Source organism: Flavitalea plasmicola, assembly GCF_030546645.1.
In the GTDB taxonomy this organism is placed as follows: domain Bacteria; phylum Bacteroidota; class Bacteroidia; order Chitinophagales; family Chitinophagaceae; genus Puia.
The window spans coordinates 930,001-987,671 of the sequence record NZ_JAUOTO010000001.1; the positions used below are offsets into that span (position 1 = coordinate 930,001).

The 57,671-nt window shown below is 49.4% G+C and carries 50 protein-coding genes and 2 rRNA genes (2 of these 52 only partly in view); 25 read left to right on the top strand and 27 right to left on the bottom strand.

All coding sequences use genetic code 11. From position 1 onward, the window contains the following. From Q4E93_RS03690 to Q4E93_RS03705, 4 genes are all read left to right on the top strand, one after another. Positions 1–1,861: ribosomal RNA gene (locus Q4E93_RS03690) — 23S ribosomal RNA — on the top strand (it extends 1,014 nt beyond the left edge of the window). 66 nt (positions 1,862–1,927) lie between these two features. Then, a 5S ribosomal RNA gene (gene rrf / locus Q4E93_RS03695) occupies positions 1,928–2,039 on the top strand. Between the two features lie 126 nt (positions 2,040–2,165). Beyond that, positions 2,166–3,359: a Gfo/Idh/MocA family protein gene (locus tag Q4E93_RS03700; RefSeq protein ID WP_303582735.1), complete on the top strand. Its 1,194-nt coding sequence runs from the start codon at positions 2,166–2,168 to the stop codon at positions 3,357–3,359. A 13-nt stretch (positions 3,360–3,372) separates the two neighbouring features. Beyond that, on the top strand, positions 3,373–4,779 hold the full coding sequence (locus tag Q4E93_RS03705) for a 3-keto-disaccharide hydrolase (RefSeq protein ID WP_303582736.1): 1,407 nt from the start codon (positions 3,373–3,375) through the stop codon (positions 4,777–4,779). Between the two features lie 7 nt (positions 4,780–4,786). On the opposite strand, the gene Q4E93_RS03710 is transcribed toward Q4E93_RS03705, so the two are convergent. The 5 genes from Q4E93_RS03710 to rpsF form a co-directional block, all read right to left on the bottom strand. Then, positions 4,787–6,103, bottom strand: coding sequence for a Gfo/Idh/MocA family protein (locus Q4E93_RS03710; RefSeq protein ID WP_303582737.1), 1,317 nt, complete (start codon positions 6,101–6,103; stop codon positions 4,787–4,789). 144 nt (positions 6,104–6,247) lie between these two features. After that, entirely contained in the window at positions 6,248–6,610 is a 363-nt protein-coding gene (gene rbp / locus Q4E93_RS03715; protein WP_303582738.1) for an RNA-binding regulator, read from the bottom strand. A gap of 359 nt (positions 6,611–6,969) precedes the next feature. Continuing rightward, positions 6,970–7,416 (bottom strand): 50S ribosomal protein L9, encoded by a 447-nt coding sequence (gene rplI, locus Q4E93_RS03720; RefSeq protein ID WP_303582739.1) that lies wholly within the window; start codon positions 7,414–7,416, stop codon positions 6,970–6,972. An 84-nt stretch (positions 7,417–7,500) separates the two neighbouring features. Then, positions 7,501–7,767, bottom strand: coding sequence for a 30S ribosomal protein S18 (rpsR, locus tag Q4E93_RS03725; protein ID WP_188937544.1), 267 nt, complete (start codon positions 7,765–7,767; stop codon positions 7,501–7,503). Between the two features lie 3 nt (positions 7,768–7,770). After that, the gene (gene rpsF / locus Q4E93_RS03730) at positions 7,771–8,124 is read right to left on the bottom strand and encodes a 30S ribosomal protein S6 (protein WP_303582740.1); all 354 of its coding nucleotides are present in this window, start codon (positions 8,122–8,124) and stop codon (positions 7,771–7,773) included. A gap of 246 nt (positions 8,125–8,370) precedes the next feature. Between rpsF and htpG the strand changes: the two genes are divergently transcribed. Next, positions 8,371–10,221 (top strand): molecular chaperone HtpG, encoded by a 1,851-nt coding sequence (gene htpG / locus Q4E93_RS03735; RefSeq protein ID WP_303582741.1) that lies wholly within the window; start codon positions 8,371–8,373, stop codon positions 10,219–10,221. 8 nt (positions 10,222–10,229) lie between these two features. On the opposite strand, the gene recJ is transcribed toward htpG, so the two are convergent. Continuing rightward, the gene (gene recJ / locus Q4E93_RS03740; RefSeq protein ID WP_303582742.1) at positions 10,230–11,939 is read right to left on the bottom strand and encodes a single-stranded-DNA-specific exonuclease RecJ; all 1,710 of its coding nucleotides are present in this window, start codon (positions 11,937–11,939) and stop codon (positions 10,230–10,232) included. 16 nt (positions 11,940–11,955) lie between these two features. Continuing rightward, entirely contained in the window at positions 11,956–12,918 is a 963-nt protein-coding gene (locus Q4E93_RS03745; RefSeq protein ID WP_303582743.1) for a polyprenyl synthetase family protein, read from the bottom strand. 211 nt (positions 12,919–13,129) lie between these two features. On the opposite strand from Q4E93_RS03745, the gene Q4E93_RS03750 reads away from it, so the two are divergent. The 8 genes from Q4E93_RS03750 (at position 13,130) to Q4E93_RS03785 (ending at position 20,199) form a co-directional block, all read left to right on the top strand. Further along, a complete protein-coding gene (locus Q4E93_RS03750) occupies positions 13,130–14,797 on the top strand; it encodes an OmpA family protein (protein ID WP_303582744.1) in 1,668 nt (555 codons plus the stop codon). An 84-nt stretch (positions 14,798–14,881) separates the two neighbouring features. Beyond that, entirely contained in the window at positions 14,882–15,697 is an 816-nt protein-coding gene (locus Q4E93_RS03755) for an outer membrane protein assembly factor BamD (protein WP_303582745.1), read from the top strand. Beyond that, positions 15,672–16,013 (top strand): DNA-directed RNA polymerase subunit omega, encoded by a 342-nt coding sequence (locus Q4E93_RS03760; protein ID WP_303582746.1) that lies wholly within the window; start codon positions 15,672–15,674, stop codon positions 16,011–16,013. The genes Q4E93_RS03755 and Q4E93_RS03760 overlap by 26 nt, the downstream gene beginning before the upstream one ends. Before the next feature lie 46 nt (positions 16,014–16,059). After that, positions 16,060–17,253: a bifunctional phosphopantothenoylcysteine decarboxylase/phosphopantothenate--cysteine ligase CoaBC gene (gene coaBC / locus Q4E93_RS03765; RefSeq protein WP_303582747.1), complete on the top strand. Its 1,194-nt coding sequence runs from the start codon at positions 16,060–16,062 to the stop codon at positions 17,251–17,253. Then, on the top strand, positions 17,246–18,169 hold the full coding sequence (porD, locus tag Q4E93_RS03770; protein WP_303582748.1) for a type IX secretion system protein PorD: 924 nt from the start codon (positions 17,246–17,248) through the stop codon (positions 18,167–18,169). The genes coaBC and porD overlap by 8 nt, the downstream gene beginning before the upstream one ends. Beyond that, positions 18,166–18,795, top strand: coding sequence for a DUF4296 domain-containing protein (locus Q4E93_RS03775; RefSeq protein WP_303582749.1), 630 nt, complete (start codon positions 18,166–18,168; stop codon positions 18,793–18,795). Before porD ends, Q4E93_RS03775 begins: the two co-directional genes overlap by 4 nt. Before the next feature lie 38 nt (positions 18,796–18,833). Further along, positions 18,834–19,532 (top strand): CoA transferase subunit A, encoded by a 699-nt coding sequence (locus tag Q4E93_RS03780; protein ID WP_303582750.1) that lies wholly within the window; start codon positions 18,834–18,836, stop codon positions 19,530–19,532. 10 nt (positions 19,533–19,542) lie between these two features. Beyond that, positions 19,543–20,199, top strand: coding sequence for a 3-oxoacid CoA-transferase subunit B (locus Q4E93_RS03785; protein ID WP_303582751.1), 657 nt, complete (start codon positions 19,543–19,545; stop codon positions 20,197–20,199). Positions 20,200–20,206: 7 nt separating this feature from the next. Here the strand turns inward: Q4E93_RS03785 and Q4E93_RS03790 are convergent, their stop codons facing one another. The 5 genes from Q4E93_RS03790 to Q4E93_RS03810 form a co-directional block, all read right to left on the bottom strand. Next, positions 20,207–20,851, bottom strand: a complete 645-nt coding sequence (locus Q4E93_RS03790) for a hypothetical protein (protein ID WP_303582752.1) — start codon at positions 20,849–20,851, stop codon at positions 20,207–20,209. A 62-nt stretch (positions 20,852–20,913) separates the two neighbouring features. Beyond that, complete coding sequence (locus tag Q4E93_RS03795) at positions 20,914–21,564, bottom strand: response regulator transcription factor (protein ID WP_303582753.1); 651 nt, start codon at positions 21,562–21,564, stop codon at positions 20,914–20,916. Between the two features lie 47 nt (positions 21,565–21,611). Next, the gene (locus tag Q4E93_RS03800) at positions 21,612–22,454 is read right to left on the bottom strand and encodes a sensor histidine kinase (RefSeq protein ID WP_303582754.1); all 843 of its coding nucleotides are present in this window, start codon (positions 22,452–22,454) and stop codon (positions 21,612–21,614) included. Positions 22,455–22,523: 69 nt separating this feature from the next. Further along, positions 22,524–23,186 carry a hypothetical protein gene (locus Q4E93_RS03805; RefSeq protein WP_303582755.1) on the bottom strand — a complete coding sequence of 221 codons (663 nt, stop codon included), beginning with the start codon at positions 23,184–23,186 and terminating at the stop codon, positions 22,524–22,526. Positions 23,187–23,245: 59 nt separating this feature from the next. Next, a complete protein-coding gene (locus tag Q4E93_RS03810) occupies positions 23,246–23,623 on the bottom strand; it encodes a hypothetical protein (RefSeq protein WP_303582756.1) in 378 nt (125 codons plus the stop codon). Positions 23,624–24,364: 741 nt separating this feature from the next. Here Q4E93_RS03810 and Q4E93_RS03815 point away from each other — a divergent pair. Further along, complete coding sequence (locus tag Q4E93_RS03815) at positions 24,365–25,024, top strand: response regulator transcription factor (protein WP_303582757.1); 660 nt, start codon at positions 24,365–24,367, stop codon at positions 25,022–25,024. A 4-nt stretch (positions 25,025–25,028) separates the two neighbouring features. On the opposite strand, the gene Q4E93_RS03820 is transcribed toward Q4E93_RS03815, so the two are convergent. From Q4E93_RS03820 to Q4E93_RS03830, 3 genes are read right to left on the bottom strand one after another with little or no spacing between them, the layout of a single operon-like run. Beyond that, positions 25,029–25,700 (bottom strand): response regulator transcription factor, encoded by a 672-nt coding sequence (locus Q4E93_RS03820; protein WP_303582758.1) that lies wholly within the window; start codon positions 25,698–25,700, stop codon positions 25,029–25,031. A 31-nt stretch (positions 25,701–25,731) separates the two neighbouring features. Further along, positions 25,732–26,514 carry a sensor histidine kinase gene (locus Q4E93_RS03825; RefSeq protein ID WP_303582759.1) on the bottom strand — a complete coding sequence of 261 codons (783 nt, stop codon included), beginning with the start codon at positions 26,512–26,514 and terminating at the stop codon, positions 25,732–25,734. Continuing rightward, positions 26,493–27,119: a hypothetical protein gene (locus Q4E93_RS03830; RefSeq protein WP_303582760.1), complete on the bottom strand. Its 627-nt coding sequence runs from the start codon at positions 27,117–27,119 to the stop codon at positions 26,493–26,495. Before Q4E93_RS03830 ends, Q4E93_RS03825 begins: the two co-directional genes overlap by 22 nt. Before the next feature lie 225 nt (positions 27,120–27,344). Between Q4E93_RS03830 and Q4E93_RS03835 the strand changes: the two genes are divergently transcribed. The 4 genes from Q4E93_RS03835 to Q4E93_RS03850 all read left to right on the top strand — a co-directional run bounded on the left by Q4E93_RS03835 (position 27,345) and on the right by Q4E93_RS03850 (position 31,055). Beyond that, positions 27,345–27,677, top strand: coding sequence for a hypothetical protein (locus tag Q4E93_RS03835; RefSeq protein WP_303582761.1), 333 nt, complete (start codon positions 27,345–27,347; stop codon positions 27,675–27,677). 584 nt (positions 27,678–28,261) lie between these two features. Next, positions 28,262–28,933 (top strand): response regulator transcription factor, encoded by a 672-nt coding sequence (locus tag Q4E93_RS03840; RefSeq protein ID WP_303582762.1) that lies wholly within the window; start codon positions 28,262–28,264, stop codon positions 28,931–28,933. Then, positions 28,934–29,755 (top strand): aminotransferase class IV, encoded by an 822-nt coding sequence (locus Q4E93_RS03845; RefSeq protein WP_303582763.1) that lies wholly within the window; start codon positions 28,934–28,936, stop codon positions 29,753–29,755. It begins immediately after the preceding gene. Further along, entirely contained in the window at positions 29,739–31,055 is a 1,317-nt protein-coding gene (locus Q4E93_RS03850; protein ID WP_303582764.1) for a cryptochrome/photolyase family protein, read from the top strand. The genes Q4E93_RS03845 and Q4E93_RS03850 overlap by 17 nt, the downstream gene beginning before the upstream one ends. Positions 31,056–31,073: 18 nt before the next feature. Here Q4E93_RS03850 and Q4E93_RS03855 read toward each other — a convergent pair whose 3' ends face one another. Together Q4E93_RS03855 and mqnB are read right to left on the bottom strand one after the other, a co-directional pair. Continuing rightward, positions 31,074–31,904: a 1,4-dihydroxy-6-naphtoate synthase gene (locus tag Q4E93_RS03855; protein WP_303582765.1), complete on the bottom strand. Its 831-nt coding sequence runs from the start codon at positions 31,902–31,904 to the stop codon at positions 31,074–31,076. 3 nt (positions 31,905–31,907) lie between these two features. After that, positions 31,908–32,576, bottom strand: a complete 669-nt coding sequence (gene mqnB / locus Q4E93_RS03860; protein WP_303582766.1) for a futalosine hydrolase — start codon at positions 32,574–32,576, stop codon at positions 31,908–31,910. A 77-nt stretch (positions 32,577–32,653) separates the two neighbouring features. Here mqnB and Q4E93_RS03865 point away from each other — a divergent pair, with 77 nt between their 5' ends. From Q4E93_RS03865 to fabD, 4 genes are all read left to right on the top strand, one after another. Then, positions 32,654–33,061, top strand: coding sequence for a 6-pyruvoyl trahydropterin synthase family protein (locus Q4E93_RS03865; RefSeq protein WP_303582767.1), 408 nt, complete (start codon positions 32,654–32,656; stop codon positions 33,059–33,061). Positions 33,062–33,170: 109 nt separating this feature from the next. Further along, positions 33,171–33,581 carry a 6-pyruvoyl trahydropterin synthase family protein gene (locus Q4E93_RS03870; protein ID WP_303582768.1) on the top strand — a complete coding sequence of 137 codons (411 nt, stop codon included), beginning with the start codon at positions 33,171–33,173 and terminating at the stop codon, positions 33,579–33,581. Positions 33,582–33,614: 33 nt separating this feature from the next. Further along, positions 33,615–34,211: a GTP cyclohydrolase I FolE gene (folE, locus tag Q4E93_RS03875; RefSeq protein WP_303582769.1), complete on the top strand. Its 597-nt coding sequence runs from the start codon at positions 33,615–33,617 to the stop codon at positions 34,209–34,211. An 86-nt stretch (positions 34,212–34,297) separates the two neighbouring features. Beyond that, positions 34,298–35,188: an ACP S-malonyltransferase gene (gene fabD, locus Q4E93_RS03880; protein ID WP_303582770.1), complete on the top strand. Its 891-nt coding sequence runs from the start codon at positions 34,298–34,300 to the stop codon at positions 35,186–35,188. On the opposite strand, the gene Q4E93_RS03885 is transcribed toward fabD, so the two are convergent. Both Q4E93_RS03885 and Q4E93_RS03890 read right to left on the bottom strand, forming a co-directional pair. After that, positions 35,185–35,643, bottom strand: a complete 459-nt coding sequence (locus Q4E93_RS03885) for a GNAT family N-acetyltransferase (protein ID WP_303582771.1) — start codon at positions 35,641–35,643, stop codon at positions 35,185–35,187. The two genes, fabD and Q4E93_RS03885, sit on opposite strands and share 4 nt — an antisense overlap. Before the next feature lie 5 nt (positions 35,644–35,648). Next, the gene (locus Q4E93_RS03890) at positions 35,649–36,641 is read right to left on the bottom strand and encodes a beta-ketoacyl-ACP synthase III (RefSeq protein ID WP_303582772.1); all 993 of its coding nucleotides are present in this window, start codon (positions 36,639–36,641) and stop codon (positions 35,649–35,651) included. A gap of 113 nt (positions 36,642–36,754) precedes the next feature. Between Q4E93_RS03890 and ruvA the strand changes: the two genes are divergently transcribed. Continuing rightward, positions 36,755–37,339, top strand: coding sequence for a Holliday junction branch migration protein RuvA (ruvA, locus tag Q4E93_RS03895; RefSeq protein WP_303582773.1), 585 nt, complete (start codon positions 36,755–36,757; stop codon positions 37,337–37,339). A gap of 76 nt (positions 37,340–37,415) precedes the next feature. Further along, positions 37,416–44,609, top strand: a complete 7,194-nt coding sequence (gene sov, locus Q4E93_RS03900; RefSeq protein WP_303582774.1) for a T9SS outer membrane translocon Sov/SprA — start codon at positions 37,416–37,418, stop codon at positions 44,607–44,609. An 80-nt stretch (positions 44,610–44,689) separates the two neighbouring features. Here the strand turns inward: sov and Q4E93_RS03905 are convergent, their stop codons facing one another. From Q4E93_RS03905 to folD, 8 genes are all read right to left on the bottom strand, one after another. Then, positions 44,690–45,445: an SDR family NAD(P)-dependent oxidoreductase gene (locus Q4E93_RS03905; protein WP_303582775.1), complete on the bottom strand. Its 756-nt coding sequence runs from the start codon at positions 45,443–45,445 to the stop codon at positions 44,690–44,692. Continuing rightward, on the bottom strand, positions 45,438–46,253 hold the full coding sequence (locus tag Q4E93_RS03910; RefSeq protein WP_303582776.1) for an alpha/beta fold hydrolase: 816 nt from the start codon (positions 46,251–46,253) through the stop codon (positions 45,438–45,440). The genes Q4E93_RS03905 and Q4E93_RS03910 overlap by 8 nt, the downstream gene beginning before the upstream one ends. Continuing rightward, positions 46,246–47,847 (bottom strand): apolipoprotein N-acyltransferase, encoded by a 1,602-nt coding sequence (lnt, locus tag Q4E93_RS03915; protein ID WP_303582777.1) that lies wholly within the window; start codon positions 47,845–47,847, stop codon positions 46,246–46,248. The genes Q4E93_RS03910 and lnt overlap by 8 nt, the downstream gene beginning before the upstream one ends. A gap of 268 nt (positions 47,848–48,115) precedes the next feature. Further along, a complete protein-coding gene (gene guaB, locus Q4E93_RS03920) occupies positions 48,116–49,615 on the bottom strand; it encodes an IMP dehydrogenase (RefSeq protein WP_303582778.1) in 1,500 nt (499 codons plus the stop codon). A 101-nt stretch (positions 49,616–49,716) separates the two neighbouring features. Next, positions 49,717–50,841 (bottom strand): DNA-processing protein DprA, encoded by a 1,125-nt coding sequence (gene dprA / locus Q4E93_RS03925; protein WP_303582779.1) that lies wholly within the window; start codon positions 50,839–50,841, stop codon positions 49,717–49,719. Positions 50,842–50,944: 103 nt separating this feature from the next. Further along, positions 50,945–52,861 carry an OmpA family protein gene (locus Q4E93_RS03930; protein ID WP_303582780.1) on the bottom strand — a complete coding sequence of 639 codons (1,917 nt, stop codon included), beginning with the start codon at positions 52,859–52,861 and terminating at the stop codon, positions 50,945–50,947. A gap of 133 nt (positions 52,862–52,994) precedes the next feature. Further along, positions 52,995–53,633, bottom strand: a complete 639-nt coding sequence (locus Q4E93_RS03935; protein ID WP_303582781.1) for a 7-carboxy-7-deazaguanine synthase QueE — start codon at positions 53,631–53,633, stop codon at positions 52,995–52,997. Between the two features lie 6 nt (positions 53,634–53,639). After that, entirely contained in the window at positions 53,640–54,530 is an 891-nt protein-coding gene (gene folD, locus Q4E93_RS03940; protein ID WP_303582782.1) for a bifunctional methylenetetrahydrofolate dehydrogenase/methenyltetrahydrofolate cyclohydrolase FolD, read from the bottom strand. A 276-nt stretch (positions 54,531–54,806) separates the two neighbouring features. Between folD and Q4E93_RS03945 the strand changes: the two genes are divergently transcribed. Next, positions 54,807–57,671: the 5' portion of a SusC/RagA family TonB-linked outer membrane protein gene (locus Q4E93_RS03945; RefSeq protein ID WP_303582783.1), read on the top strand. It continues 267 nt past the right edge of the window; only the first 2,865 of its 3,132 coding nucleotides appear in the window; it begins with the start codon at positions 54,807–54,809; its stop codon lies beyond the right edge, outside the window.

The following is a 57,671-nucleotide window of genomic DNA, read 5'->3' on the forward strand; positions in this document are numbered from 1 at the left end:
TAGCAACTAAGGTCCCTAATACGTAGTTAAGTTGATCAAACGAAGTTTGAACCCTATAACAGCCAGGATGTTGGCTTGGAAGCAGCCATTCATTTAAAGAGTGCGTAACAGCTCACTGGTCGAGGGTTCAGGCACGGAAAATAATCGGGCATCAAACTACGAACCGAAGTTCTAAGATTGCCACTAGGTGGTATATCGGTAGGGGAGCATTCTGATCCGCTGCGAAGGTGTACGGCGACGTATGCTGGAGCGTTCAGAAAAGAAAATGTAGGTATAAGTAACGATAAATAAAGTGAAAAACTTTATCGCCGTAAGTCTAAGGGTTCCTGATCAACGTTAATCGGATCAGGGTTAGTCGGGTCCTTAGGAAAACCCGAAAGGGGCATCTGATGGAAAACTGGTTAATATTCCAGTACTCGCTTTAGTTTCGATGGGGTGACGCAGAAGTGAACATCACACGATGGAAACGGAATTCCACGTTTAAGTACGTAGCTATATCTTTTACAGGCAAATCCGTAATTGATGGCGAAATACGAAAGTATATGAGGCCTTCGGGCCGATTGAGTGATCTAATAGCTGCCGAGAAAAACCTCTAAGGTTAGGCTAAAGCGACCCGTACCGCAAACCGACACAGGTAGACGAGAAGAATATTCTAAGGCGCTCGGGTGAGCCGTGGAGAAGGAACTAGGCAAATTGTGGCTGTAACTTCGGGATAAAGCCAGCCTACTTCGGTAGGCCTCAGTAAAATGATTCAACCAACTGTTTAACAAAAACACAGGGCCCTGCAAAATCGAAAGATGACGTATAGAGCCTGATACCTGCCCGGTGCTGGAAGGTTAAGGAAGGATGTTCGGCGCAAGCCAAAGCTTCTGACTGAAGCCCCAGTAAACGGCGGCCGTAACTATAACGGTCCTAAGGTAGCGAAATTCCTTGTCGGGTAAGTTCCGACCTGCACGAATGGTCTAATGAGTTGAATACTGTCTCCTCCACGAGCCCGGTGAAATTGTAGTATCGGTGAAGATGCCGGTTACCCGTCACGGGACGGAAAGACCCCGTGAACCTTCACTACAACTTTGCATTGATTTTGATTTACGGATGTGTAGAATAGTTGGGACTCTACGAAGCAGCGGCGCTAGCCGTTGTGGAGAGGTCGTTGAAATACCAACCTTCTTTGAATTAGAGTCTAACCCCTTGCGGGGAACAGTGCATGGTGGGTAGTTTGACTGGGGTGGTCGCCTCCTAAAGTGTAACGGAGGCTTGCAAAGGTACCCTCAGTACGGTTGGTAATCGTACGAAGAGCGCATTAGTATAAGGGTGCTTGACTGTGAGGCATACAGGCCGAGCAGGAGCGAAAGCTGGCTAAAGTGATCCGGCGGTTCTGCATGGAAGGGCCGTCGCTCAAAGGATAAAAGGTACTCCGGGGATAACAGGCTGATCTCCCCCAAGAGCTCATATCGACGGGGAGGTTTGGCACCTCGATGTCGGTTCGTCACATCCTGGGGCTGGAGAAGGTCCCAAGGGTTCGGCTGTTCGCCGATTAAAGTGGCACGTGAACTGGGTTCAGAACGTCGCAAGACAGTTCGGTCCCTATCTGTGATGGGCGTTAGAAAATTGAGTGGACATGACCTTAGTACGAGAGGACCGGGTCGTACGTACCGCTGGTGTATCTGTTGTGCCGCCAGGTGCAGCGCAGAGTAGCTATGTACGGACAGGATAAACGCTGAAAGCATCTAAGCGTGAAACCTTCCACAAGATGAGTTTTCTTTTAAGGGTCGTCAGAGACTATGACGTTGATAGGCTACAGGTATAAAACTGGTAACAGTAAAGCCGAGTAGTACTAATTGCCCGTATGCTTTAATTTTTTTTATCACTTACGTATTACGACTTCCCAATATGACATTATTAAGGTCAATATGACCCAAGATCTTATGGTGGTTTTGCCGAGGGTGTTCACCTCTTCCCATACCGAACAGAGAAGTTAAGCCCCTCATGGCCGATGGTACTGCACCACAATGCGGGAGAGTAGGTAGCTGCCATATTTATTGAAGCCCTGTAGCTTGTGCTACAGGGCTTTTTTTTGCCCCTCCCTGAACAGCCTGTTCTTAAAATGTTTTAATGTTCTATTTCAGGCCCCATGCCTTAACTTAGTCCCCCAATCTTGTAGCATGTTTAGAAGGCAATTCTTACAACAGGCAGGTGTATTTGCCGGCGGATTAATATTGAATAGCAGCCCTATAAAAGGCTTTGCGGAAGGCTCAGGCCCCATCTCCGTAGGAGTCATCGGGTGTGGCGACAGGGGTAAGGGGATCATGAGCATCCTGCTGCAAATGCCTGAGCTGTTTACCATCAAAGCTGTTTGCGACGTATTGGATTTTCGTCTGGCCGAAGCCAGGAAAATGGGCGCTTTCACCGAATTCACCGAGTATCGCCGGCTGCTGGATAATAAAAACATCTCAGCCGTGGTCATAGCTGTACCGCTCAACCTTCACTATGCCGTGGCCATCGATGCACTGGCAGCAGGCAAGCATGTCTACCTCGAAAAAACAATGACATATGATATCCCGCAGGCGCTGGATCTGGTGGCCAAAGCCAGGATGCATTCCGGGCAAGTGCTACAGGTGGGACATCAATACCGTTATTCTCCTTTATACTTCAGGGTAAAGGAGATGATCGAAAAAAATTACCTGGGAAAGGTGACGCAGATCGATTGCCGCTGGGACAGGAATGGCAGCTGGCGAAGGCCGGTGCCTGATCCATCCCTGGAAAGAAAGATCAACTGGAGAATGTACAAAGAATATTCCGGGGGCCTTGCAGCCGAGCTATTATCCCACCAGATCGACTTTATCAACTGGGCCTTTAATACGCATCCTGATGAAGTCATGGCCACGGGAGGCATTGATTTCTATAAGGACGGACGCGAGACCTACGACAATGTGCAGGCTGTTCTCCGGTATCAGCAGACAGGCATGGTCGGCAACTTCGGTGCCACCTGCGCCAATGCCCATGAAGGATATGTTTTTAAGATCAAAGGCACAAAAGGCATGGTGTCCCTGCTGGTGAACGAAGGAGTATTTTATCCCGAACCGGAGACAAAGAAAGCGCTTACGACGGTGGACGGCGTCACAGGCGCCACCAAAATAGAATGGAACAAGGATGGCGGTATTCCCATCGTAAATGAGAAACTGAAGGACGGGACCTGGTATGCCTTCCAGGATTTTTTTCAATCCATCAGCAAGAACAGGCTGCCGGCATCCAATGTATTTACCGGCGTCACTACTGCTTGCTGTGTACATTTGGCCAACCAGGCTTTATACGGTCATGCCGTTGTAAAATGGTCGCCTGATTATAATTTTTTATAAAACAACCTTGCATATGAGATACGAAGTATCCACGAACTCAATTGAAAAGACAAACTATGTCGCGCGTAATATCTTTTTCGCCCTTATCGTCATCTGCTGTACCGTCGATGCCTATGCGCAAACTGAATGGACCAATCTGTTCGATGGAAAAACCCTGAATGGCTGGAAAAGACTGGCGGGTTCCGCGGACTACAAAGTAGAGAACGGCGCTATTGTGGGCACCACCGTCTTCAACTCTGGCAATACTTTTCTTGTTACGGAAAAAGAATTTGGGGACTTTATCCTGGAAATGGATATTCGGCTGGATGATACCACCGCCAATTCGGGTGTGCAGATGAGAAGTCATTATGATCCGGCAGGCAAAGGAGGAAAGGGGTTGGTATATGGCTGCCAGCTGGAGATCGACCCTTCTTCGCGTCGCTGGTCGGGGGGCATCTATGATGAGGGCAGAAGAGACTGGCTGTATCCCGGGTCACTGCATCCGCAGGCTCAATCCGCTTTCAAGGTTGGTACGTACAATCACATCCGTATAGAATGCATCGGCCATACAATGAAGACGTGGATCAATGGCGTGCCCGTTGCTTACCTGGTGGACAGCATGGACAGCAAAGGATTCATCGGTCTCCAGGTGCATGCAGTGGGAAAGGAGGAGCTCGCGGGAGAGAAGGTATATTTCAAGAACATACGCATACAGACCACGGGTCTCAAGGCTGTTGCCTTTCCAAAAGGGATCTATGTTGTAAATAATACGCCCAATACGCTGACTGACTATGAGAAAAACAGTGGTTGGAAACTATTGTTCGACGGCCACAGTTCCAAAGGCTGGAAGGGAGCTTATAAAAAGACCTTTCCCGACAAAGGTTGGGTCATCGGGGATGGCGTGATCAAGGTGATCCCTTCGGAAGGAAAAGAATCGGCTAATGGAGGCGACATCGTAACCATCGACCAATACAAGGCATTCGATCTCTCTTTCGATTTCAAGTTGACGCCGGGCGCCAACAGCGGTGTGAAATATTTTGTCACGTTGTCGGAGAATAATCCGGGATCCGCCATTGGACTGGAATACCAGGTGCTGGATGACTCTCTCCACCCGGATGCCAAGCTGGGCCGTGACGGCGATCGTACCATGTCATCCTTGTATGACCTGATCAAGGCCAACAAGCAGAAACGTTTTATTCATCCGGTAGGACAATGGAATACGGGCAGAATCATTGTATATCCCAATAATCATGTAGAGCATTATCTGAATGGCGTCAAGGTACTTGAGTATGAAAGGGGTTCACAGGCATTCAGAGATTTGGTGGCCATTAGTAAATACAAGGTATGGAAGAACTTCGGAGAAGCGCCTCAAGGGTATATCCTGCTGCAGGACCATGGCAATGAGGTCAGCTACCGGAACATAAAGATCAGGACATTATAGACTTAGACTATCCGACTTTCGGTTCCCAGCCCTTTTCATAGCTGCGGCGCCAGAGCGCTGCAGCCGCCGCATCGTTGAGGATATGTCCATTGGACGGATCGCAATGCAATACGCCGGAAGTCCGTTGGGCTATGTTGGCTAGGTGGCAAAGCAGCACGCTCTTGGAAGCCTCATTGACGGGCGAGTTCAGCGAAGCCTCGCCTCTGACGGATTTAATGAAATTGTCGAAATGATAAAGGTCGAGATTACCGCTGGCGCTGACAGGATTGGTGGGGTCAGCGACAACGTCTGATTTGACTTCCTTTACCAGCTTGTTCTTTTCATCGAAGATCTTGTAGTCGCCGCCGCCCAGGTTCATCAGGGCTCCTTTCTCTCCGTAGATGACAAAGCCTCTGCCGGCGCCTTCCACCCCGAAATTATTACAGCTGCGGTCCTCCCAGGTAATGGCTTTGCCATCTGCAAACTCGAATGTGGCCACCTGGGTGTCTGGCGTCTCCCAATCATCTTTGTATGCATAGCGGCCGCCGGATGAAGTGACTTTTGTCGGGAAGTCAACGCCGAGGAACCAGCGGCAGCAGTCTATTTCATGCGTACCGTTGTTACAAGCTTCACCTGTGCCCCAATGCCAGAACCAGTGCCAGTTGTAATGTACCAGGTTGTCCTGGTAATCCCTGCGCGGGGCAGGCCCCTGCCAGAGCTCGAAATCCAAAGTTGCCGGCACGGGAACTTTTCTGCCGAAGCCGATGGATTTCCTGTTATTGGCATACCAGGATTTGGCAAAATAGGGTTTACCGATAACGCCATTCTTCACTTGTTGGGCTGCTTCGATCAGGGTAGGCATGGAGCGGCGCTGATTGCCCATCTGGATGTGCCGGCCGAACTGCGTTACAGCTTGCGACAGCAATTCGCCTTCATAAGGATTTTGTCCGCATGGTTTTTCGACATAGACATGCTTACCATGGGCCGCGCCCATCAGGGCTGCAGGGGCATGCCAGTGATCTGGCGTCGCAATGATAAGTGCGTCGAGATCTTTTTGTTCAACAAGCTTGCGGATATCCTTAATGATAGTAGGTTTGCGGGCTGCAGCCTTCAGGGCTTCCAGGCCGTTCTGCAGGGCTTTTTCCTCTACGTCACAGATGTATCCGACCTCGACTCCCGGCAGTTGGGAGTATGATTTTGCCAGGTAGGCCCCCCGGCTATTGACACCCATTACACCCACGATCACCTTATTGCTTGGTGCCAATTTGCCACGGATAGGAAAATTAATAATTGTCATCCCGGCAGTGGCCAGGGAAAGATCTTTTAAGAATGCTCTGCGACGCATAAGGCAAACAATTTTTTGTTTGACCTAAGATAAAGATTTAAAGGTTTAGCATTGACGATTCTCCGAAAAGTAGTAAGGGCCAAATGCAAAAAATCCTTTCCGACCGGAAAGGATTTTGACAAAGAGATATATTGATTATGTAAATTAATAATCCCTGTTGTAGCCGCCACCGCCGCCGCGGTCGTAACCACCTTTTTTGTAACCTCCGCCGCCACCGCCGCCGCCGAAGCTTCTCTTTTTGAAGCCACCGCCGCCACCGCCTTGTTGCTTAGGCTGTGATTCGTTAACGATGATCTTGCGACCCATCACTTCACTGTCATACAGGTTAGTGATAGCCTGTTGTGCTTCGCCGTCGTCTTCCATTTCAACGAATCCGAAGCCTTTGCTGCGTCCGGAAACTTTGTCCTTAACGATTTTGGCAGAAGCAACAGTGCCGTGTTGTTCAAAAAGGTTCCTGAGATCCTCATCGGTCATTTGCCAAGAGAGGTTGCCTACATAAATGTTCATTGTACAAAAAATTAAAAAATGAAAAAAACTCACTCTACACTGATTGAAAGTATACGATGAACTGAGGGATCTGACTGAAAAGAAAGTTACGACAGCGCACAATACGGCCAACAAACAATAGAGCTGTTGTAAAGATAGGGATTTTTATTACTTATTTAAATTTTAGCAAAAATTGCCAGGATTTAGGCTTGGTCAGGATTTTAGCCCATTTAGTCCATGTGAAAAAACGATTTTGTACAAACGAATTTCGATTTTTTTTAATGAATTTCGAGTATTTTCCATTTATCAATAAAAAAGCCCGTGATTTATTCACGGGCTTTCAAAGTAATTAGCCAAATATTCTAAATAATTAGGAAAATTTACTCTGCAGCTACTTCGAACTCAACTTCAGCCTCATTGCTGTTGCCAAAATCGACTTTTGCCTTATAGGTTCCCAGCTCCTTTACTTCGTCCAGGATATGGATCCTGCGGCGATCGATCTCATAACCTTTCTGATCGCGGATGGCACGGGCCAGCTGCACCGAGGTTACGCTACCGAAGATCTTGCCGCTGGTGCCAGTCTTGGCGCCGATCTTAAGGGGAGAAGCTTTCAGGACTTCGATCACCTTATTGACCTCGGCCATCATCTTCGCCTCTTTCTTCTTCAACTGTTTGATCCTTTCATCCAGCTGTTTGAGGTTGGATGGGTTGGCTTCAATAGCCAGTTTGCGGGGAATCAGATAGTTACGTGCATAACCATTTTTTACGCTGACCTTTTCATGTGCCGCGCCCAGGTTATCGACGTCTTGAATTAAAATGACTTCCATTTTTGATTTTTTGTTCACCGTTTTCCCAATCCGCCGGCTGGCGGACTGTCCCCCCTTTCCTGCCGGAAAGAGGTTAGGGTGAGGTTACTTTAAAAGGTCTGTTACATAAGGCAACAAAGCCATCTGACGGGCTTTTTTAACCGCATCGGACACTTTACGCTGGTATTTCAGGGAATTCCCGGTGATACGGCGGGGCAATAGCTTACCCTGCTCGTTCAGGAACTTCTTGAGGAACTCGGCGTCCTTATAGTCGATGTACTTAATGCCATACTTCTTGAAGCGGCAAAATTTCTTGGCGCGCTTCTCGGGTTTGATGGCCGTGAGATATTTGATCTCGTTTGCTTTTGCCATGGTTTAAGCCCCCACTTTTTCATTGCCGGTAGGTACACCACTTCTTCTTTTGGCATTGTACTCGACGGCGTATTTATCGAGTTTTGTAGCCATGAAACGTAACACGGTTTCATCGCGGAGAATCTGGATCTTCAGCTTCTCATTGAAGTCGGATAGCGCATTGTATTCCAGAACCCAGTACAAGCCTGTGGTTTTCTTCTGGATTGGATACGCCAGTGATTTCAGACCCCAGGGATTTTCGTGCACCACTTCGCCTCCGTTGTCTTTAATGAAGGCAGTGTATTTCTTCTGGGCGGCTTTATAGTCCTCCTCAGATAGCACAGGGGTAAAAATCACCATCAATTCATAATTGTTCATGATCCCTGTTTTTTGTTTAAAAAATGAAAAATAATCAAATGGGCTGCAAAGGTAGGGTATTTACGGGAAAAGAACGAAGAAAAGCTACAAGCTACAAGCGCCAGGCTAAAAGTCTGCTAAACCATCGCTTGTAGCTCATGGCTTGAAGCTTGCAGCTGATCAAGACAGTGTGTCAGGCCAACCTGAATGGCATTGGGTTTGTTGAGTGGGCTTTTGCCATTGAACTATCTTTAAAAAAACTTAGCTATGCAAAAAGGAAGTATCCGGGTCCAGACAGAGAATATCTTTCCTATCATCAAAAAGTTCCTGTACAGCGAACATGATATTTTTATACGTGAACTGGTCAGCAATGCCGTGGATGCCACCCAGAAGTTGAAGACATTGTCCTCACTGGGTGAGGCAAAAGGTGAGTTGGGAGATCTGCGTATTGATATTCAATTAGATATAGATAATAAAACTATTACCATTTCTGATAAGGGCATTGGAATGACTGCGGAAGAGGTGGATAAATACCTCAACCAGGTGGCATTCAGCGGCGCGGAAGAGTTCCTGAATAAGTACAAGGGACAGAATGAGGCAAATATCATTGGTCATTTCGGGCTGGGATTCTATTCCTCCTTTATGGTAAGCGAGCGGGTGGAGGTGATCACCAGGAGTTTCAGGGAGGACGCAAAAGCCGTAAGGTGGGAATGTGATGGCAGTCCCGAATTTACGCTCGAAGATGCTGAAAAGGCGGAAAGAGGCACGGATATCATCCTGCATATCAATGAGGAAAGCAAAGAATTCCTGGATGCAGACAGGGTCAGATCCATATTGCAGAAATTCTGCCGTTTTTTGCCGGTTCCTATCAATTTTGAAGGAAAGCAGATCAATAATATCAATCCTGCCTGGACAAAAAAGCCCAGTGAGCTGACTACCCAGGATTACCAGGATTTTTATAAGGAATTGTATCCATTCAGCGAGGCTCCGCTGTTCTGGATCCACCTGAACGTGGACTATCCGTTCAATCTCACCGGGATCCTGTATTTCCCTAAGATCAAACAGAGCTACGAGATCCAGAAGGATAAGATACAACTATATAGCAATCAGGTCTTTGTAACAGACGAAGTAAAAGACATCGTTCCTGAGTTCCTCATGCTATTGCACGGGGTCATCGACAGCCCGGACATACCGCTGAACGTCAGCCGCAGCTATCTTCAGGGAGATCCCAATGTGAAAAAGATCAACAATCACATCACTAAGAAGGTAGCGGATAAATTGGAAGAGATCTTCAACAAAGAAAGAACAGCGTTCGAAGAGAAATGGGAGAGCCTGGGTCTTTTTGTGAAATATGGCATGATGACGGACGACAAATTCCTCGAGAAAGCCGTGCGTTTTCACATCATGGAAGATGTAAGCGGCGGTAAGTTCTATACGCTGGATGAATACAAGATGGCGACGGAAACGCTTCAAAAGAATAAAGACGGCAAGCTGGTGATCCTGTATACCACCAATCCGGTGCAGCAGGATAGCTATACCCGTCAGGCGCAGGCTAAAGGGTATATTGTCGTTAAGCTGGAGACCATTGTGGATGCGGCTTTCATCAATCAGATGGAATCTAAATGGCAGGATGTTCATTTTGTAAGGGTCGACGCTGATATTGCAGACAACCTGATCGATAAGGCTGAAGGCGGAGGCTCGGTCCTCAACACTGAAGAGGAGGAAGGTTTAAAGGAATTGTTCAAACGCCAGGTTCCGGAACTGCATGTGACGGTGGAAGTGAAGGGCCTGAGCCCTGAGGCGCCGCCGATTATTGCCACAAGGCCTGAATTTTCCCGCAGAATGAAGGATATGGCTGCTGTCAGCGGACCGATGGGCAGCTTTTATGCCAATATGCCGGACGAGGTGATCCTTACCGTGAATGGTAATCATAAGATCTACCAGACAGTGTTGAAGGAAGAAGACAAGGATAAGAAAGAGAAACTGGTGCACAATCTTGCCGACCTGGCCTTATTATCTCAGGGATTGCTGAAAGGCGGTAACCTGACGAGTTTTATTGACAGGAGCGTGGAATTGATGTCCGGGGAGCAGAAAAGTAAAATAATCCTGGAAGCTTAGAAGGATGATCATTCATTGCTGCTGAGATCGAAGTCAATGACTTTCAACTGGAGCGCCCGGCGACCGTTCCATTCATTTTCTTCCAGCGTAAATACCAGGTCCACGGGCAGCCGTGTGCTCAGCAAATGGAATTTATCGGCCAGATGGTACCCGATACCGGTTAGCATCTGGCCGTTCTGATAAATGGAAAACCGGATATGCTGGTCTTTGACGATCCTGGAATTTCCCTGATCGATGACCTTCCGGGCAATGAACACCGGTTGTGTATTTCCCGGGCCGAACGGTTCCATCTCATCCAGCGCCTGAAAGAAGGCGGGCCCGATGATGTCAAACGTAAGCGTAGCATCGATGACGAGCTCGGGAACCAATGAGTGTGGCTTGATCGTAGCAGCTACAATTTCTTCGAATTTATGACTGAAGGCCTCCACCTGATCGGGTAAAAGGGTGAGTCCTGCAGCAGCGGGATGTCCTCCATAGCCGACCAGGTGCTCCCGGCATGCGTGAATGGCTTCGTACAGGTTGAAACCGCTGAAGCTTCTTGCGCTGCCCGACACAACATCTCCATTGCGTGTGAGCACAACCGTGGGTCTGGAATACTTTTCGGTGAGGCGGGATGCGACAATTCCGATCACTCCTTTATGCCAATGTTCCTGGTACAGGACGATGGACTTCCTGCCGGCCTGTTCTGTATCTTTTTCCAGCAGGGCCAGGGCCTCCCCGGTGATACTCAGGTCGGCTGTCTTTCGCTCTGTATTCACCGTGTGTAAAATAGCTGCATAAGCCAGGGCTTCGTCGTCATAGGGAGTTGTAAATAGCTGCACGACCTTACGGGCATCATCCATTCGTCCCGCCGCATTTATACGGGGGGCGATCATGAAGACAAGGGTATTCATCTTCAAGGGTCTCACGGGCTCCCCCATGCGGATCATGGCCTTTAATCCTTTGTTTGGGTCCTCATTGATCTTTTTGAGACCATAATAAGCCAGGATCCTGTTCTCTCCGTCCATTGGTACGATGTCTGCAGCGATGGCCGTTGCCACCAGATCCAGGTATTGATAGGCGGCGTCGACGGGAAGACCCATCCGCGTGGCCAGCGCCGTGATCAGCTTGTATCCAACGCCACATCCGCAGAGGTCCTTATAGGGGTAAGGGCAGTCAGCCTGTTTGGGGTCTAATATGGCGATTGCCGGTGGTAATTGGTCATCCGGCAGGTGGTGGTCACAGACGATGAAGTCGATGCCCAGCTCTTTTGCATAGCCGATGAGCGCTGCAGAACGGATACCACAGTCGAGGGCGATGATCAGCGTGAACCCGTTTTCTTTTGCGAAATCAATACCCTGAACGGATATGCCATATCCTTCCTTATATCGATGGGGTATATAGTAGTCGATCAGCTCTTCTTTGCAGGACCTGCGGAGGAATTGGACCATACAGGCTACTGCGGTGGTGCCATCAGCATCGTAGTCGCCATAGATCAGTACTTTCTCCTGCTTTTCGAAAGCTGCCATGATCCGCCCGACGGCAGTCTCCATATCCTTCATCAACCATGGACTATGCAGGTCTTCAAGCCGGGGAATAAAATAGCCCTTGGCCTGACCGAAGTTCTCGACGCCTCTGTTTACGAGGATCTCACTGAGGATGGGGTGGATGCCCAGCTCGGCCTGCAATGCCGCCACTTTGGCGGGATCCGCCTGTAATATGTTCCAGCGTTTTTGCATAGTTGCTTTTCTCCGGTCAATATTTCCGGTCCGTTGTATATCTTACCAGCTCTTCCAGACCTTTACGTACGTCATTATCTTCGAATTCATGGAGTATGGCAAGAGCCTCATCCCGGTAGGCATTCATTTTCTGGGTGGCGTATTCGATACCGCCCGCCGATACCACCTTTTTTATAACATGCCGGACTTTTTCATTGTCCTTATTGTGGTTTTTGATGATGTAGATCAATTCCCTTCGTGTGGCCTTGTCAATGTTATTCAGGGTATAGATCAATGGGAGGGTGAGCTTTTTCTCTTTTATATCGTTTCCTGTAGGCTTACCGACCGCTTCGCTGCCATAGTCGAAAAGGTCGTCCTTGATCTGAAAGGCAATCCCTACTTTTTCTCCAAACCGGCGCATTTTCTCGGCCAGGACTTCATCCTGGGAAGAGGCGAAAGCTCCGGCCGCGCAGGAGGAGGCCAGCAAGGACGCGGTCTTGTTGCGTATGATCTCGAAATAAACGGCTTCGCTCAGGTTGAGGGACCTGGATTTTTCCATCTGGAGCAATTCCCCCTCGCTCATTTTGCGAACTGCGTCTGATAGAAGCTGTAATATTCGGAAATCGCTATGATCCAGGGATAAGAGCAATCCTTTAGATAACAGGTAGTCGCCAACCAGTACGGAGACCTTAGTTTTCCACAATGCATATGTGGAGAAAAAACCTCTTCTCTCCAATGATTCATCCACCACATCGTCATGTACGAGGGTCGCCGTGTGCAGTAATTCCACCAGGGAGGCTGCCCGGTAGGCCGACTCGTTGATGGGGCCGCAAAGCTTGGCGGAAAGGAGTACGAACATGGGTCTCAGTTGTTTACCTTTCCTATTGACAATGAATCTCATGATCCTGTCCAGCAAGGGAACCTGACTTTTGACAGCCTCTTTGAATTTCCTTTCAAAAACGACTAACTCTTCGCGTAATATGACTTGTGCTAATTGCATGTTGGGAGATGAACAGGGAGCAAACTTAACATTTTAAAATATTTTCCTTTTTTAAAGCATCAATATTTAAATTCGGACTGTCTAACGGTCTGTTCAATACTACTTTAATTTTATATGTATTGTTAAAAAAATTTGGTTTTTGCTGACCAATATCTATTTTTGCACCATATTCTTCTCAGGTTTAATTCATTCATTCACATAAACTTCAGTTATGGCAAGTAAAAAATTGACTCTTTTAATTGGGGTACTCTGCCTGTTCTTGTCGTATGCCGATGCCCAGGTGGGGGCAAGCTATGATATACGGGACTCCTCATTGATTCCTACCCGACGACTAGCACAGCACAATGAATTCCTGAATAACGCATATCCCTTTCCGGCCAAACCTAGGAATGAATGGGAAATTGGCATTAAAGGAGGTTACACATATGGATTTACGGATATCCGCAACTGGGGTCCTACCGGTGGTTTTGGCATCCATGTTCGCAAAGCACTGGGTTATGTCTTCTCTCTTCGTGGTGAGTTTGACTGGATCAGGCTCAGGGGCTTGAACTATCTGCCCACCCAGGCTTATGGGAAGAACCCGGTACTGGCAAGCTATTACGGATCGGACGGCGGTGCCCCCATCTTTTACAACTATCGGTCAACAGTTCACGAACTTTCACTACAGGGAGTTTTCACGCTCAACAATATCAATTTCCACCGGGCGAAGACTGGCTGGAATGTTTATTTCTTCGGTGGTATCGGCGCCTCTACCTACAGCACTTTCATGAAGACGGTGGATGCGAATGGCGCGGCTTATAACTACCAGGCTGTATTCACCCAATTTGGAGGTCAATTCCCTTATAGCAAGCGCAAGGATATCCGAAAGGCGATAAAGAATGTATTGACGGGCGATTGGAGCACCATGGCTGAGAGGGCCAGTGGCGCCACTCTTGGCGGAGCGCCCATCGCAGTGGTTGGCGTTGCCGGTATGGGTGTTCAGTTCAAGCTAAACAACCGCTTTAACATCGCCCTGGAAGACAAATATACCTTCACTACGACCGACCTGCTGGATGGCCAGCAATGGCAGAATAACTATAGCCCCGGCGCTTTTCAGGCCATCGCCCAGACTAGGTCAGCTGACAGCTATAATTTTCTTTCTCTCGGCATAAACTATAATATCGGCAAGCATGCTGTAGAGCCGCTCTGGTGGCTGAATCCCCTGGATTATGCTTACAACGAGATCAATGCTCCCCGTCACATGAAGCTCCCGAAACCTGTACTGGATGATGCTGATGGCGATGGCGTTACTGACCAGTTCGACCTGGAGCCGAACACGCCCAAGGGCAGCCCTGTTGATTCGCATGGTGTAAGCCGCGATACAGACGGCGATGGTGTACCTGACTTCAAGGATAAGGAATTGATCACCCCAACGCAATGCCAGCCTGTGGACGCCGATGGCGTAGGTAAATGCCCTGATCCGCAATGCTGCAAAGACCTGAGGGATTCACTGGCCTCCGGTGCATATGGCGGTGGCCATGGCAAATGCAACATCGGTGATCTGCCTAGCATTACTTTCAAGGGTCGTTCTGTGACGCTGAACAATGATGCCAAAGCGCTCCTGGCCAGCACTGCAGAGAAACTGCGTAACAACCCCAATTGTAAAGTGGCTGTCATCGGTTATGGCGAATCCAGCAAGGCCGCTCAGCAGCTGAGCTGGGATCGTGTAAATGCCATTATCAACTATCTGGTTGAAAAAGAAGGCATTAGCTCCGATCGATTCATCTTCCGCTACGGCCAGACGGGTGGTGATGAGAACACGGTAGATCTGCGGGATGGCACAAACGAAGAAGGTCCGAACACGGTACCTGCTCCGCACCCGAACCTCCGCAGGAAATAAAGTAAAGTATTAACTATAATTTTAGAGCCTCCCGGTAAACCCGGGAGGCTTTTTTGTTTAAAATTGCGTAAATTGCAGACCTTTATGCGCTTATTTACCGTATTATTTATAGGAATACTTACGCTGAACTCGTGCTCGCACTTCTCTAAAGTGTTGAAAAGCAATGACTACGATTATAAGCTCCGCATGGCCGACAAGTACTATGCAGAAAAGGACTACAATCATGCCCAGCAGCTGTTCGAAGAGCTTTTCAGGGTTTTCAAAGGAAGCGAGCATTTTGAAGATATCTACTATAAATTCGCTTATTGCGCCTATTACTTACGGGATTTTGCCAATGCGGAGAATCTTTTCAAGGGATTCGTAGAGGTATTTCCGAATAGCACAAAAGCGGAAGAAATGGACTATATGCGGGCCTATACCTTTTACAGGCAGTCCCCGAAGGTAGAGCTGGATCAGACCAATACGACCAAGACCATTGGTTTTATGCAGGCTTTTATCAATACACATCCTGGCTCTCCCAAGATAAAAGAGGCTACGGAGATCATCGATAAATGCCGTTCCAAGCTGGAGATGAAGGATTACAGAAGCGCTCAGCTCTATTACGACCTGGGGTATTGGAAAGCGGCCGGGGTAGCCCTCAACAGCCTGATGAACAGCTATCCTGACTCCGAGAAGAGCGATGAATATAAGTTCCTGATCATCAAATCCTACTATCAATACGCCCAGGCAAGTGTCGAAGAGAAGAAAGAAGATCGGTTTGGGCAGGTGGTCACACAATGTAATGAGTTCATTGACCGTTTCCCGGAAAGCAAACTGTCAAAGAACGTACAGGAATACCTGAATTTATCTCAAAACAATATTAAAGCAGTAAAAAATGAGCAGGCTAAGAAGGCAAGTTAATGCCAATACCACGAATGTCGTGGAAACCAAGAATCTCACCGATATCAAGGCTAAGACTGGCAATTTGTACGAGTCTATTGCCATTATCGCCAAGCGTGCCAACCAGATCAATATCTCCCTGAAGGAGGAATTGCATAATAAGCTGGAGGAGTTTGCCAGCCACACGGACAGCCTGGAAGAGATTCACGAGAATAAGGAACAAATAGAGATCTCCAAGGCATACGAGCGGATGCCAAACCCGGCGCTGCTGGCTACCCAGGAGTTCATGGATGAGAAGATCTATTACAGGAAGAATGACGATGACCTCTTTAAATAAAGTCTTAAATTAAGTTGAAATGGGCGCCTAAAGGCGCCCTTTTGGTATGATGCAAGGCAAAAAAATACTATTGGGAGTGACAGGCAGCATTGCGGCCTATAAGTCGTTGCTGCTGGTGAGGCTCCTGGTTAAGGAAGGCGCCGAGGTAAAAGTCATCATAACCCCTTCCGCTAAGGATTTTGTAACGCCTCTGTCGCTGGCCACGCTTTCCAAACATCCTGTTCTTTCTGACTTGTTTGAGGAAAACACCTGGGCGAATCATGTGGAGCTGGGCCGTTGGGCCGACCTAATGCTGATAGCGCCGCTCAGCTGTAACACCCTGGCGAAAATGGCGCAGGGGATATGTGATAACTTATTGATGGCCACTTACTTATCCGCTACTTGTCCGGTGGTGACGGCTCCTGCAATGGATGAGGACATGTGGAAGCATCCTTCCACGCAGGCGAACCTTGCACGTATACAGGAATATGGCAATCGCGTGATCCAGGTGGAAAGGGGAGAATTGGCCAGTGGGCTATATGGAGATGGCAGGATGGCAGAACCCGGGACCATTCTGGATTATATAAAGACGGTTATCGGACAAAAACAGGACCTGGTGGGAAAAAGGGCATTGGTGACGGCCGGTCCCACGTATGAGGCTATAGACCCTGTAAGATTTATCGGGAACCACTCATCCGGAAAAATGGGGATCGCTATCGCCTGGGAGCTGGCCCGCAGGGGAGCGCAGGTAGATCTTGTGTTGGGTCCTTCTTCATTAACGGCAGATTATCAGGGCGTGTCAGTGCACAAAGTGACTTCGGCAGAAGAAATGTACAATACTTCCCTGGGTATCTTCCCTGCCGTCAATATCGCTGTTATGTCAGCTGCCGTAGCCGATTTCAGGCCCGTGACTCCTGCGGGTGAAAAGATCAAAAAGAAGGAGGACAAGCTGATCCTGGAGCTGACCAGGACGAAGGATATCCTGCTGGCCCTTGGCCAGCAAAAAAAACAGCAGGTGCTGGTGGGATTTGCCCTGGAGACGACGGGAGAAAGAGCGTATGCCCTGGATAAGCTGAAAACAAAAAATGCCGACCTCATCGTTCTCAACTCTCTGAATGATGCGGGTGCGGGCTTTGGATACGATACAAATAAGGTTACCATTTTTGACAGGCAAGGCGGCGAAACGGCTTATGAAAGAAAACCGAAGCAACAAGTAGCTGCCGACATCGTTGATAGAATTGTAAACATAATGTATGCGTAAAAAATATCTTTTACTCGTTCTGGCCCTGGGAGCCATGCTGCCGGGCCTGCGCGCACAGGAACTGAATGCGAAGGTCACCGTCCTGGCAAACCGGGTAAGTTCTTCTGTCGACCATAAGATCTTTCAAACGCTGCAGGGCGCGTTGTTCAATTTTCTCAACAACCGCAAGTGGTCGAATGAAACATTTCAGACCAATGAGAAGATCCCCTGCAATTTCTTGTTGAATATCAGCTCTGCGGGGGATAACAATACATTTCAGGCGAGCCTGACGATACAGGCGGGCAGACCGGTGTACAACAGTTCTTATCAGAGCCCCCTGATCAATTATAACGATGAGTCTTTTAGTTTCCGGTATGTGGAATATCAGCCCCTGGATTTCAATGAGAACAGGGTGCAAGGTTCCGAGCCGTATGCTGCAAATCTGACGGCGGAATTCGCTTATTATGTCTATATAATTTTAGGATTGAACTTCGATTCATATGCTTTAAGGGGTGGCGATCCTTATTTTCAAAAGGCTTTGAATATTGTTAATAATGCGCCGGATAGCCGTGATATCAGTGGATGGAAGGCTTTCGACGGCATCCGTAACAGGTATTGGCTGATCGAAAATATGACCAACAGCAAGTATACGCTGGTTCACGATGCTTATTACAGCTATTACCGGGGCGGTCTCGATCAGATGTATGATAAAGAGGCGGAGGGTCGGGCGGCTATTTTGAACACTTTGAACATGCTGAACACCATCAATGCAGAAACGCCCAATACGATGGCGCTGCAATTTTTTTTCCAGGGTAAATCCGGAGAGATATCCAAGATATTCCAAAAATCTTCCCCTGACGAGAAGTCGCGGGCCCTGGACCTTCTTACCAAGCTCGATATTCCGAATATCAATAAATATAAACAGGATCTGCAATGAGGATAGTCGCGGGCCTACTGTGCATGCTCCTGGTCGCCGCTTGCTCGGAAAAGGATAAGATCCCTTCCGGTGTCATAGGAAAGGAAGAGATGGAAAAGATCCTTTGGGACATGATGCTGGCGGATCAGTATTCGGCTAATTACCTGGTTAAAGATTCTGCCAGGGTAAATGTGAAGATGGAAACACTGAAGCTATATGAGGAGGTTTTCCGCTTGCACAAGGTCTCCAGGGATGAGTTCCGCAAGAGTTTTCAATTTTACCAGGAGCGTCCGGATATCACGCGGACAATGTTTGACAGTCTGCTGGCTAAGGGCAACCGGGCGAGAATAGAAAATTATACCCGGCCGCCGGCGACACCACCCGTTGTTCCGTCTGCAGGCAAGGCTGGGGATACTATACGGGCAAGAACGATAGGACCTCCTGTGCTCAGGCCCCGGACAACGCCGCCGGCAAAGGTTTCCGGAACAAGCTCCGCCCCTCCGGGACAATTCCCTGTAAGCTTTCCACATCGGCCGGGAACGATCCCGCCCGGTAAGCCGGGCTTCCTTCCTGCCAGGCCATTGAAAGCGGGAGAAGCGCCGTTTAAACAAGTGAAAAAGGATTCTGTCACGAAGGGACGGCAATAGGAGACTAATTTGTATTTTTAAAGCCTAAATCTTGCCGGATGAAGAAAATCGTTACAGGCGCCGATGAAGCCATTCGGGATATAAAAGACGGGGACACCGTCATGCTGGGCGGATTCGGACTTTGCGGCATACCTGAAAATTGTATTGCGGCCTTGACCAGGAAAGGCGTAAAAGATCTCACTTGTATCTCTAATAATGCCGGGGTCGACGATTTTGGTCTGGGACTTCTGCTAAAGACCCGGCAGATCAAGAAGATGATCAGCTCCTACGTAGGTGAGAATGAAGAATTCGAAAGACAATTACTAAGCGGTGAATTGGAGGTCGACCTTGTCCCCCAGGGAACATTGGCTACCCGTATCCAGATGGCGGGCATGGGTATTCCGGCCTTTTTCACCCCGGCCGGCTATGGTACGGAAATAGCCCAGGGTAAGGAAGTAAGAGAATTTTCCGGGAAGCCCTACCTGATGGAATTGGCGTTACCTGCCCAGTTCGCTATTGTAAAAGCCTGGAAAGGGGATCATCTGGGCAATCTGCTCTTCCGCAAAACCACCCGTAATTTTTCTACCTCCATGGCAAAGGCGGGCCAGATCACCATTGCAGAGGTGGAACAGCTGGTCGAGCCTGGCGCCATTCCTCCGGACGAAGTGCATGTGCCGGGCATTTATGTGCATAGGATCTTTCAAGGCAGTGATTATCAAAAACGTATTGAAAAGAGGACGATTCGGCTTAACGCGTAAACATATTCTCATGGCTTTGGATAAATACGGTATTGCCAGGCGCATTGCGCAGGAATTGAGGGATGGAATGTATATCAACCTGGGTATCGGGATACCTACTCTGGTGGCGAATTATATTCCTTCGGATATTTCTGTCATGCTGCAGTCTGAGAATGGCATGTTGGGCATAGGGCCTTATCCCACTGACGATGAGGTAGATGCTGACCTGATCAATGCCGGCAAAGAGACTGTAACGGTCCTGCCTGGAGGAGCCTTCTTTGACAGTGCCGAGAGCTTTGGGATGATCAGGGCCGGCAAAGTGGATCTCACCGTGCTGGGGGCTATGGAAGTCTCTGATGCGGGAGATATCGCCAACTGGAAGATACCTGGGAAAATGGTAAAGGGAATGGGGGGCGCCATGGACTTGGTCGCTAGCGCCCGCAATATCATCGTGGCCATGCAGCATACAAACCCTAAAGGAGAATCAAAGTTATTGTCTGCATGTACATTGCCGCTCACAGGCGTAAAGTGTGTTAAAAAGGTCGTCACTGACCTTGCGGTGCTGGATATATCTCCCGGAGGCTTCCGGCTGCTGGAGCGGGCCCCTGGCGTGTCTGTGGAGGAAATAAAGGCGAAGACAAGGGGAAGGTTGATCATCGAAGGCGAGATCCCCGTGATGAAGCTATAGATATTGTCTATTCTGCCGGAATGGAGTCCCGTCCCGGAAGTACCGCGAGGGTATACAGGGAATACCGGATCAGCGCTGCAATGGATAGAAATATCTTATCTTCTGCATTCGAGCCGCAACAGGGATTGATCAAGTCCAACAACAAAATAATGAGCAGGTGAAACAGCGTGCCGCCGGCGATCCAGAATAAGGATGACCGGAATATATCGAGTCCTTTGGAACGAACCAGAGGGGGCAGGCTAAGGAGGATCATTCCGATGACCATGGCATTTTGGATTACCTGCAGGTACAAACCATTGTTTTCCCATCCTTTTATAGTGAGCCAGGTGAGCAGGGAGGAGAGAAAGGCCACCAGGATGATTGTCAGGTTGTCACGAAGCGATTTTACCAGGATGGGCCTGAAAAGAAGGGCCAGGAGCGTCAGTTCGATGGGATAGCATACATTGGTTATAATGCTTTGATTATCTTCGTTTAGCATGTGAAAATGCACTGGCAGGTCCCGGATGAAGTCCACCAGGCAAATAATGAGCATCAGGTGGAGGGGATCTTTGCCAAAGCTTTTTTGGAAAAGCAGGAGCCCAGCCGGCAACAGCGGAAGAAAGGTGATGGCCATAAAAAGATAGTCAGCAAAGCTATTCCCGGGTTTGAGCATAATGCTAGTTTGTGCAAATACCGTCTTTTCAGGAATCTAAGGCTGGGATAAGTCGGGAAGGGCTAGTCGATCAGGTTATTCTTTACGGCAAAAAATACCAGTCCTGCTGTATTTTTTGCGCCGAAGCGCTCCATCAGCCGATCTTTGATAGCCTCTACGGTCCTCGGGCTTACATCGATCTTTTGCGCTATTTCCTGTGCTGTGAATTCCATACAGATATACCGTACAACCTCGCGTTCGCGCTCATTGAGGGTAATCTCCGTATTGAGGCTGGGTATAACCTTGGTCCGTGTATGGGATTTCTTCAGCAGGATCCGGTTGACAAAATTATTCAGATAATAACCTTTTGTGGCCACTTCGATGATGGCGCGCTTGATCTCGGAAGGATCAGCGCTTTTCAGCAGGTAGCCATTGGCGCCTATCTCCATCATGTGGCTGACAAAGCGTTCATCTTCATACATGGTGAGCGCGATGATATGAATGGAGGGATATTGTTTGGCAATGATCTTGGTGGTTTCTATTCCATCTTTAAGAGGCATCCGGAGGTCCATTAATACGACATCGGGTTCCGAAGCGGCCAGGCCATCCAGCAGTTCTTGTCCGTTTTCCGCCTCCTGGACAAATTTGATGGCGTTGTATGGGCGTAAAGATAAAATGACACCCTTTCGGAATATCTTGTGGTCATCGGCTATTGCAACTTTAATAACTCCCATAGGTTATGCTGGATTTCGGTCTTCTCCTTAAAGATAACACATAAATTCTATTCCTGCTCACCAAGCTTATCTTCCTCTTCTTTAATCAGTTCTATAGTAACTTTATAATACGTCTGGGACATATCCTTTTCGAAAAAGATCTTACCATGCAAGACCTTCAGACGGCTTTGTATATTCTTCAGGCCCAGGCCCACATTGCTTTTGTTCAGCTTGTTAAAATCGTTCTGGGTAATGCCTCTTCCGTCATGATGGAGGCGGATAAAGAACTTTTCTCCACTGGTGTTCTGCGTGAGGTGTATGAAGCTGGCGTTGCTATGCTTGAGAATGTTGTTGACTAGTTCCTGGATCACCCGGAAAATGATCAGCTCGTTCTCTGCCTGCAGCCTTTCACGGTAGTCGTGGAAGCGCGAACTGGCATTCATGCTGCCCGAACCGCTGATCTTCTGAAACAGGTCGTTTACGGCGGATTCCAACCCGAAATTCTTAAGGGTAGGGGGCATCAGGCTATGGGATATATTACGTATCAGCTGGATGGTGTCGTCAATGATCTGTTTGGCATTATAGATACTTTGTAGCTGGGTGGTCTTGTCCAGGTTGACCAGGTTCTCATTGAGGTAGAGTCTTGCTGTGGCAAGCAGGGGGCCCGCATCATCGTGCAGATCGGCGGCAATGCGCTGGCGTTCCTCTTCCTGCAGGCGGATAGAGGCATTCAGCAGGAGCTTTTGCTGGTCCTGCTCCATACGTTGCAGGCGCAATTGATAGCGTATCACCTTCCGCTGGTGGAAGATAATAAAAACTATCAGCCCGATGGTGAGCGCAAGCATGCCGATGGTGCCAAAATAGAGCACCAGAGAAACATTGCTGCCGGGAGTTGCTTGTAAGAGTATCATTTACTTAGTACATCGTCGCCGGCGTACAGACGGTTATTTTAGGGTTAAGGTTTCTCATTGGCAAGGGGTTTACAAAAAGTCCGGATTATAGGTGTTGATCGAATTTTTGTGATTGTCACTCTTCTTCATAGCAAAAGAGATGCAGAAAAGGGTATTTTTCAGAATTTCAAATACATTATTAATGATCCAATAGCTTTTATGCTCCTGGCTGGTAAAACCGGCAGCATACAGGAACAAAAACAGAGTGGACGAAAAGTAAAGAAAGGTGGCGACAACTATCCAGAATTTCTTCGTATTGAAGACATACATGATCTCGGGACTCGTGATCTGACTATATAGAAAGACGATGCTATATATGATCATGAGGATGGCCTCCATGGAAGCGGAAAGGGAGTCGAAAGCCTGCGTGTTCCTGTTGTAAAAAGTGAAGGAAACGATGCCATAAAAGATCAGCGTTCCGACGATCGGGATAAATCGGGTACTCTTATTCTTGAACGAGGCATAAAAAAAGTAAGCAAAAAAAGTGTATTCAGCAATGGTATAACAAGCCCAGAAGTAGAACAGATTCTTTGCGTCCGTTCTTGCGATAGCCACCCCGACGAGCTCGGCTATGACGGAATATACGCAATACAGAAATATTACCCATAGCCCTTCACTTTTGTTCCTTTTGAGGAAACAGAGGAAAAAGACCACGGATAATATTTCAAATATAAATGTTACCTTTTCAAGCAATGCCTTTATTTTTTATCAAATATAACAGGCATTGTTCTATAATCCAAGCTATTATCTAATTAAAAGGGCCACCATGAAGGCATAATAGTAGTAGTGGTGGGACCGGGAAGAGCCCGGTCAGCAACCAAAGCGTCCTGAACGGAGAGGTTGCCGGAAGGGTCAACAACTGTTTTTTTCTTGATATCGTTGCCTTCAGCGTCAACTGCGATGTAAACCAACGTTTTCTGACGATTTTCATTCAGGGCGCTGTAGAAACGCAGGCCGACGGCGCCAGGTTGGGCCAGGAGCTGATCGATGATGTCACGGCCGATCAGGTAGGATTTTACATCAGTAGGGTTAGACTCGGCGTAAGCATTGACAAAGTCAGCGGCCTGCTGCGGAGTGATCTCTTCACCGACAGATGCCACTGTCCTGGTAAGTAACTCTTTTTGCTGCATAAAGTAAGTTTTTAGAGGTTTGAAAATGTTAGTTTGTGCAACTAAATAACCCCTAAAAAAAAAGATGGACAACGGCCAAAATTTATGTTAAAATGCTTTAAATTGCCTGTAATTCAAGTCAGTACTGGGTTTGCGGGGATTTTACGAGGGACTTTACTAGGTCAAAATAGAGTAGTTTCACGCGGGGAAAATAGTATTTTTACTATCGTAAAATCAGCGAAACGGGATCGTGGAAATACGAGAAATCCAGGATATTCACAATGAGAGAAATAATGTGGATAAGTGTGAAGAACACAGGATAATGGGAATATGTGAAATTTTATTCCTGTTTTATCGTTTTATTGGTCGGCCCTCCGGCCAATTCCAGGTAAAAAGCAGTACTTTTCTAAGGAGGAGTGAGGCGAGTCTTTAAGAAAAAGAGAGAAGTTGACTGATATTGGATTTTAAATGGCTTTCAGGGATATTGAAATCTTTTACTTGGACGGTATTGGACGTTGGATGGTTTTGCGATATTGATCCTTAATCAATCAACTTCTACAACAAAAATAACATATAAGGTTCTGGCGTACAATAGCAGAACTGCCCATTTTAATATATTCGGAAATTACTTTTCAGTTCGTAGAAACGCGATGGATCCAATTCGGATTTTCCTTGTCCTATGATGTCGGAGAATGTTTATAGAAATCTGATTATCAACGAAAAATTTTGACCTATACCTATTAACTCTACAAACCTGCCGGTATGACTGCTGAACTAGTAATCAAAGTATCGATCGCGGACGATCATAAGATTTTCCGTGACGGTATTAAAATGGCTTTGAAGAATAAGGAGTATCTAAGAATTCTATGGGAGGCTGAAGATGGTAAGGACCTGGTGCATAAGATGCAGATAAAGCGACCGGACGTACTATTAATGGATATCCGGATGCCAGAGGTCGATGGGATCAATGCTATTGGGCTTTTACGGAAAGAATATGAGGATGTCAAGATCATTGTGCTGACCATGTATGACGACCAGGAGATGATCTCCAAGATGATGGAAATGGGGGCTAATGCCTACCTGACCAAGACCACAGATCCGGATGAGATCTACCAGGCTATCCTCACCTGTATGAACGATGATTTCTATTTCAATGACCTGGTCAATAAAGCCGTGCTCTCCAAATTGCAGACCAAACGGCAGGTGAGGCAATTTTATCCCAGCCCCATCAAATTCTCCGAAAAGGAGATCCGGATACTCAAATTACTGGCGGAAGACAAGACTACCGAAGAGATCTCCAAAGAAGTATTCCTCAGTACCCGCACTATCGAAACGATCCGCCAGAACATGAAGACGAAGATTGGCGCCAAGACGATTGCCGGTCTGATCATGTATGCGATGAGAAATAAGCTTATAGATTGAACTGCTAATATTCCAGGGTGACCACTCCGCTTTTGATCGCATAGATCGCCAGGCCGACACGGCTTTTTACATTCAGCTTGATAAACAGGGCATCCCGGTAGTTGTCTATCGTTCTCGGGCTGATCTTCATCATAATGGCAATTTCCTTATAAGTCATGTCCGTACTTGCCAGCTTCAGGAAGGTAAGCTCGTTCTCGCTTAACGATAATCTATCAGCCTGGTTGTTATTCGATTTATCTTTCTTGAACAAATTCACCAGCTTGCCCGCGGAGTTATATGAATAGAAGTAGCCGGAAGCCATTACGGACTGAATGGCCATGTTCAATTCGCCCGGATGGATATCCTTTTTCAGAAATCCCCTGGCGCCGGCCTGCAGTAACCGCAATAATGTTATTTCGGAATCATACATGGTAAGGACTAATACGTAGATGCCGGGGTAATTCATCCTCAGGTGCCTTGCCGTTTCATAGCCATCCATCTCGGGCATATTGAGGTCGAGGATGACCAGGTCTGGCAGGTCATCGGGCTGGATCTTTTCCAGTAATTCCTTTCCATGTGCAGCGAGCAGGATGACCTTGCAGTTGTCGAACCTGTCAATGACGGTGGCCAGGGCGTCACGGAGAAGGACGTGGTCGTCGACCATTGCAATCTTAACAGGTTTTTTAAGAGGCGTCATATTTTTTCATTTGGCGTCGTCCGCCTAACATTTAATAGGGGACGACAAGGGTTATCACGGTCCCGGTATTGAGGACGCTTTCCACTTCGAAGCTGGCATCTATCATTTTTGCCCTTTTCCTCATATTGCTCAGTCCCGAGGTGTTTGTGTTGTTTTCTTTTGATGCTGTATTGAAGCCCCGCCCATTATCACGGATGGCCATGGTCAGGCTGTTATTTTCATAGGTAAGGGAGATGCGCAGGCTGCTGGCACCTGAGTGCCGGATAACATTATTGATGGCCTCCTGCAATATGCGCAGGATGAATATTTCTTTCTGCTCGTCCAGGAACTGATAGTCCCCTTTCAGTTCATAGATCACTTCCGGTGCGGCGAGCTTTTGCAGCTGTATGATCAACTGCTCCATGGCTGTGGTAAGCCCTCCGTTGCGGATGATCTCCGAGCTGAGGCTTCGCGACAGATCGCGCAATTCATCCAGCGCCCTGGTTAACAGGTCCACTGCATCGTAGATCCGCAGGGCTGCGGGCGTTCCTTCCTTTATTTCCAGCGTATTCAGCTGGAGCTTGGCGAGAGAAATGAATTGTCCAATGTTGTCGTGGATCTCACGGGAGATGTATTGAAAAGTATCTTCCTGGATCTCCAGTTGTGTTTTTAACAACTCTTTGTCATAATTGGCTTTGATGCCGACGAGCTTTGTGTTAAACAGATTTTGTTTTTTTTGATACAGCAGCAGGATCACGGCGATAAACCCGATCAGGATAATGATCAGTAATGTGCAAATAATAACAATGGATATTACAACTTCCTTATCCTGCATGTGTAACTCCGGATGAATAACAAATAGGTGATGCTAAGTGCAAAATTATTAATGGAATATAAGCTTTTCGCAACCCCGGTGAACCCATGGGCGATCAGGTATGACCTGGTCATGTAAAGAGGTATTATGGTAGCCAGGTAAAAGAATATCCCGGTGACCAGCCAGAAGGAAGGTTCTCTTAGCAGGTTGACCGGTTCGTTCCATGCAAGCAGTTCCCGGAAGTAGGTCAGGCAGGGGATGATGATGATGACACTTTCCAGGACTACGGCAATATCATTGGAATATCCAAGACCGTTCTGCAAGGAATATTGTACAAAAAATATCGCAAAAAGACAGACAAGTATGAGCACCATCTTTTTTACCATAGGGGATCGGATGACCTGGTAAAGGAAATATGAAAATATAATAAGCTCGAAGGGGGTGAAAAGATTATAAAGGGTAACGCGCGCATCAGCCTGATCTGCAAAAGGACGGAAATCCAATAACTGGTTTATAAAACGATTGACCAGGATCTCTATGCCAATGGACACCAGCAGGTAGAAAGGCATTATCTTCAGGTAAGGCGGATTGAAGCGCTTATAGCAATATAAGATCGCTACTGTCAAAGCTAACAGGCTTGCAATCCAGTTAACTATATTAGAAATAAAATATATATCTACGGGCATTCCTTAAAACGGGAAGGTACAACAGCCTTTCAATCCAATCAGGGTGAAAACACCCTATGCCTGTAAGAAAAATACCCTGTTAACGCCGCTTTTATACCTAAATTTTGAAAATCCTTGCAGATAAATTTGGAAAGGGAATCTTTTTATTGAACAAAGACCTTTTCTATGAACCTGGAGCAAGCGCAGCAACTGAGAAACAAACTTCTTTACCTGGAAGGTCTAATTGCCTGGAATACCCGGGAATATATCTGGAAAGTCGTCATTGGCCCGGAGGATAGGGGTAAGATCGACCAAATCCGGGACCTGGTGGACCTTTCCGTCCCATTTAACCCAACAGCGATCCTCCAGCGTTTCCGGAGGGATGAGCTTTCCGTGTATTTTTTTCTCAAAATCAAGGGGAATCTTATTTGCCGGGAATACCGCGAGTTCCTTTCAGCCAACGATCTGCCTGTCGCCGACAGCGGCTATGTCCTTGTGCCTTTTCCTTTGAACGAATAAAAAATGCCTGCTTTGTTGCATCTTTCCAAATACCATGATGCAGAAAGCAGGCAAAAACTTACAGGCAGGTAGAGCCGGGTAATGACGGCTTAACAAGGATATGGATCAGTGGGTTATTCACAGGGTATCCAGATTGGCCGGCCACCGGCAATTATGGAGTACTGACCAGAGCTTTCAAGAGAAGTTGATTGACATTGGATTTTGCGGTGGATTTCATAGAATATTGAAAATAATTCTGGACGGTTTCTAGGACATTGGACGATCTGAGGTTGCTAATCCTCGTCAATCAACTTATGAATCAAAAATAAATGTGAATAACTATGTGGACAAGAGCACATTTGCTCAATTTTATTTATTCGGTTTTTACATCCTGGATTCGTAGATGTCCGAAACTTGCCCTGGGATAAATTCTCTTTCATATTTAGTAAAAAAACCACTTATCTTCGTAAAGGGGCGTGCCTTACGTATATTCCGTAATATCTTTATTTCGTAAATTTCCTATAGTAAGTGTTGCAATTTTTGTTTCAATTTGCAGGGAGATTATACATGGAGTGTAGGCTCCTATTTGTAAAATACAGAATCGTATGAAAAAACCGGAGTTTGACCAACCCATCAAGGTAGCTATTGCTGATGATCATGCCCTATTCAGAGCCGGTGTAAAAACAGCACTGGCGGTGAAGAAAGATGTGGAACTAATAGCCGAAGCCGACAACGGCATGCAATTACTTAACTTACTCAAACACATAGAGCCTGACGTAATTTTACTTGATATACAAATGCCGATCATGGATGGCATTCAAACACTCCCCGAGATCCGCAAAGAGCATCCCCATGTGAAAGTCATCATACTTTCCATGCACAATGACCACTCTATGATCTCCAAGCTGATGGAGATCGGCGCCAACAGTTACCTTACTAAAAATTCCGATTCCGAGACTATCTATCAGGCCATTAAGACTTGCTATGAACAGGAGTTTTTCTTCAATGAGTTGACTAACAAAGCATTACTAACCGGTCTGCGGACTAAGCGCCCTGAAGTAGGGGCGCCGCAGGATGTCAATTTAACCGAAAAGGAACTGACGGTACTCAAGCTGATGTGCGAGGAGAAGACAACCAAGGAAATTGCGGATATCGTAGATATCAGTCCCCGTACAGTTGAGGCTATACGTGACAAGCTTAAGACGAAGACGGGCGCCAAATCAATGGCGGGTCTCGTCATGTACGCAGTGAAAAACGGAATTATCGAGCAACAGTAGGTGAGTAGTTTTATCATTTTCAATGGGTCCTTCTTTCCCTCCGGAACTCCTCTCCTGACAGCTGACAACCAGGGCTTCCGCTATGGAGATGGTCTTTTTGAGACGATCCGGGTGAAAGAGGGACGCATCCTTCTTTCTGATCATCACTTCCAACGGCTGTTTAATGGCAGCCATCTTCTCGGCCTCAAAGGTTTAACACCTGACCAATTATCGGCAGCTATCCTGGATCTTTGCGAAAGGAATGGGCATGCCATTTCTGCCAGGGTAAGGCTAACGGTATTCCGGGGAGACGCGGGACAGGAACATGGTGCCGCCAACTATATCATTCAATCCTGGCACCTGGAACGCCCGTCGGAATTAAATGAAAAGGGATTGATACTGGGTGTTTTCCCCACGGGCCGGAAATCCTGTGATGCCTTTGCGAATATAAAGTCGAATAACTATCTCCTTTATTCCATGGCGGGGCAGTATGCCGTTCGGCATGGATGGGACGACTGCCTTGTGCTGAATAGCCTGGGGCGGGTGGCCGACAGCAGCATTGCCAATCTCTTTTATGTACAGGGAGGGACAATTTATACGCCCTCTCTTTCAGAGGGTTGTGTGGCGGGTGTTATGCGGCGATGGCTGATCGAATCGCTGCCCGCAGCCGGATTCCGGGTAGAGGAAAGACCGGTGGCGCCGGAAGACCTGATCCTGGCTGAAGAAGTGTTTGTTTCCAATGCCATCCGTGGGGTCCGCTGGGTAAGGAGCTTCGGGGGAGTGACGTATGGCAATGGAACGGTCCGGGATATAAAAAGGATTGAGCATGAAGGCATTGGTTAATATCTTCTGGTTTCGCCGGGATCTCCGGCTGCATGACAATGCGGGCCTTTATCATGCGTTAAAAGCAGATCTCCCTGTTTTGCCCCTGTTCATTTTCGATCGTCATATTCTGGACAAGCTGGAGAACAAGGCAGATGCCAGAGTACAGTTTATCCGTGACACGGTGGTGGAAATGCAGGAAGCGCTGGCGGGGAGAGGAGCGGGGTTGGAAGTGCATTATGGTTTTCCTGAAGAGATCTTCCAGGAGATACTTTCCAGGTATAACGTGAATAGGGTGTTTGCCAACCATGACTACGAGCCTTATGCCAGGGAGAGGGATGACGTTGTTGCAAAGCTGCTGGATAAGGCGGGGGTGTCTTTCCACACTTATAAGGATCAAGTGATCTTCGAAAAGGAGGAGGTCATAAAGGACGATGGGACGCCTTATACGGTTTTCACGCCCTACAGCAGACGTTGGAAGACGATATTAACCGATTTTTATCTTCGGTCATATCCGGTGAAAAAGTATACCGGCAATTACTATCAGCAGAAGAGAAGAGATATCCCGTCGCTTGCATCCATGGGCTTTTCGGCTTCAGCTATCCCTATTCCGCCGGGGACGCCGAAAAAAAGTACATTGGAAAAATATAAGGAACAGCGGGACTTCCCCGGCATTGAAGGCGGCACCAGCCGGATGGGTATTCATTTGCGATTTGGGACCTGCAGCATAAGGGAATTGGTCCGGAAAGCGGCCGCCCTGAGCGATGTCTACCTGAACGAGCTGATCTGGCGGGATTTTTATCAAATGATCCTCTGGCACTTCCCGGCTGTGGGAAAGGGAAAGGCATTTAAAGCGGCTTATGACCATATTAAATGGCGCAATAATGAAGAGGAGTTCGGTCAATGGTGCCAGGGACGGACAGGCTACCCTATCGTAGACGCCGGCATGCGGGAATTGAATGCCACGGGATTTATGCATAACAGGGTCCGCATGGTCGTGGCTTCCTTTCTAACCAAACATCTGCTCATCGACTGGAGATGGGGGGAAGCTTATTTTGCGGAAAAATTACTTGATTACGATCTGGCTGCCAATAACGGGGGGTGGCAATGGGCTGCCGGCAGCGGCTGTGATGCGGCCCCCTATTTCCGGGTGTTTAATCCCTATCTGCAGGCAGAGAAGTTCGACCCTGACCTGAAATATATACGCAAATGGGTGCCGGAGTGGGAAGGGGTGGGATACCCTCCGCCCATCGTCCAACATGAGGCGGCGCGAAAAAGGGCCCTGGAGGCATATAAAAAAGCTTTGAGCGGCGAGCTTTGAGCTTCGAGCCGGGGATGTTCAGGATATGACGGATAAGGACATGGGGGACTGGGTGCTATTGATCTCCGAATAGGTCTTCAGTAAGGTCCTTACAGCTGTCACGCCATCTTCTCCCAGGCCCAGTGAATAGTTATTCACATAGAGGTCAATATGCTGCCGCATGACATGCTCGTCCATTTCCTGCGAGTGCTGTCTTACATAATCGGGTAACGAAGGGTAATGCTGAAAAGCGTATTCGAGGCTTCTCCGGATGAGCTCATTTACTTTTTGTGCAATGCCGGGGGCCAGGTCCTTTTTTGCCAGGATCCCTCCCAACGGGATGGGGGCGCCAGTGGCACCTTCCCAAAACTCTCCCAGGTCGGCCAGTTTCACCAACCCTTTTTGTTGATAGGTAAAGCGATTCTCATGGATAATGACCCCGCAATCGACCTCTCCCGAAAGGACTGCGTCCTCAATGGCGGAAAAGATCATGAATTGCTTTTTCCGGGCGTTGGGGTATGCCAGAGAAAAAAGCAGGTGGGCGGTGGTTTGCTGTCCCGGGATAGCAATGGTGCATTCGGACAGCCGGGTCGGGGAAATCGAGGATTTCGCGATCAACAGGGGACCGACACCTTTTCCCAGGGCCCCGCCGGCATCCAGGAGCTGATAGCTGTCCAAAACCAGGGGCAGAACGCCATAGCTTATCTTCGATAGGTCCAGCCGGCCAGCCATAGCCCATTGATTGAGGGTCTGCACGTCTTCCAGGTGAACCTCGAATTCGAAACCTTCCGTATCGATCTTTCTGTTCACCAGCGCATCAAAAATAAATGTGTCGTTCGGGCAGGGGCTGAATCCCAGAGTAAGTCGCATCGGTTATATTTTTTTAATAGTCTCCATAAGCTGCTGGTTCAGATGGGCGATGGCGGACCTGATATCCCACCTGCTTTTGTCCCGCTGACCAATGTCATTGGACACAGACCGGAGCTGCAGAAAAGGAATACCTTCTTGCAGGCAGGTGAAATGAAGGGCTCCTCCTTCCATGCTTTCAACAACGGGAGACATATTTTGTTGATACCAGTCTATGCGGTCTTTGTCGGTGCTGATCTCATTGATGGTAATGCCTCTCACCTGATCCAGGCCAGTGAGGTTCAGGAGGTTGTTGTGAGGATTGATCAGGAGGCCGTTGTGAAAAGGGGGGACATCCCGATCCACCAGATGGAGGTCGAAGACGGTCTTAAAATCCTGTCCTTCCTTTACACCCAGGTCTCCGAGGACCTCTTCTTTCACCGCCAGGACGGCGCCGATCCGGCCAGGCGTGAAACAACCCGCAATTCCCGCCTGGATCACAATGTCAGGTTTGCGTCTGCCAATCTGACGCATAAGCGCGTAAACAGTAGAGAGGGAGCCGATGCCGGTGATAAGCACGTCCGTTGTATGGCCTCCCGGGGCGGAGCCGTTGGTCAGCAGATCGATAGTGGGCTGAATTTCAAAGCTTGTGGCGGCTGCCAGAACAATGTGCATGCTGCAAATATCTGTATTCATTGACAATGTTGCCCTATATATTAACTTTGCGGACTTCGAAGTGTGTTTGAACGATATTTTTTCAGTTAAATCAGTGTATGGTGTATTTGACCCGTGTAGAACATTTTAATGCCGCGCACCGGCTATTTAATCCCGGCTGGAGCAGGGAGCAGAACGAGACCGTATTTGGTAAATGTGCCAATGAGAACTGGCATGGACATAATTACGAGCTGTATGTAACTATTAAAGGTGAGCCGGACCCTGATACGGGATTTTTATTCGATGTCAAGAAGCTGAGTGAGCTTATCAGGGATCATGTCATCGAGAAAGTTGATCATAGGAACCTGAACATGGATGTCGATTTTCTGAAGGGGCAAATGTGCTCTACAGAGAATTTAGCCATCGGGATTTGGCAGCAGCTGCAGCCTCATTTACCTTCGACTGTGCAGTTACACTGTATCAAGTTATATGAGACCCCGAGGATCTATGTGGAATACTTTGGGTAGCGGTGAGCTGCAAGCCACAAGCTACAAGTCAGGAATGAATAGGTGTAAATTGTTAAACTTAAAAAAACTAGCTTGTAGCTTGCAGCTTGGAGCTAGTAGCTAAAAAGCTATGGAAAAAGTTGCGGTATTCCGGAAGGAGCATTTCAATGCGGCACATCGCATTTTCAATCCTGCCTGGAATGATGAGAAGAACTTCGAGGTATTTGGTAAGTGCAGCTATCCTCATTACCATGGACATAATTACGAGCTGATCGTGAAAGTGGTGGGTGAGCCGGATCCGGAAACGGGATATGTAATGGATATGAAGAAATTATCCGTGATCGTAAAGGAAGAGGTTTTGGAGCGGTTTGACCATAAGAACCTTAATCTGGATACGGAGCAATTCAAAACCCTGAACCCTACGGCTGAGAATATTGTAAAGGTGATTTATGGCCTGTTGCGCAAAAGGATCGACCCCAGGCTCGATCTGCTGGTAAGGCTGCATGAAACGGAAAGGAATTTTGTGGAATATCCGGCGTAGTGATGATAGTAGTAATTATTTAAATCAAAAGACATGGCTTATAAGAAAGTTGAGCATTATGACGAAAAGATCACTTCAGGACTGACCGGTAATTACAAAAATGCATTGGCGTTGCTGGGGGAGGACCCAGACAGGGAAGGGTTGTTGAAGACGCCGGAAAGAGTAGCAAAAGCTATGCAGTTCCTCACGCAGGGATACGACATGGATGCCCGGGCGATCCTGGACTCCGCCAAATTCCATGAGGATGTCAGTGAAATGATCCTGGTGAAGGATATTGAGATATACAGCTTATGCGAGCACCATATGCTGCCTTTTTTTGGGAAAGCGCATGTGGCGTACATACCGAACGGTTGGATCACGGGGTTGAGCAAGATCGCACGGGTGGTAGATGTTTATTCCCGCCGGTTGCAGGTGCAGGAAAGATTGACCACGCAGATCCTGCATGCGATCAAGGAATCGTTAAACCCTTTGGGCGTGGCAGTGGTCATCGAGGCTTCTCATCTTTGCATGATGATGAGAGGGGTTCAAAAACAGAACTCCGTCACCACCACCTCTGCCTTTTGGGGAGAATTTGAAAAGAATGAGACGCGCAGTGAGTTTGTCAAACTGATATCCTCTAAGCTGCATTAATCGTCTGCATAACAATTTTTTGTCGAAATATTTACTTTTTTGAATCGGGCCTTTGTGGCATATTTGTTCTATAAACCCTATTGTGTATGAAGCATGCGTTTATTTTTCCCGGGCAGGGATCTCAATTTCCGGGTATGGGGAAAGGCCTTTATGAGAATAGCGCTTTTGCAAAGAAATTATTTGAACAGGCGAATGAAATTGCAGGGTTTCGCATCTCGGACGTCATGTTTTCCGGCAGTGAGGAGGAATTGAAGCAAACACAAGTTACCCAGCCGGCTATCTTTCTCCATTCTGTCATCGCTTTCAAAGGAATTGAAAATAATAAGCCGGATATGGTGGCGGGTCACTCTTTGGGTGAATTTTCCGCCCTGGTGGCCAATGGCGTATTGAGCTTCGAGGATGGCCTGAAACTGGTGTCCGTCCGGGCGGAGGCCATGCAGCATGCCTGTGTAAAGGTGCCGTCCACCATGGCTGCCGTACTGGGACTGGCGGACGAGAAGGTCGAAGCCATCTGCGCGGAAGTACAGCAGGAAACGGGGGAGATCGTAGTACCTGCCAATTATAATTGCCCGGGCCAGTTGGTGATCAGCGGTTCTGTCAGGGGCGTAGAGGTAGCGTGCGAGCGCCTGAAGGCTGCGGGCGCCAAGCGGGCTTTGTTATTACCCGTCGGGGGGGCATTTCATTCTCCTTTGATGGCCTCAGCCAAAGAAGAGCTTAAGCAAGCCATCGATAAAACGACATTTTACAATCCTACCTGTCCCATCTACCAAAATGTGGCGGCCAAGGCGGTGGTCGCCAAGGATGAGATCAAGAAGAACCTGATCGATCAATTGACAGGGGCGGTGCGCTGGACGCAAAGCGTGCAGGCTATGATCACGGATGGAGCATCCCAGTTCACCGAGATAGGACCCGGCAAGGTTCTCCAGGGATTGGTACAGAAAATCGATAAGGCAATGCAGGTCAGCGGTGTGAACTAGGCGCGGAAATCCGGATTGTCCACTGCGCAATTGACCCAGCCTGCGTCGAACGCAGCATTGTATTTTTTATAGAAGTTGATGGCGGGCTGGTTCCAATCCAATACCTGCCATACCATACCCTGGAAATTTTTTTCCTTGACTTCTTCCAACAGCCGGTCGAACAACAATTTCCCCAGTCCTTTCCCTCGCATTTTTTCTGTGACGATGAGGTCTTCCAGGTACATACGTTGCCCCTTCCAGGTGCTGTAACGAACATAATATAAGGCAAAGCCTTCCACTATGCCATCGACCTCGGCGACAAATGCCCACCAGACGGGATGAGGTCCAAACCCACTTTCAGTAAAATGTTCCAGCGTCACGATGACCTCGTCGGGTGCCTTTTCGTATTCGGCCAGTTCCCGGATGAGTTCCAGGAGCCGGGGGCAGTCTTCTTTTATGGCGCGGCGGATGTTCATACCTTTTAAAAACCCCATTTAACAAGGGTGGCGCCCCAGGTGAAGCCTCCGCCGAAAGCGGCCAGGACAATATTGTCTCCTTTATTCAGCTTGTTTTCCCAATCCCATAGGCAAAGGGGAATGGTGCCTGCTGTCGTATTCCCATAACGCTGAATATTCACCATTACTTTTTCTCCGGGAAGTCCCATGCGATGGGCGGTGGCGTCAATGATCCGTTTGTTGGCCTGGTGGGGCACCAGCCATGCGATGTCATCAGCCGTAAGGTGATTGCGTTCCATCAGCTCGGCGCTGACGTCGGCCATTCCTTTCACGGCGAATTTGAAGACGGCCTGCCCTTCCTGGTAAATGTAATGCTCTTTTGCGGCGACTGTCTCATAAGAGGAAGGGCGTAATGAACCGCCTGCCTTCATATGGAGATGGGTCCGTCCGCTGCCATCGCTTTTCAGGACGCTGTCGAGTACGCCATACCCCTCGTAATTAGGTTCCAGTAGCACGCCTCCGGCGCCGTCACCGAAAATGATACAGGTGGTGCGATCGCTGTAATCGACGATGGCGCTCATTTTATCGGCGCCTATTACCACTACTTTTTTAAAACGCCCGCTTTCTATATACATGGCGCCGCTGGTGAGCGCGAACAAAAAACCGGAGCAGGCTGCGCTCATATCAAATCCCCAGGCATTCTTAGCGCCTACTTTATCGGCCAGGATATTGGCGGTGGCAGGAAACAGCATATCTGCGGTCACGGTGGCGACAATGATACAATCGATCTCTTCAGGGCTGATCCCCCGCTTTTTACAGATCTCCTGCACAACGGGGACGCAAAGGTCCGAAGTGGCTTTCCCCTCACCCTTCAGTATCCTTCTTTCTTCTATACCTGTGCGGGTACGGATCCATTCATCATTAGTATCCACTATCTTTTCGAGGTCGGCATTTGTGAGACGGTCTTCGGGTACATATCCTCCGATCGCTGTAATGGCGGCGGTCAATTTTTGGCTCATTATGATTTCCAATCAGGTTAATTAAAAATTTTCACAAAGGTGGGGAAAAATATTCATAGTTTCGGGCCTCCGGAAACCATAAACAATATACCGACAACGAAGAACCTGCAAGTATGATCGCTTTTCTACGAGGAGATTTTGTGCTTAAGACCCCTGCTCTGGTCCATGTGGAGGCAGGAGGAGTGGGATACGAACTGCAAATCAGCCTTAATACGTATTCAAGCATACAGGACCTGGACAAGGGCGTCCTGCTGACATATCTTCACATCAGGGAGGATGCTCATATATTATATGGCTTTTTTGACAGGGCCGAGAAGGAGCTGTTTATCCTGCTCATCAGCGTCTCGGGGGTAGGCGCCTCCACGGCAAGGATGATGCTGTCTTCCATGAGGCCCGAGGAGATCACCCGTGCTATTCTACAGGGCAATGCCCGGCAACTGGAAAGCATCAAAGGTATCGGGAAAAAATCGGCTGAAAGGATCATCCTCGAGCTGCGTGACAAGATTGGCAAAAGCAAAGTGGAAACAAATATTTCATCATTGATAGACAATAGCTTGGAACAGGATGCGTTAAATGCACTGATCGCGCTTGGCATAGCACGACCTGCCGCAGAAAATGCCATTCGCAAGGTGATGAATGAAGGATCTCAAACCTATAAGGTTGAGGACATTATTAAGAAAGCCTTAAAAACATTGTAGCCTATCGTTCATTATCTCTACTTAACTAATTCTTGGGGGAATTTTGACGCGATATTTCTTTCAACAGAAGTTAACGGTGATAGTAACCGCCGCCCTGATAGGGTTGTGTGTTACCGTGTCCGCCCAACAGCGTCCGGACAGCGCACAGCAAAAAACAGATTCCACCCGGCGTCCCGTTGATACTTCCATCCATCCCGCTACCGACAGCCTGCATTATCCCCTGCATGACCGCAGGGGCGATCCTTTTTCCAACCGGAGCCGGAATCCTTTTGACCTTAAAGATCCGGCCAATATCAGGGATTCCATCGAGTACGACCCCGTTACGAAACACTACTATATAGTTGAAAAGATTGGAAACCAATATTATAGGAAGCCGACTTACCTGACTTTCGATGAATTGATGCTTCTGCGGTCCCGACAGTCGGAGAACGATTATTTCCGCAAAAGGGCCGATGCCCTGTCGGCGCTGAACAAAAAGCTCCTGCGGCCCAAGCTGTCCGTGGGGGATAATCTCTTCAACCGGATCTTCGGAAATGGGAAGATCGATATCCGTCCCCAGGGCAATGTGGATATCATGGCGGGGTACCAGGGCCAGAATATCCAGAACCCAACCCTTCCCGAGCGCGCCCGGAAGACGGGAGGTTTTGATTTCAATATGAATGCCAACCTGAATGTCATTGGCAACATAGGGGATAAGCTGAAGCTGCCTATCAGCTACAACACGCTGGCGAATTTTGACTTTGAGAATCAATTAAAACTGGATTATACGGGTGGACCCGACGAGATCATCAAGAAGATCGAGGCGGGAAATGTCTCTTTTACCACACCCAGCACGCTGATGAGCGGCGCTCAATCCCTGTTCGGTATCAAGACCAAGCTGCAATTCGGTAAATTATCGGTCACTGCCGTCCTGGCCAACCAGCGTTCCCAGAAGCAGACAGTCTCTTCGCAGGGTGGGGCTGCGGTGACCTCCTACCAGTTCAAGGCGGACGATTATGAGGAAAACCGGCACTTTCTGCTGGCTCAATATTTCCGGACCAATTTCAATACGGCTATGTCCAAGTTGCCTATTGTTACTTCCCAGGTGAACATCCTCCGGATGGAGGTATGGGTAACCAACCGAAACGGGATCGATACAGGTTCCCGGAATATCGTGGGTCTCATGGATTTAGGTGAAAGTGCCCCCTATAACACCAACATACATCCATTGACAGGACTTCCATATCCCTTCAACGGAGCCAACTCGGAGTATGGCAGTCTCGTCAGCGACCCTTCCAGCCGTATTCCTTCCCAGGCAGCCAATAAGCTTAACTCTTTGGGACTCAGTCAGGTGCAGGATTTTGAAATGGTCTATGCCCGGAAGCTCAGCGCCAGCGATTACTATTTCAACCCGCAAGTGGGCTTTATCTCGGTCAACCAGACGCTCCAGGCGAACGATGTCCTGGCTGTGGCTTATCAATATAGTTACAATGGGCGCATTTACCAGGTGGGGGAATTTTCTTCGGATGTTCCTCCGGATACAGCCGCAGGGACAGGCTCGGGGTCCCAAAAGGTCCTGTACCTGAAATTGCTGAAGGCTACTTCGCAACGGACCAATCTTCCCTTGTGGAAGCTGATGATGAAGAACGTGTATTCCCTGAAGACTGCCAGCGGCAACTATTTGTCGAATATCCAACAAGCGGGGTTCCAATTTAATATATTATACGACGAACCCAGCAAGGGTACCAAGCGCTATATACCCGAGGGGCCGAAGGCGAATATCCCGCTGCTGACCATTCTCAACCTGGACCGCCTTAATACACGTAATGATCCTCAGCCCGATGGGATCTTCGATTACCTGGAGGGGTATACCGTGCTTTCCACCCAGGGAAGGATCATTTTTCCTTTGCTGGAGCCCTTTGGAAATGACCTGGAAGCCCTGGCTTTTAACGGAGCGCCCCAGGCCCTGAAGGACAAATATATATTCCATCAGCTGTACGATACTATTAAGGCGGTGGCGCAAACCTTCGCCAATGTGGACCGGTACGTGCTCCAGGGCGTGGCCAAGGGGCAAGCCAGCTCCAATCTTCAGCTGGGAGCGTACAATGTACCTCCTGGGTCTGTGGTCGTGACGGCAGGCGGGCTTACCCTGAAGGAGAATGTGGACTACGTGGTTGATTATAACCTGGGTACCGTGCAGGTGATCAACCAGGCCATTCTTAATTCGGGTGTGCCTGTAAATGTCTCCTTTGAAAATAATGCCAGCTTCGGGCTGCAGCAACGGAGCTTTATGGGGGTCCGCTTCGACTACCTGGCGAAAAATACGGCTACAGAGGCGCTGAATTTTGGCGCCACCATTGAAAGATTGAGCGAGCGGCCTTTCTTCAGTAAGACGAATTACGGGGAGGACCCCATCCGGAACACGATGTATGGCGCCGATGTCAACTACAGGGGGCAGCTGCCGCAGCTGACACGGGCATTGGACAAGCTGCCTTTCTACTCGACGAAGGAAATGAGTACGGTCAATGCATATGGAGAAATGGCCATTTTGAAGCCAGGGCATCCTCCGCAGATCGGTAAGGGGTCCAGCGGCGCCGTCTATGTGGATGATTTTGAAGGATCCACCAGCGCCATCGACCTGCGATATCCGCTGACGAGCTGGTCGCTGGCTTCTACTCCCCGCGGGCTGAACGGTCAGTACCCTCCCTTGTTCCCGGAATCCAACCTGAAGGACTCACTCGATTATGGATACAATCGCGCTAAGCTGGCCTGGTATAATATCGAGCCTACTTTACAGGATAAGAGCAATGCCAATAACCCTGTCAAATATGAGAACGCAGTGCTTGATCCCCGGATCGCCCCCATCAACGTGCAGCAGCTGTTCCCGGAACAAACCGTGCAGTCGGGGCAGGCGCAGCTGATCACTTTTGACCTTGCTTATTACCCTACGGAACGGGGGCCTTATAACTATGATGCCCGGCCGGGCAGTGTGCTTCCCAGCGGCAAGCTGCTGAACCCGCAAAAGCGTTGGGGTGGCATCATGCGGGCCATCGATCAAACGGATTTCGAAACGAATAATATAGAGGTGCTCCAGTTCTGGATGCAGGATCCCTTCCTGAAGGATAATACCAACAGCAAAGGCGGACAGCTGTATTTCGATCTGGGGAGTGTATCTGAAGATATTCTTAGGGACGGCAAAAAGGAATTCGAGAATGGTCTGAATACGCCTAATATCAATGCGGCCATCGACAACAGCTCCGTCTGGGGACGCGTGCCTGCCAATCCTATCCAGGTGACGACGGCCTTCAGCAATGACGCGGCAGACCGCCCTTTCCAGGATGTGGGACTGGATGGTATGAGCGACGATGATGAAAAAACGAAGTTCCAGAATTACCTGAATACGCTGGCTGCCACGTATGGCGCCGGCTCGGCCGCCTACCTAAGCGCCATCGCGGACCCTTCGAATGACAACTTTACCAACTACCGGGATGCGGCGTATGATAAAGCGCAGACGGGTATCCTCGGCCGGTATAAGAATGTCAACAATCCGCAGGGTAACTCACCCATCGCCACTTCCGGCCAGACGACCCTGACGGCTTATACCATGTATCCTGACCAGGAGGACCTCAACAAGGATAATACCATGAATGAGCTCGAGGAGTATTATGAATACCGGGTCCAGGTGAGTCCGGACAGCCTGCACAACAATGTCGGGAAGAACTTTATAACGGATGTGCGTACATTCACTCCTGCAGGTGGTGCGCCGCAGACCTGGTACCAGTTTCGCATACCCATTTCCGAATACTATCAGAAAGTGGGGAATATCCCTGACTTCAAGTCGATCCAGTTCATCAGAATGTACCTGACGGGTTTCGAGGACACGGCGGTCGTATGCCGGTTTGCCAAGCTGGAGCTGGTGAGGAATTCGTGGAGAAGCTTCAATTATGTCATCGATACCACGGGAAATTATACGCTGCTTCCCACCAGTAATACCGTCTTCAATGTGACGGCCGTGAACATCGAGCAGAACAGCTCCCGGACGCCTATCGCATATGTCTCTCCTCCCGGCGTAAGACGTCAGCAGGAACTGAGCAACAATAATGTCAACTTACTGCTGAACGAGCAGGCGATGAGCTTACAGATCTGCGATCTGAAGCAATACGACGTAAGAGGTGTCTACAAGACGACGGCGCTGGACCTGCGGAGATATGGCACGATGGACATGTTTGTCCATGCCGAAGCCGCCGGCACTGGCTACGTGCTGAGTGATTATGATCTTTCGGCTGTCGTTCGCATCGGCAGTGACTTTGTCAGCAACTACTATGAGATAAAGATCCCTTTGAAGAAGACGCTGGCAGGGGCCACGCTGGATACGGATGTATGGCCCGAGGTAAATGATCTCAACCTTTCGCTGCAGCGCCTGATACAACTTAAGATCAACCGCAACAGTCATGGGACCAGTAATCTTTATTACAAAGAGACGGATGCAAACGGAAAATCCTACGCTATCCTGGGTAATCCCAACCTGGGCGCGGTGCAGGCAATATTTTTGGGTGTACAGAATGTCAACAATGTCAGCCCTGTTTGTACGGAAGTCTGGTTCAATGAGCTGCGGCTTACCGACATCAGCCAGAAGGGCGGATGGGCGGCAGTAGGCAAGGTGGATATAAAACTGGCGGACCTGGGTACGATGAACGTTTCGGGAAGCATCCGAACGGCGGGGTTCGGCGCTATCGATCAAAGCACCAACGAGCGGTCGCTGGATAACAATTCACAGTTCGATGCGGCCACCAACCTGGAGCTGGGTAAGCTACTGCCCAAGAAAGCGGCTATGTCCGTTCCTTTGTATGCAGGCATCACGAAGACGACGAGCACACCTCAATACGATCCATTCGACCTGGACATCAAGCTGAAGGATAAGGTCAATGGAACCCCGGCGGCGCAAAAGGACTCCGTGAAGGAGCAGGCGGTGGATCAAACCACTGTCACGACGGTGAATCTCACCAATGTCCATAAGAACAACACGTCTGGCAAGCCACAGAAGATCTGGAGTGTGGAGAACTTCAATGTCAGCTATTCCTACAACCGGAGCGAACACCATAGTCCCCTGGCCGTAGAAGACGAGCTGATCACGAACAAGGCTACGCTTGCATACAATTATACGCATACCGCCAAATACTGGCAGCCCTTCAGGAAGATAAAGGCGCGAACGCCCTGGCTGGCCCTGATCCGCGATTTCAACCTGAACCCGGTGCCTTCCGTCCTCGGCTTTCAGGCCAATGTTGTCCGGCAGTTCGGTGCTTATCGCAGCCGTAATATCGGCGGACCGAAGGATATTCTCCCGGAGACCTACAACAAGTTCTTCACCTTTGACAGGTTGTATACATTGCGGTGGGACCTGACGCGGTCACTGTCGGTGGACTTCACGGCTACCAACAGGGCATGGGTAGACGAGGACAGCGGCAGGCTGGATAAGGCGGCCCGTAAGCGCATGTGGAGCAATTTCTGGAAGGGTGGCAGGACTATATTGTATATGCAAAGCGCGAATGCGACCTATACGCTGCCTTTGTCCAAGATCCCCGCGCTGGACTGGACCACCGTCCGTGCGGGCTATTCCTCCACTTATACGTGGACGGGCGCTTCACAGTTGGCCACCTACCTGGGCAACAGCATACAGAACACACAACAAAGGACCCTGCTGGCTGACCTGGATTTTACGCGTCTGTACAGTAAATGGAAGCTGTTGGGCCGGTTGGACCAGGCCGGGGCGGCGCAACCAAAACCTCCTGCCGCCGGCAAGGATACGGGACGCAATAAACAACCTACATTCCAGCGGCCGGTGCCGGAATTGAAAGGCGTCGCCAGGGGATTAGCGAAGGTGCTGACCTCTTTGAAGCATATCACGTTTAATTATTCAGACAATTCTTCTTCGGCCATTTATGGATTCCTGGACAGCACAAAAGTGCTGGGGATGAATTTGCGGGACAATCAACCGGGATGGGGGTATGTGTTTGGGGCGCGCCCGGATACCAATTTCATCAACAAGCTGGGACGAAAACGGCTGTTAACCCAGGATACTACCTTTAATAATCAGAATATCATCACCTATTCCCAGAGAATAACGGCGACGGCTACCCTGGAACCGGTGCGTGACCTGCATGTTTCCATTACTTTCGACAAGACGTTTGGAAAGAACTATTCCGAACTTTACAAGGATACGTCATTCGGGTCCGGTTACTCCAGGCTTAATCCCTATATGGCGGGCACCTTCAGTATCAGCTTTATCTCTTTCAACACATTGTTCGAAAAATACAAACCGAATGAGCTTTCTTCGACTTTCCAGAAATTCGAGAACTACCGGAGCGTTATTTCCCAGCGGCTGGGGAGCATCAATAAATACACGGGCGGCCTTGTTGGCTCCGACGGATATGCGCTGGGATACGGGAAATATGCACAGGATGTGCTGATCCCCGCGTTTATTGCGGCTTACACCGGTAAAAGCCCTTCGACCATCGCCCTGCTGAATGAGAGCGGGGGAAGCAATGTCACTTCCAATCCTTTCTCCGGCTATCTTCCCAAGCCGAACTGGAGTATCAGCTATACGGGACTTAGCAGGATCCCCGGGCTTAATAAAATATTTACCAGCTTTAATATCACCAATACGTATACCAGCACGCTCAGCATGAACAGCTTCAACTCGCAGCTGAATTACCAGGACCCATTGGGCTACGGTCAGCCCGGATTCATCGACTCCATCAGCGGTAATTTCGTGCCGTACTACCAGGTGCCCAATATTACCATCTCCGAGCAATTCGCACCGCTCCTGGATGTGGATATGCAATTTGTCAACCAGCTGCAGGCAAAGGTTGGCTACAGCAAATCCCGCCAGCTCAGTTTGAGCCTGATAGATTTTCAGCTGAGCGAAACGCATTCGACGGAGATTACCATCGGGGCGGGTATTCGCAGGCGGGGTGTGCCATTGCCTTTTAAGATGAAGATGCCGGGGGCGAAAGCGGCTTCCAATAAGCTTCAGAATGACCTGACGCTGCGCCTGGATTTCAGCATCCGGGATAATGCGACCTCCAGCAGCTACCTGGACCAGAATGCTTCCTTGCCTACGGGAGGACAACGGGTGGTGACGATATCTCCGTCGATTGATTATGTGTTGAATAACAGGATCAATCTGAAGCTTTATTTCGACGAGCGGAGGACGACACCGAAGATATCGACCACACCGCCTATTACGACGATCAAGGGAGGATTGCAGTTGCGGATTTCACTCGCCCCTTAAGATGTAGGTTTTAGGTTTGAGTAGGCGAAAAAGCGGAGAAGAATAACCTATCAACACTTAATCAAACCATGAGCTTTCCCTCACGCATTCCCACTCCGATTGTAATAAAAGCTATTTGCCTGCGCGAGGCAGGTCATGTTGACCTCATTGATACAAACGTGGGCAGGGAGATTGGCACAATAAAAAATAGTATCCGCCACGTCTTCCGCACGCAACGGGGTATATCCTTCATAGATCTTCTGGGCCTGATCCATATCCCCTTTGAATCGGACCTTTGAAAATTCCGTATCAGCTGCGCCGGGGTGTATGACCGTAACTTTTATCCTGTGCTGAAGCAGATCGATCCGTATGGATTTGGAAATGGCGTCTACTGCATATTTACTGGCGCAATAGACATTCCCTTTTTCATAGACTTCTTTGCCGGCGATGGAACCGAGATTGATGATGTGGCCGTTTTGCCGGGCGATCATCAAGGGAACAACGGCTTTGGATACATAAAGGAGCCCTTTTACATTCGTATCCAGCATGGTCTCCCAATCGTCCAGGTTGGCTTCGTTGAAATGATCCCTGCCGAGGGCCAGTCCGGCATTATTGACGAGGATATCGATGTCCTTCCATTCTGCGGGAAGACTGGCGATGGCTGCAAATACGGCATCTTTATCCTGGACGTCGAATACAAGGGGGAGGACATCTGTCTTCAGATCCTGTTTCAGCGCTTCCAGTCTTTCTTTTCTTCTGCCCGTGATGATGAGCCGATGGCCGGCTGCGGCGAATTGGCGGGCGGTGGCCTCTCCGAAGCCTGAAGTGGCGCCCGTGATTAAAACGATTTTATGCATAATATTGATCATTCAAAAATTCTTCCAGGAAAAGATTTGCCTTTGCGGCGTCTTCCATCATTCCCATATGACCTGTGTTCTCCAGTATTTGAATATACGACATAGAAGGCATGTGGCTTTGCTGCAGGCTGGTGATCAGCGGTACTGCACTATCCTCTTCTCCCATGATGAATAAAACAGCTCCCGGGAATTGCTGCAGCACATGCGTCCGGTCAGGCCGGTGGATCATCGCTTCATAGTAGCGGATAAGGGCATCGGGGTTGAAGCCGGCATACCGATCGATCAGGGAAGTGACCCATTCGGGATGCTTGTTACGTGTGGTCCCGGAAAAAAGATGGGGAGTGGACTGCCTGATAAAGGCGGCGGCGCCATTTTTACGGATGAAGTCCATACCCTTTCGGCGGGCTGCTTTTTTTTCTTCACTGTCGGGATAAGCCGTGGAATGAAAGAGGCCGAAAGCTTTGAGCATGCCGGGGTACAGCTCGGCAAAGGCGAGCGTGACATAGCCTCCCATGCTGTGACCTATCATGATGGCATCTTCGATCTGCTCTGCTTCGAGCACGGCCCTTACTGCGCGGGCCAATGATTCCATGCTGGTGTCACCGGGAAGAGGGGAAGATAGGCCACTGCCGGGCAGATCAGGGACAATGAGCCGGTGGGTATTTTTTAAGTAGGCTACCTGGTTATCCCAGATGGAGCCATCCTCTGCAAATCCATGGATAAGGATCACCGGTGAAGTGGCCTGGCCTTCTGGCGTAAAGGTTTTATAGCTTAAGTTGATGGTCTGATATAAGATCGTCTTATCCACGTCCTTTCTTTTTTTTGATGATCTGCACTGGCAACCAGATGGTGAGCAGGAGGGTAGCGAGGATCGCCAGCCGGGAGATCATGTCGCCATAATTAACATAGAAAGTAAGCGCTTGTTCAGGTTTGACGGATCTTTTGATAACTGCTGCCTGATCCCAGGGACGATCTTCAATGATGGTGCCGGAAGGGTCAATGATACAGGAGACGCCGGTGTTGGCGCTTCTTACTATCCAGCGACGGGTTTCAATGGCCCTGAGCCGGGCATAGGCTTCATGCTGGTGATAGCCGGGGGTATTGCCCCACCAGCCATCATTGGTGATGACGGCAATCAGGTTTGCACCATTGCGGACATAGTTGGACATGAATTCTCCGTAAATGCTCTCGTAGCATACGGCGGGAGCGATGATGTAACTATGATTGGAGGAAGACAAAGGAGTACGGTCGGCCTGTCCTGTATAGCCGGCAGTGGTGCCGCCGAACTTTTCAAACCAGGCATCCAGAAAGTGGAGAAAGGCCGGAAGGGTTTCGACGCCTGGGACCAGCTTGGATTTGTGATAAAATTGAAGGGGACCGGAACTGTCCAGGATCACCGCCGCGTTGTAGCTGTCGACATAGAGATCGGTGTTGGGGATGCGACGGGCAGTATTGTTCTGGCGGCCATTGTAGGTTCGATAGCTTTCCACGCCAGTGAGCAGGTTGATCCGGGGATGACGCCGGAGGAAATCCCAAAGCGGATGGAGGAAATAATTGGCTTTCATGTTTGCCTCGCTGATGCCGTTCTCCATGAACAGGGCTGTCTCGGGCCATACTACCAGTTCGGTGCGATCGTCGATGGCTGAGTCGCTGAGCCGGATCAATTTATGGATCTGCGCTTCAAAGCTGCCGGTGTAGATCTTCTCGTACGGATCGATATTGGGCTGGACGATGACGACATTGGGAGATGCCTTGCCTAAGGTAGTCGTGATCTGAGAATCAATGGGGGTAATGAAAAATAGCGACGACAGGAGAAGGGGTGCCAGAATAGCTGCGATCAGCCGGAGGATGGGAGCTTTGGGCAGGGGCTTTAGAGGGGCTTGGGCCAGGAGACGGAAGACAAGGATGTTTACCACCAATATCCAAAGACCTCCACCACTGGTGCCTGTAAAGCTATACCACTGCACCCATCCGGGATGGCCTGCAAAGACATTTCCCAGGGTAAGCCAGGGCCAGCTGAGCCCCCAATCCTGCAAATGAATGTATTCAAAGGTCAGCCAAAGCGCAACCAGGGCAGGATATCCCACTTTGGGGCCTAACCGCGCTTTTAGGAAATGGAAACCTATCCAGGGCAGGCACATAAGGAGGCTGTTGGCAAGGACGGCGCCTATGGCGCCCGGGACGGAAGCATTCCAGATCCACCAGGTGGTGGCGGTATTCCAGATGAACATGGTAAGATAGACCCATCCGAAGAATTTTCTCCGGCGGAGGCCTTGCTGCTCCAACCATAATAAGGGAACGAAGGCAATGAAGATCAGGAAGGTGAGGGGTGAAGGCGGCCAGGCGGCAAAGAGCAATACTCCGGAAAGCAAAGACAGTAAAAAAGGATGAAATTTTTTCAAGCCATAAATCTTTGAGTAAAAATAAGCTTAATAGCCGTCCGTTGGGGGCGGATAGCTTAAATTCTATATGAAATCACGGGAGCGCTGAGATCAATTATATTGGGTGCGGACGAAGAGATGGCTGGTGTCCAATTGCAGGGGATTGTCATTAGGGAGCTTTTTCATATATGCTGGTTGGTGCTTTTCTATAACGATGCGGAAAAGGCGCAGATTGCATAAAAAAAGGCCCCGCCGGAATGTGCGGGACCTTTCGTCTGAGTAAGGTATACTAGCGGCTGTAATTAGGCGCTTCTTTTGTTATATAAATATCATGGGCATGGCTTTCTTTCATGCCTGCAGTGGTGATCTTGATGAACTGGGACTGTTGTTGGAGGGCTTTTATGTCCTTGGCGCCGCAATAGCCCATCCCTGCCCGGAGGCCGCCTACATATTGCTGGACTACTTCCGTCAGACCACCTTTGAAAGCCACCCGGCCTTCGATGCCTTCCGGCACCAGTTTTTTGATATCATCTTCCACGTCCTGGAAATACCGGTCGCTGCTGCCCTGGGTCATTGCCCCGATGGAGCCCATGCCCCTGTATTGCTTGAATTTCCTGCCTTCATAGATGATGGTTTCTCCGGGGCTTTCTTCGACACCTGCGAAGACGCTGCCCATCATCACCACGTTTGCTCCGGCTGCCAGGGCTTTTACCATGTCGCCTGTATAACGGATACCCCCATCTGCGATGAGGGGGATATTCCTGCCTTTGAGCTGGGAAGCGGCCTCCATGATGGCTGTGATCTGGGGAACGCCGGCTCCGGCGACGATGCGGGTGGTGCAAATGGAGCCTGGTCCTATCCCTACTTTTACGGCATCGGCCCCCGCATCTGCCAATGCTTTTGCCCCTGCTGCCGTACCAATGTTGCCGGCTATAACCTGCAGGTTCTTAAAGGATTTTTTCAGTGTCCTGAGGGCATTGATGACGCCAATATGGTGCCCGTGGGCGCTGTCGAGGGTCACCACGTCGACCCCGATCTGTTGTAAAGCGCCGGCCCTTTCCAGAAGGTCTTTGGTGATGCCCAGTGCCGCGCCTACGAGCAGGCGGCCGTAAGCATCTTTTACGCCATTGGGGGCGCTGGACAACTGCAAGATATCACGATAGGTGATCAGGCCTATGAGCTTTCCCTGTTTACTGACAACAGGCAATTTTTCGATCTTATATTTCTGGAGGATCTTTTCGGCTTTTTTCAGGTCGGTGCCTTCAGGGGCTGTTATCAGGCCTTCTTTTGTCATTACCTCGCTGATCTTGCGGCGCTTATTGTCTTCAAAACGGAGGTCGCGATTGGTAAGAATGCCGACCAGCACTCTATTATTGTCGACGATGGGGATACCGCCGATCTTATTTTCCTTCATCAGCCGCAAGGCGTCTGCGATGGTAGCATCTTCGTGGAGCGTGATGGGGTCGAGGATCAGGCCGCTTTCGCTGCGCTTGACCTTTCGCACCTGCTCCACCTGTTTTTCGATGGACATATTCTTGTGCAGGATCCCGATGCCACCTTCTCTTGCAAGGGCTATGGCGAGGGTCGCTTCCGTCACGGTGTCCATTGCTGCCGACAACATGGGTGTATTCAGGGTGATGTCCTTGGTGAGCTTGCTACGGATGTCTACTTCACGGGGTAAGACCTGCGAAAAAGCCGGTAATAGCAGCACATCATCGAATGTTAATCCTTCGCCGAAAAATTTTGAGGGTGATTTTGACTTGCTGGTGGGGGGATTTATTCTTGCCATGTGCAAAGGTAGGGCAGCGGATAAATACGGCCCAAATTTTTATGAACAGGGTGGGGGAAAGCAGCGGCAAAGGCCTAGCAATGATCAAGTTAGGGCAGGCTTTATTCGCAAAGCCTGTACATTTTTCCGGGAAGGGAGCTGATATGCCCCAGCAATTCCAGGTTCAGCAGGGTGATGGCCAGCAGGCCGGCGGACTGCCTGCCCTGGGCGTGAATATCACTGATGGAAAGGGCTTTTTTTTCACGGAACAGCTGCAGTAACGACCATTCTTCGTCCGAGAGCCCCGAACCTTCTTTGGCGGTGGGGAACAAGGATGCTTGCCCGACACCTGGTGTCGGGGACGGCTTTTGCCAATTCATCTCCTCCATTAGCTGCGCTGCGCCGGTGAGCAGGCGTGCCTTTCCTTCGCGGATCAGGACGTTGCAGCCGGAGCTTCTTTCATCAGTGATCCTGCCGGGGATGGCGAAGACCTTGCGATGGTACGCGAGCGCATTTTCAACCGTGAGCATGCTGCCGCCGCGGGGACGGGTCTCTGTCACGATGACAGCATCGCTGATGCCGGCGACGATTCGATTGCGGATGGGGAAGTTGTAAGCATCGGGGCGGGTGGCCGTGCCGAACTTGGTGAGCAGACCTCCCGTCTTCAGCATTTCCCTGGCCAGACTGGCGTGTTCCCTTGGGTAGATCTGGTCCAGTCCGTGCCCAAGGACCCCTACGGTGGGGAGATGATATTTAAGCGCCGCCTGGTGCGATATGGCGTCAATGCCATAGGCCAGCCCGCTGATGATCAGTGTGCCGGGTAGTGATGTCATGTCTTTGACGAGCTTTTCTGTTGCCTGTTTACCATAGTCTGAAGGGCTGCGGGTGCCGATGATGGAAATGATCCTGGATGCATTGAGATCCGTATGGCCTTTGAAGAATAAAAGGATGGGCGCATCCGGGCAACGCAGCAGGCGTTGCGGATAGTGCTGGTCTGTAAGGAAAAAAGAACGGATCGAATATCTATCTAAAAAAGCCTGCTCTTTTTCAACGGCGGAGAAGGCTTTAAAATGAGCGATGTCGTAGGCCCTTTTCGATTTCTTACCGAGAACATCCGCCAATGCCGCCTCTGGAGCATGGAAAACTGAGCGGGCTTCGCCAAAACGGTGCAGCAATCTCCGCGCATATACGGGACCGATCCCCGGGATACTACCCAACGCCAATTGGTATAAGGCATCTTCTTTCATGGACAGGCTATTGATGGATGAGGGTGTATAGGTCTTGCAAAGGTAGTGATAAAGGGGGGTGTGCTAAAAAAAATAGCAATCCGGGGATGGCGGATTGCCTCGGCTACCTGCTGATGACCTTCAGCTCGGTGCGACGGTTTTGGGCACGGCCTTCGGGGGTGGCGTTGTTCGCTACCGGCTGTGTCTCACCCCAGCCTTTGAATGAAAGTCTGGCGGCATTGATGCCTTTGGACGTGAGATAGGTGGTAACGGCCTTTGCCCTGTTCTCGGAGAGGGTTATATTTTCGGATGTTTTTCCGGAATTATCGGTGTGTCCATTGATCTGGATCTTCAGGGTAGGGTTGTCTTTCAGGAGCTGGACGAGCTTATCCAACTCCACCTGTGACTCAGGCTTCAGCTCATATTTACTGGGATCGAAGAATATATTCTTCAGAACGATTGCTGCGTTGGCTTCGATGGGTTGTAGGGGGATATCGATATTGTAAGCAGTGTCTTCTTTATGCTGACTGAGGGGGAAGTTCTCGGAGAAGAAAAGATATCCTTTCCTGTTGACGTTGAATGCATAGTCCTTGCCTTTCGGCAGCGTGATCAGGTAGTTGCCCGTCTCGTCCGTCTGCAGCTGGCTGACAACGGTCCTCGTGGAGAGGTCCGTTAGCTCGACTCCCGAAGGCAGTCCTTTCAGTGTGGTCTTATCAAAAACTTTTCCTTTTACCCAAAGCGTCTGGGCCGGCCGGATATCATTGCGCAGCTCGAAAGTATACAAGTCAAGGCCTCCGCGGCTATCGGCCCGGTCGCTGGCATAATAAGCTGTTTTACCATCTGCGGCTATTACCAGGCTGCCTTCGTTTTCGATGGTATTGATGGGATATCCGAGATTTTCCGGTTTTTGCCACACGCCGCCAGGGCCTTTCCTGGATACAAAGAGATCATCTCCTCCATAACCGGGATGTCCGCTGGATGTAAAATACAGGCTTTGGTTGTCCGCGTGTATGAACGGGGTTCCTTCGTCCCCCACCGTATTAATGACGGGTCCTAAGTTTTCGGGGGAGCTCCACTGTCCGTTGCGCAGACGGTGGCTGACATATATATCGCTGCCTCCGAAGCCGTCGGCGCGCCTGCTTGCAAAATAGAGGTCCCGTTTATCGGGGGAGAGGGAGGGAGCTGATTCCCAGAACTCGGTGTTGATGCTATCGCCAAGATTTTCCGGCGCGCTCCATCCCCTGTCTGTCAGGTAGGAAATGTAAAGATCGCAGCTTCCCCGGCCTTCGGGAAAATTGCACCCTGTGAAGATCAGCCACTGGCCATCCTGGGATATATTCTGTGCGCCTTCGTTCTGATTGGTATTGATATTGCCTTCCAGGCTTTTTGACTTGTGAAATATGCCATTTTCCCTGTCGGACTCATAAAAGTCCTCATTGAAATTGTTTACCCGGCGGGTGTAGATGAATTTACTGGCATCGATGGTTAGCGTGGGGTAATATTCGGAGACGGCTGAATTGATGCTATCGCCTAAGTTCAGAGGTTCGAACTTGTATCCGGCATTATCGTGTGTATGTGCATAGTCGAGGGCAAACCGGTAACATTTTTGCCGGAATTCCCCTGCTTTACGGCTCTGCTCATTCAGATTGGTGACAGTGAGGAACCGGCTCACGGCTTCCAGGGCTTTTTCGAATTCCCCTTTGCCTGCCAGGTTGATGGAATAGGGGAGGTTATAGTCCAGGAAATAATTACTGTCGATGGCCCTGGCTTTTTCGTAATTGTCGATGGCTCCCTGGTAATTCTTCAGCTCGCCATACATACCGGCCATGGAGAGGTAAGCGTCTGCAAAACCATTGTCGGCTTTGACGGCCAGCTGCAAGGTCTCGATACCTCCCTTGAAATCATCCGCCCGGGCCTGCTCCAATGCTTTTGAATACAGCTGACTGGCCTTTTTGCTTACTTTTTCAGGTCTGTATTGTGCCCATACCGCAGGGGCAGCAGAAATAAGTAATATGAGGAGAAGTAAGCGGCGGTTGATCATATTGGAAAGTTACAAATCAAAATGCTAAACGTAAGTTATAAAGATTTATTGAGCTGCAAGCCTCAAGCGCCAAGCTGCAAGCCAGGAAACTTTAAATCTTGGCTTGTAGCTCACAGCTTGCAGCTTGGCGCTATTAAGGGACATGTATATATTTATGCAATTGCAGGGAAAATTCCCATTGGGGATGGCTCTTGACATATTCGATGATCAGGGGGGTGACAATGGAAGATTTGCTCCATTCGGGCTGGAGGAATAGCTTACATGTGGGGGATACCCGGGCCGCCCATTGTTCAGCCCATTCGAAGTCCGTCTTGTTATAGATGACCACTTTCAATTCATTTGCCAGCGGCAGGATCTCCGGCAGGGGGGCTTTGAACTTTTTAGGAGAGAGGCAGATCCAGTCCCACTCCCCGCTGAGGGGATATGCGCCGGAGGTCTCGATGTTGGTAGAGAACCCCGCATGGTGGAACTCGTCGGTGAGAGCGGTGCAATCATGCATCAGGGGTTCTCCGCCCGTGATCACTGCCAGGCGCCCGGGATGACTTGCCGCTGCGGCCACGATCCCGGCGATGGTTTGTTGGGGGTGCGCCGAGGCGTCCCAGCTTTCTTTTACGTCACACCATACGCAGCCGACATCGCATCCGCCGAGGCGGACAAAATAGGCTGCCTTTCCCTGGTGGTAGCCTTCCCCCTGTATCGTGTAAAAGGCCTCCATTACGGGCAGACTTTGCGCCTGCCGATGGGGGGTGATATTTGATATTTCGGGTTGCATCGTGGATTAAATAAGATTTTCTCCATTCCTCGCTTCGCAGGCCAGGAAGGTGTTTTTCATCAGGGCTGCAATGGTCATTGGGCCTACGCCTCCCGGCACCGGGGTAATGTAGCTGCAACGGGGCGCCACTTCGTCGAATTTTACATCTCCTTTCAGGGCGAAGCCGCTTTTTTTGGAGTTGTCCGGAACGCGGGTAATGCCCACGTCAATGACGACGGCACCGTCCTTTACCATATCGGCCTTCACGAATTCCGGTTTGCCCAGGGCAGCTACGATGATGTCGGCCTGCCGGCAAATTTCGGGGAGATTGGGGGTATGAGAATGACAAATGGTGACGGTACAGTTGCCCGTGGGGGTGTTGCTGCTGAGCAGGATGCTCATGGGCCTTCCCACGATATTGCTCCTGCCGACTACGACAGCATGCTTGCCTTTCGTATTGATCTTATAATGTTCCAGCATAAGCAGGACGCCATGGGGGGTGGCCGAGATGAACGTGGGCAGGTTCTGGACCATTTTTCCTACGTTGATGGGGTGGAAGCCGTCCACATCCTTGGAAGGGTGGATGGTATTGATCACCTTTTCGTCCGAAATATGTTTGGGCAGGGGCAGCTGAACGAGTATACCGTCAACGTCCGGGTCGTTGTTCAGGTCTTCTATGACGTTGAGCAGCTTGTTCTCGCTGATGTCATCTTCCAGCCGGACCAGGGTGGATTTGAAGCCTGTTTCGGCACAGGCTTTAACCTTGGCCCCTACGTAGGTTTCGCTGGCGCCGTTGTTGCCGACCAGCACGGCTGCCAGGTGCGGTATTTTTTTACCTTCTACGATCAGTTGCCCTACTTTTAGCCTCAGCTCCTCCTTGATTGTCTTTGAAACGAGTTGTCCATCTAATAATTCCATGGCGCAAAGGTACTATTCGGGGTTTAAATGCGCGCAATTGGACTTTTTGAGGTATTCGGGCGGCATGGCAGCCACTGCAGTGTAACTGCAGTGAGGCCAACCAGGAACGAAGGCATAAATTTTATTTTTCTCGTAAGAAATATATGTTACGATTTGTGCAACAACGAGCTAGAAAATTTTATGTTTTACAATTCATTAACAGATTTTAACTTTTTTTTTGACGGATTTTGAAATTCCATACTTTTAGTAACAGTATAACTAAAACATACTGTCCACATGAGAAAACATCTAACACTGTTAGCGGTGCTGGTACTATCTTCCGTATTGGCATTTGCTCAAACCAAGCTAATTACAGGTCGGGTAACCGATCAACAAGGCCAACCGGTCCCATTTTCCACCATCAGAGTTAAGGGTACGAAGAAAGGCGTCAGCGCGGATGCTGACGGCAACTATTCCATTCGTGCAAGCATCGGTGAAACGCTGATCGTTTCCGGCGCAGGCATAGAACTCAAAGAAGCTACTGTTGGCGCCGGTTCAGTAGATATTACTGTTGCCCGCAAAAATGCAAGCCTCACCGAAGTGGTGGTGGTCGGTTACGGCGTGCAAAAAAAATCGGATGTAATAGGCAATATCGCCAGCGTAAAAGGCGCTGCGATTGCCGACAACCCGGTGCAGAGCTTTGATGCGGCACTGGGCGGTAAGGCGGCAGGGGTGCAGATCACGTCTGCCAACGGCGTAGTAAATAATCCCCCGGTGTTCCGTATCCGTGGAACGAACTCGATCTCTCTCAGCTCTTATCCCCTGATCGTCATCGACGGTGTTCCGACATTCACCGGTGATGTGAGCATGTCGGATGCTGCAGCAAATCCCCTGGCCAGTATCAACCCGGCCGATATCGAAAGCCTGGACGTGCTGAAGGATGCGGCTGCTACGGCGATCTATGGCAGCCGTGCCGCCAATGGCGTGGTGATCATCACTACCAAACGGGGCAAAAGAGGGAAAACCAAAGTGACCTATAGCGGATGGGTAGGCCAGACCAAGGCTACCCGCTTGTGGAAAACGCTGAACGCGGATCAGTATATGATGATCAAGAATGAAGGGGTTGCCAATAAACCCGGCGCCACGGCAAAATTCCTGCCCACCAATGGTCCTGACGGCAAGGAGATTAATACGGATTGGAAGGACCTCGTCTATCGTACAGGGATCTCTCACAGCCATGCTTTGACTGTTTCCGGCGGCAATGAAGCAACTACTTACTTTATCTCCGCAGGCTATACCAAGCAGAATGGCATCGTTGTAAAGAACTCTTTTGAAAGAAAGAACTTCCGTTTCAGCATCGACCATAAAGTTTCGAACGTATTTTCATTAGGGGCCCAGGCCGGCTATAGCAACGAGATCAACCTGGCCGCCACTTCGACAGGGTCTTTGCCCGGACAGGCCTATTCCACCGGCGGTCTGGGCCGTATTGCCCTGATCCTTCCTCCCAATATCGCTGCCCGTAATAATGACGGCACTTACAATACGAATGGCGCAGCCATCGGACCGATGAACAATGTAAATCCGGGGATCAGCTATTACAATCCATTGGTGTTGATCGAGAATAACCATACCAGCACGGAAAACAACCATATCCAGGCGAATGCGTATCTGCAGCTGAAACCCATACCGGACGTCACTTTAAAGACGGTATATGGGGTGGATTACCTGCTGTCTGACAACGATTTTTTCAGTACGCCGCTGAATGGTGACGGCTACCCCGGTGGTGAAGCCATCAACTCCAATCTTACTTACAAGCGTTGGATCTGGACCTCCACCGGCCAATACGACCACATCTTCGCCGACAAGCATACGGTAGGGTTATTGGTGGGTACGGAACAACAGTATACGACTCAATTAGGCTATGGCATTGACCGGACCAATGTGACCGATCCCTTCTTTACGAATGGACAAGGTGGATTTGCCGACAACGTGCCTGCCACCGTATCAGGCAACACCAATGGCCTTCGCACGGAAAACTACCTGGTGTCGGGCTTTGGCCGCCTGAACTATGATTTTGACAAGCGGTATTTTGTCAGCGGCAGCTTCCGCCGGGATGGCTACTCTGCTTTTGCACCCGGTCACAAATACGGCAATTTCTGGAGTGCTTCGGTTGCCTATGACATTGCCAAGGAAAGTTTCTTTACCAACAGCGGGATAGGTAAGGTCATCAATACCCTGCGGCTGCGTGGCAGCTATGGTACCACCGGAAATATTTCCGGCATCGGTGATTTCGACTCTTATTCCTTTTATGGCACAGGACTTTACAATAGTAATCCCGCGCTGAACTTTACTAATTCAGGGAACAGCAATCTTACCTGGGAAACCAGTAAGAAAACGGACATTGGCCTCCAGTTCAGCCTGCTGAATGATGTCATCTCCGGTGATGTGGCCTGGTATAGGAACAATATCGACGGGTTGATCATAAAAGTTACGCAGGCCGGTTCCACCGGTATCCCGGGTCTCCAGATCCCTACCAACATCGGTACGATGTATAACAAGGGATTTGAAGTGACCTTGAATGCAAGGCCGGTGACCAGCAAGAATTTCCGCTGGACCACCTCTTTGAATGTCACTTATAACAAGAACATGGTGACGTCATTGGCGCCGGGTCTTAACAATATACTTTATACTACCAGTGGTCTGGAGCAGACGAGTATTACGATGCCAGGTTATTCGATAGGAACGCTGTACCTGTATCCTACCCAGGGCGTGGATCCTGCGACGGGTCACAGGATATTCCTGAATGGAGCCGGAGAGCAGATAGAGTATGGGCATGAGACCGCCAGCTGGACTTATGTCAAGTCCGGAGCCGCTGCGTCGAAGATTAACCCTGCCAAGGACAAACGACCCCTGTTCAATGTGATACCCAAATACTATGGTGGTTTTGAGAATACTTTCCGCTATGGTAGCTTTGACCTGGGTATCCTGGCCACCTATGAGTTCGGGTTTTATGTGTACAACGGTACGCAGGCCAGCATCCGGGACAACCGCTTCTGGAACAGCTCGGTAGATGTGCTCCGCCGCTGGACACATGCCGGTCAGATAACGGATATTCCCAAGATCGTGTATGGCGACAATATCTCTAATGGCAGCGCCAACCCC

Bases quoted from the DNA above. Each gene is read 5' to 3' on its own strand.
- Q4E93_RS03790 (WP_303582752.1), bottom strand. From the start codon at position 20,851: ATGCTCAAACCCGGGAATAGCTTTGCTGACTATCTTTTTATGGCCATC.
- folD (WP_303582782.1), bottom strand. From the start codon at position 54,530: ATGGAATTATTAGATGGACAACTCGTTTCAAAGACAATCAAGGAGGAG.
- Q4E93_RS03810 (WP_303582756.1), bottom strand. From the start codon at position 23,623: ATGCAGCAAAAAGAGTTACTTACCAGGACAGTGGCATCTGTCGGTGAA.
- Q4E93_RS03800 (WP_303582754.1), bottom strand. From the start codon at position 22,454: ATGATACTCTTACAAGCAACTCCCGGCAGCAATGTTTCTCTGGTGCTC.
- ruvA (WP_303582773.1), top strand. From the start codon at position 36,755: ATGATCGCTTTTCTACGAGGAGATTTTGTGCTTAAGACCCCTGCTCTG.
- porD (WP_303582748.1), top strand. From the start codon at position 17,246: ATGCGTAAAAAATATCTTTTACTCGTTCTGGCCCTGGGAGCCATGCTG.
- Q4E93_RS03850 (WP_303582764.1), top strand. From the start codon at position 29,739: ATGAAGGCATTGGTTAATATCTTCTGGTTTCGCCGGGATCTCCGGCTG.
- mqnB (WP_303582766.1), bottom strand. From the start codon at position 32,576: ATGAATACAGATATTTGCAGCATGCACATTGTTCTGGCAGCCGCCACA.
- Q4E93_RS03710 (WP_303582737.1), bottom strand. From the start codon at position 6,103: ATGCGTCGCAGAGCATTCTTAAAAGATCTTTCCCTGGCCACTGCCGGG.
- Q4E93_RS03885 (WP_303582771.1), bottom strand. From the start codon at position 35,643: ATGAACATCCGCCGCGCCATAAAAGAAGACTGCCCCCGGCTCCTGGAA.
- folE (WP_303582769.1), top strand. From the start codon at position 33,615: ATGGCTTATAAGAAAGTTGAGCATTATGACGAAAAGATCACTTCAGGA.
- Q4E93_RS03705 (WP_303582736.1), top strand. From the start codon at position 3,373: ATGAGATACGAAGTATCCACGAACTCAATTGAAAAGACAAACTATGTC.
- Q4E93_RS03775 (WP_303582749.1), top strand. From the start codon at position 18,166: ATGAGGATAGTCGCGGGCCTACTGTGCATGCTCCTGGTCGCCGCTTGC.
- Q4E93_RS03935 (WP_303582781.1), bottom strand. From the start codon at position 53,633: ATGCAACCCGAAATATCAAATATCACCCCCCATCGGCAGGCGCAAAGT.
- Q4E93_RS03865 (WP_303582767.1), top strand. From the start codon at position 32,654: ATGGTGTATTTGACCCGTGTAGAACATTTTAATGCCGCGCACCGGCTA.
- rpsF (WP_303582740.1), bottom strand. From the start codon at position 8,124: ATGAACAATTATGAATTGATGGTGATTTTTACCCCTGTGCTATCTGAG.
- Q4E93_RS03835 (WP_303582761.1), top strand. From the start codon at position 27,345: ATGAACCTGGAGCAAGCGCAGCAACTGAGAAACAAACTTCTTTACCTG.
- Q4E93_RS03745 (WP_303582743.1), bottom strand. From the start codon at position 12,918: ATGCAATTAGCACAAGTCATATTACGCGAAGAGTTAGTCGTTTTTGAA.
- coaBC (WP_303582747.1), top strand. From the start codon at position 16,060: ATGATGCAAGGCAAAAAAATACTATTGGGAGTGACAGGCAGCATTGCG.
- fabD (WP_303582770.1), top strand. From the start codon at position 34,298: ATGAAGCATGCGTTTATTTTTCCCGGGCAGGGATCTCAATTTCCGGGT.
- Q4E93_RS03820 (WP_303582758.1), bottom strand. From the start codon at position 25,700: ATGACGCCTCTTAAAAAACCTGTTAAGATTGCAATGGTCGACGACCAC.
- Q4E93_RS03755 (WP_303582745.1), top strand. From the start codon at position 14,882: ATGCGCTTATTTACCGTATTATTTATAGGAATACTTACGCTGAACTCG.
- Q4E93_RS03840 (WP_303582762.1), top strand. From the start codon at position 28,262: ATGAAAAAACCGGAGTTTGACCAACCCATCAAGGTAGCTATTGCTGAT.
- Q4E93_RS03870 (WP_303582768.1), top strand. From the start codon at position 33,171: ATGGAAAAAGTTGCGGTATTCCGGAAGGAGCATTTCAATGCGGCACAT.
- Q4E93_RS03780 (WP_303582750.1), top strand. From the start codon at position 18,834: ATGAAGAAAATCGTTACAGGCGCCGATGAAGCCATTCGGGATATAAAA.
- Q4E93_RS03905 (WP_303582775.1), bottom strand. From the start codon at position 45,445: ATGCATAAAATCGTTTTAATCACGGGCGCCACTTCAGGCTTCGGAGAG.
- htpG (WP_303582741.1), top strand. From the start codon at position 8,371: ATGCAAAAAGGAAGTATCCGGGTCCAGACAGAGAATATCTTTCCTATC.
- Q4E93_RS03785 (WP_303582751.1), top strand. From the start codon at position 19,543: ATGGCTTTGGATAAATACGGTATTGCCAGGCGCATTGCGCAGGAATTG.
- Q4E93_RS03930 (WP_303582780.1), bottom strand. From the start codon at position 52,861: ATGATCAACCGCCGCTTACTTCTCCTCATATTACTTATTTCTGCTGCC.
- Q4E93_RS03760 (WP_303582746.1), top strand. From the start codon at position 15,672: ATGAGCAGGCTAAGAAGGCAAGTTAATGCCAATACCACGAATGTCGTG.
- guaB (WP_303582778.1), bottom strand. From the start codon at position 49,615: ATGGCAAGAATAAATCCCCCCACCAGCAAGTCAAAATCACCCTCAAAA.
- Q4E93_RS03815 (WP_303582757.1), top strand. From the start codon at position 24,365: ATGACTGCTGAACTAGTAATCAAAGTATCGATCGCGGACGATCATAAG.
- recJ (WP_303582742.1), bottom strand. From the start codon at position 11,939: ATGCAAAAACGCTGGAACATATTACAGGCGGATCCCGCCAAAGTGGCG.
- Q4E93_RS03890 (WP_303582772.1), bottom strand. From the start codon at position 36,641: ATGAGCCAAAAATTGACCGCCGCCATTACAGCGATCGGAGGATATGTA.
- Q4E93_RS03700 (WP_303582735.1), top strand. From the start codon at position 2,166: ATGTTTAGAAGGCAATTCTTACAACAGGCAGGTGTATTTGCCGGCGGA.
- Q4E93_RS03750 (WP_303582744.1), top strand. From the start codon at position 13,130: ATGGCAAGTAAAAAATTGACTCTTTTAATTGGGGTACTCTGCCTGTTC.
- Q4E93_RS03825 (WP_303582759.1), bottom strand. From the start codon at position 26,514: ATGCAGGATAAGGAAGTTGTAATATCCATTGTTATTATTTGCACATTA.
- Q4E93_RS03795 (WP_303582753.1), bottom strand. From the start codon at position 21,564: ATGGGAGTTATTAAAGTTGCAATAGCCGATGACCACAAGATATTCCGA.
- Q4E93_RS03855 (WP_303582765.1), bottom strand. From the start codon at position 31,904: ATGCGACTTACTCTGGGATTCAGCCCCTGCCCGAACGACACATTTATT.
- rbp (WP_303582738.1), bottom strand. From the start codon at position 6,610: ATGAACATTTATGTAGGCAACCTCTCTTGGCAAATGACCGATGAGGAT.
- rpsR (WP_188937544.1), bottom strand. From the start codon at position 7,767: ATGGCAAAAGCAAACGAGATCAAATATCTCACGGCCATCAAACCCGAG.
- dprA (WP_303582779.1), bottom strand. From the start codon at position 50,841: ATGAAAGAAGATGCCTTATACCAATTGGCGTTGGGTAGTATCCCGGGG.
- rplI (WP_303582739.1), bottom strand. From the start codon at position 7,416: ATGGAAGTCATTTTAATTCAAGACGTCGATAACCTGGGCGCGGCACAT.